At 73.2% G+C, this 56508-nt stretch carries 50 protein-coding genes (2 of these 50 cut by a window edge); 23 read left to right on the top strand and 27 right to left on the bottom strand.

The features are described 5' to 3' along the window. The 4 genes from C9F11_RS02715 to C9F11_RS02730 all read right to left on the bottom strand — a co-directional run. Positions 1–7, bottom strand: the 5' end (the start) of a protein-coding gene (locus C9F11_RS02715; RefSeq protein WP_212767789.1) for a PHP domain-containing protein. It extends 1019 nt beyond the left edge of the window; only the first 7 of its 1026 coding nucleotides appear in the window; its start codon is at positions 5–7; the stop codon falls past the left edge of the window. A 28-nt stretch (positions 8–35) separates the two neighbouring features. Beyond that, the gene (locus C9F11_RS02720; protein WP_138957731.1) at positions 36–1427 is read right to left on the bottom strand and encodes an NADP-dependent succinic semialdehyde dehydrogenase; all 1392 of its coding nucleotides are present in this window, start codon (positions 1425–1427) and stop codon (positions 36–38) included. Positions 1428–1504: 77 nt separating this feature from the next. Beyond that, on the bottom strand, positions 1505–2203 hold the full coding sequence (locus C9F11_RS02725; protein WP_242714523.1) for a response regulator transcription factor: 699 nt from the start codon (positions 2201–2203) through the stop codon (positions 1505–1507). Continuing rightward, entirely contained in the window at positions 2196–4163 is a 1968-nt protein-coding gene (locus C9F11_RS02730) for a sensor histidine kinase (protein ID WP_138957732.1), read from the bottom strand. Before C9F11_RS02730 ends, C9F11_RS02725 begins: the two co-directional genes overlap by 8 nt. A gap of 319 nt (positions 4164–4482) precedes the next feature. Between C9F11_RS02730 and C9F11_RS02735 the strand changes: the two genes are divergently transcribed. The 4 genes from C9F11_RS02735 to C9F11_RS02750 all read left to right on the top strand — a co-directional run bounded on the left by C9F11_RS02735 (position 4483) and on the right by C9F11_RS02750 (position 12705). Next, positions 4483–5553: a radical SAM protein gene (locus C9F11_RS02735; RefSeq protein WP_171075617.1), complete on the top strand. Its 1071-nt coding sequence runs from the start codon at positions 4483–4485 to the stop codon at positions 5551–5553. Between the two features lie 301 nt (positions 5554–5854). Continuing rightward, on the top strand, positions 5855–8443 hold the full coding sequence (gene lanKC / locus C9F11_RS02740; RefSeq protein WP_249402129.1) for a class III lanthionine synthetase LanKC: 2589 nt from the start codon (positions 5855–5857) through the stop codon (positions 8441–8443). A gap of 360 nt (positions 8444–8803) precedes the next feature. Then, positions 8804–11425, top strand: a complete 2622-nt coding sequence (gene lanKC, locus C9F11_RS02745; RefSeq protein ID WP_138957735.1) for a class III lanthionine synthetase LanKC — start codon at positions 8804–8806, stop codon at positions 11423–11425. Beyond that, a complete protein-coding gene (locus tag C9F11_RS02750; protein WP_138957736.1) occupies positions 11422–12705 on the top strand; it encodes an MFS transporter in 1284 nt (427 codons plus the stop codon). The genes lanKC (C9F11_RS02745) and C9F11_RS02750 overlap by 4 nt, the downstream gene beginning before the upstream one ends. Before the next feature lie 4 nt (positions 12706–12709). Here C9F11_RS02750 and C9F11_RS02755 read toward each other — a convergent pair whose 3' ends face one another. Next, entirely contained in the window at positions 12710–14263 is a 1554-nt protein-coding gene (locus tag C9F11_RS02755; protein ID WP_249401562.1) for a hypothetical protein, read from the bottom strand. 9 nt (positions 14264–14272) lie between these two features. After that, positions 14273–16408 (bottom strand): hypothetical protein, encoded by a 2136-nt coding sequence (locus C9F11_RS02760; protein ID WP_138957737.1) that lies wholly within the window; start codon positions 16406–16408, stop codon positions 14273–14275. A gap of 191 nt (positions 16409–16599) precedes the next feature. On the opposite strand from C9F11_RS02760, the gene C9F11_RS02765 reads away from it, so the two are divergent. Beyond that, positions 16600–17052 (top strand): nucleoside deaminase, encoded by a 453-nt coding sequence (locus C9F11_RS02765; protein ID WP_138957738.1) that lies wholly within the window; start codon positions 16600–16602, stop codon positions 17050–17052. A gap of 70 nt (positions 17053–17122) precedes the next feature. Here C9F11_RS02765 and C9F11_RS02770 read toward each other — a convergent pair whose 3' ends face one another. After that, positions 17123–17701 carry an XRE family transcriptional regulator gene (locus C9F11_RS02770; RefSeq protein WP_138957739.1) on the bottom strand — a complete coding sequence of 193 codons (579 nt, stop codon included), beginning with the start codon at positions 17699–17701 and terminating at the stop codon, positions 17123–17125. Between the two features lie 263 nt (positions 17702–17964). Between C9F11_RS02770 and C9F11_RS02775 the strand changes: the two genes are divergently transcribed. Both C9F11_RS02775 and C9F11_RS02780 read left to right on the top strand, forming a co-directional pair. Next, positions 17965–18627, top strand: coding sequence for a class I SAM-dependent methyltransferase (locus C9F11_RS02775; protein ID WP_138957740.1), 663 nt, complete (start codon positions 17965–17967; stop codon positions 18625–18627). Continuing rightward, positions 18624–19103 carry a DinB family protein gene (locus tag C9F11_RS02780; RefSeq protein WP_138957741.1) on the top strand — a complete coding sequence of 160 codons (480 nt, stop codon included), beginning with the start codon at positions 18624–18626 and terminating at the stop codon, positions 19101–19103. The genes C9F11_RS02775 and C9F11_RS02780 overlap by 4 nt, the downstream gene beginning before the upstream one ends. A 19-nt stretch (positions 19104–19122) precedes the next feature. Here the strand turns inward: C9F11_RS02780 and C9F11_RS02785 are convergent, their stop codons facing one another. Continuing rightward, complete coding sequence (locus C9F11_RS02785) at positions 19123–19731, bottom strand: ABATE domain-containing protein (RefSeq protein ID WP_171076046.1); 609 nt, start codon at positions 19729–19731, stop codon at positions 19123–19125. Between the two features lie 83 nt (positions 19732–19814). Between C9F11_RS02785 and C9F11_RS02790 the strand changes: the two genes are divergently transcribed. The 3 genes from C9F11_RS02790 to C9F11_RS02800 all read left to right on the top strand — a co-directional run bounded on the left by C9F11_RS02790 (position 19815) and on the right by C9F11_RS02800 (position 24274). Further along, positions 19815–20660 carry an MBL fold metallo-hydrolase gene (locus C9F11_RS02790; RefSeq protein ID WP_138957743.1) on the top strand — a complete coding sequence of 282 codons (846 nt, stop codon included), beginning with the start codon at positions 19815–19817 and terminating at the stop codon, positions 20658–20660. 244 nt (positions 20661–20904) lie between these two features. Beyond that, positions 20905–23730, top strand: a complete 2826-nt coding sequence (locus C9F11_RS02795) for an ABC transporter substrate-binding protein (RefSeq protein ID WP_138957744.1) — start codon at positions 20905–20907, stop codon at positions 23728–23730. An 82-nt stretch (positions 23731–23812) separates the two neighbouring features. Next, a complete protein-coding gene (locus C9F11_RS02800) occupies positions 23813–24274 on the top strand; it encodes a pyridoxamine 5'-phosphate oxidase family protein (protein WP_138957745.1) in 462 nt (153 codons plus the stop codon). A 27-nt stretch (positions 24275–24301) separates the two neighbouring features. Here the strand turns inward: C9F11_RS02800 and C9F11_RS02805 are convergent, their stop codons facing one another. Beyond that, positions 24302–24841, bottom strand: a complete 540-nt coding sequence (locus C9F11_RS02805) for a TetR/AcrR family transcriptional regulator (RefSeq protein WP_171075618.1) — start codon at positions 24839–24841, stop codon at positions 24302–24304. Between the two features lie 186 nt (positions 24842–25027). Between C9F11_RS02805 and C9F11_RS02810 the strand changes: the two genes are divergently transcribed. Together C9F11_RS02810 and C9F11_RS02815 are read left to right on the top strand one after the other, a co-directional pair. Beyond that, complete coding sequence (locus C9F11_RS02810) at positions 25028–25468, top strand: hypothetical protein (protein WP_138957747.1); 441 nt, start codon at positions 25028–25030, stop codon at positions 25466–25468. 71 nt (positions 25469–25539) lie between these two features. Continuing rightward, a complete protein-coding gene (locus C9F11_RS02815) occupies positions 25540–25983 on the top strand; it encodes a hypothetical protein (RefSeq protein ID WP_138957748.1) in 444 nt (147 codons plus the stop codon). 104 nt (positions 25984–26087) lie between these two features. On the opposite strand, the gene C9F11_RS02820 is transcribed toward C9F11_RS02815, so the two are convergent. Beyond that, positions 26088–27347 (bottom strand): serine hydrolase domain-containing protein, encoded by a 1260-nt coding sequence (locus C9F11_RS02820; RefSeq protein ID WP_249401563.1) that lies wholly within the window; start codon positions 27345–27347, stop codon positions 26088–26090. A gap of 142 nt (positions 27348–27489) precedes the next feature. Here C9F11_RS02820 and C9F11_RS02825 point away from each other — a divergent pair, with 142 nt between their 5' ends. The 4 genes from C9F11_RS02825 to nadE all read left to right on the top strand — a co-directional run bounded on the left by C9F11_RS02825 (position 27490) and on the right by nadE (position 31908). Further along, a complete protein-coding gene (locus tag C9F11_RS02825) occupies positions 27490–28386 on the top strand; it encodes a LysR family transcriptional regulator (protein WP_138957749.1) in 897 nt (298 codons plus the stop codon). 73 nt (positions 28387–28459) lie between these two features. After that, positions 28460–29518: a tartrate dehydrogenase gene (locus tag C9F11_RS02830; protein ID WP_138957750.1), complete on the top strand. Its 1059-nt coding sequence runs from the start codon at positions 28460–28462 to the stop codon at positions 29516–29518. A gap of 81 nt (positions 29519–29599) precedes the next feature. Continuing rightward, positions 29600–30970, top strand: coding sequence for a C4-dicarboxylate transporter DctA (dctA, locus tag C9F11_RS02835; protein ID WP_138957751.1), 1371 nt, complete (start codon positions 29600–29602; stop codon positions 30968–30970). Positions 30971–31077: 107 nt separating this feature from the next. Continuing rightward, the gene (nadE, locus tag C9F11_RS02840) at positions 31078–31908 is read left to right on the top strand and encodes an ammonia-dependent NAD(+) synthetase (RefSeq protein ID WP_138957752.1); all 831 of its coding nucleotides are present in this window, start codon (positions 31078–31080) and stop codon (positions 31906–31908) included. A 15-nt stretch (positions 31909–31923) separates the two neighbouring features. On the opposite strand, the gene C9F11_RS02845 is transcribed toward nadE, so the two are convergent. Then, positions 31924–32643 carry an SDR family oxidoreductase gene (locus tag C9F11_RS02845; protein ID WP_138957753.1) on the bottom strand — a complete coding sequence of 240 codons (720 nt, stop codon included), beginning with the start codon at positions 32641–32643 and terminating at the stop codon, positions 31924–31926. Between the two features lie 68 nt (positions 32644–32711). Between C9F11_RS02845 and C9F11_RS02850 the strand changes: the two genes are divergently transcribed. Beyond that, the gene (locus C9F11_RS02850) at positions 32712–33278 is read left to right on the top strand and encodes a MarR family winged helix-turn-helix transcriptional regulator (RefSeq protein WP_138957754.1); all 567 of its coding nucleotides are present in this window, start codon (positions 32712–32714) and stop codon (positions 33276–33278) included. Between the two features lie 82 nt (positions 33279–33360). Here the strand turns inward: C9F11_RS02850 and C9F11_RS02855 are convergent, their stop codons facing one another. From C9F11_RS02855 to C9F11_RS02895, 10 genes are all read right to left on the bottom strand, one after another. Continuing rightward, on the bottom strand, positions 33361–35529 hold the full coding sequence (locus C9F11_RS02855) for an alkyl sulfatase dimerization domain-containing protein (RefSeq protein WP_138957755.1): 2169 nt from the start codon (positions 35527–35529) through the stop codon (positions 33361–33363). Between the two features lie 236 nt (positions 35530–35765). Next, a complete protein-coding gene (locus C9F11_RS02860) occupies positions 35766–37346 on the bottom strand; it encodes a SulP family inorganic anion transporter (RefSeq protein WP_138957756.1) in 1581 nt (526 codons plus the stop codon). Between the two features lie 45 nt (positions 37347–37391). After that, the gene (locus C9F11_RS02865; RefSeq protein WP_138957757.1) at positions 37392–37994 is read right to left on the bottom strand and encodes a carbonic anhydrase; all 603 of its coding nucleotides are present in this window, start codon (positions 37992–37994) and stop codon (positions 37392–37394) included. A 68-nt stretch (positions 37995–38062) separates the two neighbouring features. Beyond that, entirely contained in the window at positions 38063–38530 is a 468-nt protein-coding gene (locus C9F11_RS02870) for a hypothetical protein (RefSeq protein WP_138957758.1), read from the bottom strand. A gap of 94 nt (positions 38531–38624) precedes the next feature. Continuing rightward, positions 38625–39188, bottom strand: coding sequence for a hypothetical protein (locus C9F11_RS02875; RefSeq protein WP_249401564.1), 564 nt, complete (start codon positions 39186–39188; stop codon positions 38625–38627). Between the two features lie 40 nt (positions 39189–39228). Next, positions 39229–40476 carry a hypothetical protein gene (locus tag C9F11_RS02880; protein WP_138957759.1) on the bottom strand — a complete coding sequence of 416 codons (1248 nt, stop codon included), beginning with the start codon at positions 40474–40476 and terminating at the stop codon, positions 39229–39231. Positions 40477–40586: 110 nt separating this feature from the next. Further along, positions 40587–40739, bottom strand: coding sequence for a hypothetical protein (locus C9F11_RS47225; RefSeq protein WP_171075619.1), 153 nt, complete (start codon positions 40737–40739; stop codon positions 40587–40589). A 340-nt stretch (positions 40740–41079) separates the two neighbouring features. Beyond that, positions 41080–41928: a class I SAM-dependent methyltransferase gene (locus C9F11_RS02885; RefSeq protein WP_138957760.1), complete on the bottom strand. Its 849-nt coding sequence runs from the start codon at positions 41926–41928 to the stop codon at positions 41080–41082. 239 nt (positions 41929–42167) lie between these two features. Next, a complete protein-coding gene (locus tag C9F11_RS02890) occupies positions 42168–43364 on the bottom strand; it encodes an acyl-CoA dehydrogenase family protein (protein WP_138957761.1) in 1197 nt (398 codons plus the stop codon). Between the two features lie 41 nt (positions 43365–43405). Beyond that, positions 43406–43888 carry a flavin reductase family protein gene (locus tag C9F11_RS02895; RefSeq protein ID WP_138957762.1) on the bottom strand — a complete coding sequence of 161 codons (483 nt, stop codon included), beginning with the start codon at positions 43886–43888 and terminating at the stop codon, positions 43406–43408. A gap of 154 nt (positions 43889–44042) precedes the next feature. Between C9F11_RS02895 and C9F11_RS02900 the strand changes: the two genes are divergently transcribed. From C9F11_RS02900 to C9F11_RS02915, 4 genes are all read left to right on the top strand, one after another. Beyond that, a complete protein-coding gene (locus C9F11_RS02900; protein WP_249401565.1) occupies positions 44043–44747 on the top strand; it encodes an FCD domain-containing protein in 705 nt (234 codons plus the stop codon). Positions 44748–45003: 256 nt separating this feature from the next. Then, positions 45004–45465, top strand: coding sequence for a hypothetical protein (locus C9F11_RS02905; RefSeq protein ID WP_138957763.1), 462 nt, complete (start codon positions 45004–45006; stop codon positions 45463–45465). 279 nt (positions 45466–45744) lie between these two features. After that, on the top strand, positions 45745–46587 hold the full coding sequence (locus C9F11_RS02910) for a carboxypeptidase-like regulatory domain-containing protein (RefSeq protein ID WP_249401566.1): 843 nt from the start codon (positions 45745–45747) through the stop codon (positions 46585–46587). 217 nt (positions 46588–46804) lie between these two features. Further along, the gene (locus tag C9F11_RS02915) at positions 46805–47686 is read left to right on the top strand and encodes a universal stress protein (protein ID WP_138957764.1); all 882 of its coding nucleotides are present in this window, start codon (positions 46805–46807) and stop codon (positions 47684–47686) included. Positions 47687–47699: 13 nt separating this feature from the next. Here C9F11_RS02915 and C9F11_RS02920 read toward each other — a convergent pair whose 3' ends face one another. From C9F11_RS02920 to C9F11_RS02935, 4 genes are all read right to left on the bottom strand, one after another. Next, on the bottom strand, positions 47700–49352 hold the full coding sequence (locus C9F11_RS02920) for an alpha/beta hydrolase (RefSeq protein WP_138957765.1): 1653 nt from the start codon (positions 49350–49352) through the stop codon (positions 47700–47702). 126 nt (positions 49353–49478) lie between these two features. Next, the gene (locus tag C9F11_RS02925) at positions 49479–49904 is read right to left on the bottom strand and encodes an alpha/beta hydrolase (RefSeq protein WP_138957766.1); all 426 of its coding nucleotides are present in this window, start codon (positions 49902–49904) and stop codon (positions 49479–49481) included. A 19-nt stretch (positions 49905–49923) separates the two neighbouring features. Further along, on the bottom strand, positions 49924–52119 hold the full coding sequence (locus C9F11_RS02930) for a trehalase family glycosidase (RefSeq protein ID WP_138957767.1): 2196 nt from the start codon (positions 52117–52119) through the stop codon (positions 49924–49926). Between the two features lie 117 nt (positions 52120–52236). Further along, positions 52237–53553: a cytochrome P450 gene (locus tag C9F11_RS02935; RefSeq protein WP_138957768.1), complete on the bottom strand. Its 1317-nt coding sequence runs from the start codon at positions 53551–53553 to the stop codon at positions 52237–52239. 141 nt (positions 53554–53694) lie between these two features. On the opposite strand from C9F11_RS02935, the gene C9F11_RS02940 reads away from it, so the two are divergent. Next, the gene (locus C9F11_RS02940; protein WP_138957769.1) at positions 53695–54102 is read left to right on the top strand and encodes a DUF3224 domain-containing protein; all 408 of its coding nucleotides are present in this window, start codon (positions 53695–53697) and stop codon (positions 54100–54102) included. 103 nt (positions 54103–54205) lie between these two features. Here the strand turns inward: C9F11_RS02940 and C9F11_RS02945 are convergent, their stop codons facing one another. Beyond that, complete coding sequence (locus C9F11_RS02945; RefSeq protein WP_138957770.1) at positions 54206–55048, bottom strand: DUF1206 domain-containing protein; 843 nt, start codon at positions 55046–55048, stop codon at positions 54206–54208. A 364-nt stretch (positions 55049–55412) separates the two neighbouring features. Between C9F11_RS02945 and C9F11_RS02950 the strand changes: the two genes are divergently transcribed. Next, positions 55413–56150, top strand: coding sequence for a trypsin-like serine protease (locus C9F11_RS02950; RefSeq protein ID WP_138957771.1), 738 nt, complete (start codon positions 55413–55415; stop codon positions 56148–56150). A 51-nt stretch (positions 56151–56201) separates the two neighbouring features. Here C9F11_RS02950 and C9F11_RS02955 read toward each other — a convergent pair whose 3' ends face one another. Next, positions 56202–56508, bottom strand: the end of a protein-coding gene (locus tag C9F11_RS02955) for a sensor histidine kinase (RefSeq protein WP_138957772.1). 650 nt of this gene lie beyond the right edge of the window; 307 of the gene's 957 nt are visible here — the last part of the coding sequence; its start codon lies beyond the right edge, outside the window — the gene reads right to left on this strand; its stop codon occupies positions 56202–56204.

The following is a 56508-nucleotide window of genomic DNA, read 5'->3' on the forward strand; positions in this document are numbered from 1 at the left end:
GCTCCACGGCCGCCCCCTGCCGGTCTTCCGGGCGCTCATGCCCCGTGCCACACGGTGGTGGCGTTGCAGAACTCCTTGATGCCGTGGCCCGACAGCTCACGGCCATATCCGGAGCGTTTGACTCCGCCGAAGGGGAAGGCCGGGTGCGAGGCGGTCATGCCGTTGAAGTAGACCCCGCCCGCCCGCAGATCGCGTACGAGGCGCTCCTGTTCGGCCGGGTCGGTGGTCCAGGCGTTGGAGCTCAGGCCGAAGGGGGTGTCGTTGGCCACGGCGATGGCCTCCTCCAGGTCCGCGACCCGGTAGACCGTGGCCACCGGGCCGAAGGTCTCCTCGCGGTGGACGCGCATCTCGGGGGTGATGCCGACCAGGACGGTCGGCTCGTAGTAGAAGCCCCGGTCGAGGCCCTTGGGCCGCCCGCCGCCGCAGACGGCGGTGGCGCCCCGGCGCACGGCGTCGTCGACGAGTTCCTCCAGGTCGTCGCGGCCCTGCGCGCTGGCGAGGGGGCCCACGTCGGTGCTCTCGTCCGTGGGGTCGCCGACGGTCAGCGCCCGCATGCCCGCGGTGAAGCGCTCCAGGAAGGCGTCGTACACGTCCGTGTGCACGATGAAGCGTTTGGCGGCGATGCAGGACTGGCCCGCGTTCTGCGTCCGCGCGGTGACGGCGGTGGTGGCGGCCGCGTCGACGTCGGCCGACGGCAGGACGACGTAGGGGTCGCTGCCGCCCAGTTCGAGGACCGTCTTCTTGATCTCGTCACCGGCGATCGCGGCGACGGAGCGGCCCGCTCCCTCGCTGCCGGTGAGGGTGGCGGCGGCCACCCGCGGGTCGCGCAGGATGCCCTCGATGGCGTCGGAGCCGACGAGCAGCGTCTGGAAGCAGCCTTCGTCGAAGCCCGCGCGGAGGAAGAGGTCCTCCAGGTACAGGGCGGTCTGCGGCACGTTCGACGCGTGTTTGAGCAGCCCCACGTTGCCCGCCATCAGGGCGGGCGCGGCGAACCGCACCACCTGCCACAGCGGGAAGTTCCACGGCATCACGGCCAGGACCACGCCCAGGGGGCGGTAGCGGACAAAGGCGCGGGACGCGCCGGAGTCGCGTACGTCGCCGTCGTCGGGCCGCTCGTCGGCGAGCAGGGCCTCGGCGCGGTCGGCGTACCAGCGCATGGTCTTGGCGCACTTGGCGGCCTCCGCGCGGGCCGCCTTCACCGGTTTGCCCATCTCGGAGGTCATGGTGAGCGCGATGTCGGGCGTGTCCTCGTCGAGGAGGTCGGCGGCGCGGCGCAGCAGGTCCGCGCGGTCGGCGAAGCCGGTGGTGCGGTAGCGGTCGAAGGCCGCGGCGGCGCGGCTCAGCCGTGCCTCGATCTCCTGGCCGCTCAGGGGCTCGAAGGTCAGCTCGGTCCAGCCGGTCGCCGGGTTGACCGTTGCGATGGGCATGTGTGTGGCCTCCTCGTCCGCCTTCCTCGACCTTCCCGCGTCGCCCGCCGGGGCGCAACGCGGGAGTGCCGGGCCGGTCAGCCGGGGCCCGCCGGGGTGTGGCGCAGATACGCGAGGACGGCGCTGACCCGGCGGTGCAGCTGCGGTATCTCCGCGAGGCCGAGCTTGGCGAAGGTGGAGTTCACGTGCTTCTCGATGGTCGACTCGGAGAGCGTCAGGGAGTCCGCGATCGCCCGGTTGGTCTTGCCCTCCGCCATCTGCCGCAGGACGTCGAGCTCCCTGCGGGTGAGGTGCGACAGGGGGGCGTCGGCGGCCCGCGCGTGGCTCCCTATGAGGACCTCCACGATGCGGGGGTCGACGACGGAGCGCCCGGCGGTCACCTCCCGCAGGGCGCGCAGGAGCTCGTCGACCTCGCCGATGCGCTCCTTGAGGAGGTAGGCGAGGCCGTCGGTGCCGCGCCGGAAGAGGTCGAAGGCGTAGTTCTCGTTGGCGTGCTGGGACAGGACGACGACGCCGATGCCGGGGTGGGCGGCGCGGATGGCGTGGGCGGCGGTGATGCCCTCGGTGTGGTGGCCGGGCGGCATGCGGATGTCGGCGATGACGACGTCCGGCAGCAGCCGCGCGACCGCGTCGAGGAGCTCGGTGGCGGTGCCGACGGCGGCGAGGACGTCCACCTCGCCGGTGTCCTCCAGGAGCCGCCGGGTGCCCTCGCGCACCAGGTAGTGGTCCTCGGCGATGACGACGCGCAGCGGGGCGGTGCCCGAGGGCTCAGGCACGGGCCTCCTCCCGTTCGCGTTCGGGGAGTCGGGCGCGGATGACGGTGCCGGCGCCGACGCGGCTGGTGACGGTGAGCTCGCCGCCCACGGCCTCGGTGCGGTCGCGCATGCCGGTGAGGCCGGAGCCGCGGGTGGTGTCGGTGGGGAACCCGGTGCCGTCGTCGGCGACCTCGACCTGGAGGCGGCCGTCGCCGCGGGTGAGACGGACGGTGACGTGTCCGGCGCCCGCGTGCTTGAGGACGTTGGTGAGTGCTTCGGATACGAGGTAGAAGGCGGACTCCTCGATGTCGAGGGCGAAGCGCACGCCGGTCAGCGGCTCCTCGCTGTGGACGGTGACGGGGATGGGCATGCGGCGGGCGCAGGAGGTCACGGCGGCGACCAGGCCCTGGTCGGTGAGGACGGGCGGGTGGATGCCGTGGGCGAGCTCCCGCAGGTCGTCGATCACGCGGTAGGCGTCGTCCTGCATCTCGGTGAGGGCGGCGTCGATGTCGCCGCCGCGGTGCAGGCGGTTGCGGGCGAGGGCGAGTTTGGCGACGAGTACGACGAGTTCCTGCTGGATGCCGTCGTGCAGGCGGCGCTCGATGCGGCGGCGCTCGGTGTCCTGGGCGTGCACGATGCGGGCGCGGGACGCGGCGAGTTCGGTGGCCTGGCGCTGGGTCTCCCGGGCGTGCGCGGAGAGCTCGGCGGCCAGGCGGACGTTGTGCACGGCGAGCGCGGCGGACCGAGCGAGGGTCTGGCCGATGTCGTGGTCCTCGGGGGCGCAGTGGCCCTCGGCCTTGGGGCCGTACTCGATGGCGCCGAGGACGTCGTCCCCGTACAGGAGGGGGAAGCCGACGAGGGGCCGCTCGCCGGGCGGCGGTTCGCCCGCTTCGGCGGTCGCCAGGGGCGGTCCGGGCCCGCCGAGCCGGACCCGGACCCAGCGCAGGTCGAGGCCCTCGCGCAGCCCGGTGGCGAGCTGCGGGGCGAGCCGGTCGAGGTCGTAGGCGTGCTCCAGGGTGGTGCCGAACTGGACGAGGAGCTCGAACCTGCTGAGGCGTTTGCCGAAGACGCGGCGCTCCAGCAGGGCGTTGAGCTGGGCGCGCAGCGGCTGGAAGAGGGCGGTGACGACGACGGCGACCAGCAGGGACAGGCCGAGCGGGAAGACCAGGCCCGCGGTGAGCCCGAGGGTCAGGGCCATGCCGACGTACCAGCTGTTGATGATGAGCCACAGGGAGCCGTAGACGGCGGAGCGGCGCAGCGCGATGTCGACCCCGAACAGCCGGTGGCGGAAGGCGGCGTAGAGGAGGGTCACGGCGATCGACACGTAGGGCAGGGCGCCGAGGATCGAGCCGACGAGGTACAGGACGCCCTGTTCGCCCTGCCAGGCGCGGAAGATCCGGGTGGAACCGCGGGCCAGGAAGGCGACGGCGGCCACGGCGGCGAAGGGCAGCAGCGCGGCCACGTCGGGCAGGCCCGCGGCCCGCGCGCGCAGACAGCGCAGCACGAGCAGGGTGGCGCCGACGCCGGGCAGGAAGGCCTCGGGGTAGTAGAAGACGATGTAGTAAACGGTGTGGTCGGACAGGCCGGTGAGGGGCAGCAGGACCGGCAGCGCGAGCAGGCCCCAGAGGCTGTTCAGGACGCGGCGTTCGGAGCCGAAGCGGTAGCCGCCGTCGGGCAGCAGGGCCAGCAGGCGGACGATGAGGATGCTCACCACCAGGTGGCAGAGCTGGCTGGCGGCCTGCAGGGCGAAGTCGAGCGGCAGCAGCACGCCGACCGCCTCGGGGCGCAGGTACCACCCGAGTTCGAGGCTCACCAGCGTGGTGGTGTGGCGGACGGCCACGGAGACGCACAGCCAGCTGCCGAGCAGCAGCAGGCGCCGGGCCACGGGGCTGGACGGGGCGTGCCACCAGGTGAAGAGTCCGGCGAGATAGCACGGGAGTACGGACCCCAGGATCCAGGGCAGAACGTAGCGGTTGTCCAACTGCGTTGTCCCGATAAGCGTTGCCCAGAGCAAGCACGCTCCGCCGCACGCGGCGACGAGGTGCATCCCCCCGCTTCTGCCTGCCACGGGCGACATTATCGGGGCCTGTCACGACGGGCGTCCAGAGAAGTAATCCACCGACTGTGCCTGGCGGAAAACCTCCAAGGAGTTTGGGGGGTGCCCGGGTGCCCGGCAATGGCCCGCACGAGAACACTCGAAGGGAATCGCAGGGGCGGATTCCGAGGGCCGCGAAGGCGGATTCCAAGGGTCCGGCACCATGCGAGGACACTCCGCAGGGACGAGAGAACGGGTGGCCGTCATGAGTCGTTGTTCCGGTCCGGAAGTCATCGTCTGGGACACCACGTACGCCTGCCCCTTGCGTTGCTCGCACTGCTATTCGGAATCGGGGAGACGGCCTTCGCGGCAGCTCGGCCCGGAGGCCATGCTGCGGGTCGCCGACGCGCTGGCGTCGCTCGGCCCCCGGGTCGTGGCCCTGTCCGGAGGCGAACCGCTCGTCGTCCGGGGGGTGTTCGAGGTCGCGCAGCGGCTGCGCGCCGCCGGGGTGAAGCTGTCGATCAACACCAGCGGATGGGTGATGAACCGGGCCCTCGCCGAGCGGCTCGCCGACCACTTCGACGAGGTGATCGTGAGCCTGGACGGAGCGACGTCCGAGGTGCACGACCGCATCCGGGGGCGCGAGGGCTCCTTCGAGCGGGTGCTCGCGGCCCTCACCCTGCTCGACGAGGTGGCCGCCGAGCGGAGCACGGCCGACCGGGGGCGGCTGTGCTTCGGCGTCGACTGCGTGGTGATCCGCAGCAACTTCGGCCAGCTGGAGGACATCGCGGGCGACATCGCCCACCGCTTCCCGCGCCTGACCACGCTGGGGTTCAACGCCGCCGTGCCGGAGGGCCTCGCAAGCCGCCCCGAGTTCGGCGTCCACGAACTCCTCGACGACGACCAGGTCGCCCGGCTCACGAGCACCGCGTTCCGCTCCCGCCTGCGCGAGCTGGCGCCGTCGTCGGTGGCCGTCTTCACCACCGACAACCTCAATCTGGTGATGAAGCCGGAGCGGGTCGCGGAGGGCACCGACACCAAGGTCATGCAGGTGGAGCCGGACGGCCTGGTGCGGGGGATCCCCGTGTACGAGGGGACGGTCGGCAGCCTCCTGGAGGAGCCCGCGGCGGTGCTGTGGGAGCGCACTCTGGCCCGGCTGCGGGACCCCTTCGTCGTGGAGACGCTGTCCGCCGTGGAGTCGATGGGGACGTGGGCACAGGCCGTGCGGCGGATGGACCGCCGCTTCGGTTCCGCCGACGACATCGCGCGCATCGACCAGCGCTCGGTGCGGACGCGCCCTCCGGAGTTCGTCACGGCGACCGTCGCGCGGCCGTAGTCGCCGGAACCGTCGGCGGCGGCGTCGGCGCCGGATTTCCACCACTCCGCCTGACGGCACCGGGCGCCGCGCACCCGCAGCGGCTCGCGCCCCGGACCTTTCCGTGGCGGCGCATTCCGTAGGCCTTCCTTCCGCCGACGCCCGCCCGCTTTCTGTCCACCGTTCCTCCGGCGCCCCGCACGCCGTCCCGACTTCCGCCCGAGGGACGTTCGTTCGAATCCCGCACGCTTTTCCCCCGTGACTCCCGCCGATTCCCCGGAATCTCTTTCTGCCCGGTTCTGACCGGAGAGGCCGCCCCGTGATGAAACTCCAGGACTACGACCGCTTCTACCGCGCGGACCCGGTCTTGTTCGAATTCCCGGAGCGCCTCGCCGACACTCCGGAAAGGCTCACGGCGGCCGTGCGGCCCCTGCCCCGGGGCTGGGAGCGCTCCGATTCCGGATGGTGGACGCGGCTGCGCCCGCCGGCCGCGCGACGGCCGGGCCAGGGCTGGCGGATCCACGTCTCCGTGACGCCGGCTCAGCTGGAGCGCGCGGCGGAGACCGTCGTGGAGTACTGCGTGCGGCAGAACATCGCCCTGGACCTCGTCCGCGGGACGGCCGCCGCCCGGGCGCTCGGCGACCTCCGCGCCGACCGCCTCACCAGCGCCGACCTGATGGTCCTCCACCCGGCGGACGAGACCGTGCTCACCACCGCGCTCGCCGACCTCACCGCGCTGCTCGCACCGCTTCCGGGGCCGTACGTGCCGGGCTGTCTGCGCCACCGCTCGGGTCCGCTGTACGTGCGCTACGGCGCCGCGCAGGACCAGCGATGTCCCGCCGCCGGGCACCTGGCCGCCCCGGGCGACGAGCACGCCGTGGTGCCCGCCCTGGAACGGCCCGACGGCACCCTCGTGCCCGAGGACCGCCGCCCGGTCTTCCGCTGCCCGGACTGGGTCGCGCTGCCCGAGGTGCTGCACGCCGACCTCAAGGCCCTGCACGCCCCGCCGGACGCCCCCTTCCCCTTCCGCGACGCGCGGGCCCTGCGCCTGACCACCGGCGGCGGCACCTACCGGGCCACCGACACCGCCACGGGCAGGCCCGTCCTGCTGCACGAGGCGCGGCCCCACACCGGCCTCGACGCGTACGGCACGGACGCCGTCGCCCGCCTCACGCACGAACGGGCCGTCCTGGAGCGGCTCGCGGGCCTCGACTGCGTGCCCCGCGTCGTGCGCCACCACGTGCGGTCGGGCCACCACTTCCTGGCCGTCGAACTGCCCGAGGGCCGGAGCCTGGCCGAAGCGGCGGCCGCCGCCTTCCCGCTGACCACCGAGGACCGCGCGGAGAAGGAGGCCGCGGGCTACGCGGAGTGGGCCCTCGGCGTCGTCGGGAGGGTCGCCGCCGCCCTGGACGCGCTGCGGCACCGCGGGTTCCGCCTGGGCGAACTCAACCCGGAGCACCTGTTCCTGTGCCCGGACGACCGGGTCGTGCTCAGCCGTCTGGACACGGCGACCGACCTCACGGACGACCGGTCCCCGGCCACCGGCGAGGAGGGCTTCACGGCACCGGCGGGGCTGCGCGGCCGGGCCGCCACCGCCCATCTGCTCGACGTGCTGCGGCTGTGGCTGCTGCTTCCGGTGCCGCACCGCGACCTGGCGACCCTGCGCGTCCTCACCCGGGCAGTCGACCAGCACTACCCCGTCCCGCCGGGCTTCGGCGCCACCCTCCTGTCCCGCCTGTCCAGGACGGCGGACCCGCAGGCCGACGACCACGCCGGGCGGCTCGCCGCGGACCGCCCCGACTGGCCCGCCCTGCGCGACTCCCTGGTGGCGGGCCTGCACGCGATGGCCACGCCCGAGCGCACGGACCGGCTCTTCCCCGGCACCCCCTTCGGGCCCGCGGCACTCGGCGGACCGTCGTTCGGCCACGGCGCCGCCGGAGTCCTGTACGCCCTGCACCGGGTGGGCGCGACCGTCCCCGCCACGTACGTCAGCTGGCTGGCGGACGCCGCCGAACGCGACCCCGACCCGCGCCCCGGCCTGTACGACGGGCTGCACGGGGTGGCCCTGACCCTCGATCTGCTCGGCCACCGCGAACGCGCCCTCGCCGTCCTCGACCGGGCCCGTCCCCTCGAGGCCCGCGTGCTGCGCCCCGACCTGGCGGGCGGCAGCGCCGGAATCGCCCTGAACCAGCTGCGGTTCGCCCGCGTCACCGGGGACACCGCGCTGCACGACGCGGCCCTGCGCACCGCCGTCGACCTCGCCGGACTCGTCACCGAGGGGCCGCCCGCGCCGCGCCTCGGCACTCCCCCGCCGTACGGCCTGCTGCACGGCGGCGCCGGGATCGCCCTGCTCTTCCTGCACCTGTACGAGGAGACCGGCGTCACCCGCTATCTGGGCCTTGCCGAGCGCGCGCTCGGCTTCGACACGGCCCGGTGCGCCACCGCCGCCGACGGCTCCCTCACCCTCTTCGACGGCACCCACCACCTGCCCTATCTGCACGGCGGCAGCTGTGGACTCGCCTTCCCGCTGCGGGCGCTGCTCCGGCACCGGCCCGACGAGGGCAGGGCCGGGCTGCTCGCCGCCGTCCGGCACACCTGCGGCGCGCTGTACGTGCGCAACGCCGGGCTGCTGCGCGGCCGGGCGGGCGCGATCGCGGTGCTCGCCGCGCTCGACGGCCCCGGGGACCGCGAGGCCCTGCACACCCAGGTGCGCCGGATGGCCTGGTACGCGCACTCCTACCGCGGCCACCTGGCGTTCCCGGGCTTCCGGATGCTGCGGCTCTCCGCCGACCTGGCCACCGGTGCCGCGGGCGTGCTGCTCGCCCTGGACTCCGCGTTCGGGGGTGGCGGGCCCGTCCTGCCGTACCTCGACCCGCGGTCGTCGTACCTACGAGCCCACGAGGGGAGGTGATTCGAATGTCGGAGATCCTCGACCTGCAGGAGCTGGAGGAGGAGGCGCCCGCTCTGTGGCCCTGCGCCAACAGCTACCACAGCACCGTCGGCATGGGCTGACCCGCCCCGTCGCGCCCGTCCCGGCCCGTCACCGCCACCGAGAACCGCACGAAGGGAGGTGACGCACATGGCGGAGATCCTCGAACTGCAGGAGCTGGAGGAGGAGACCCCCTCCCTGTGGCCCTGCGCCAACAGCTACGAAAGCACGCGTGGCGTCGTCTGACGCACCGTCCGCTTCCGTGACGCCTCCCGGCCGTGGCCACCCACGGCCGGGAGGCCGCGACCACCGACCGGGACCCGCACCAGGAGACCTCACACCATGCTCGCTCAGGGCCATCTCGTCGCGGACCCCTGCTTCGTGGACGCGCTCGACCGCGTCGACGACGCCGGAAGCCGCTTCGCCCGCACCACGAGCCCGCCGCCCCCGGGCTGGCTGCGCGCCGAGCGCGGCGGCTGGGTCAATCTGCGCCGCCAGGACGCCCCGCTGCCCCGCCAGGGCTGGAAGATCCACGTGTCGGCCACGGAGGACCGGGCCGAACACGTCGTCGACACCGCCTGGGACTACTGCGTGCGGCACGGCGTCACCTTCAAGTTCCTGCGCAGCGCGGTCCTGCACCACCAGGTCAACAGCAAGCAGGCGCCGCGCCCCGCGGGCGGCAAGCTCGTGACCGTCTACCCCGCCGACGAGCCGGACCTGGAGCGGATCCTGACCGGCCTGGCGGCACTCCTGCACGGCGTCGAGGGGCCGTACGTGCTCAGCGACCTGCGCTGGGGCGAAGGTCCGCTGTACGTGCGCTACGGCGGGTTCGACGCGGCGTACTGCTTCGCGCCGGACGGCGAGTACGTCCCGGCGGTCGAGGGCCCGGGCGGCGTCCTGGTGCCCGATGTGCGGGGCACGTCCTTCCGGGTGCCGCCGTGGGTGGAGCCGCCCGCGTTCCTCGCCCCGCACATCGCCGCGCTCCGCACGGCGGCGCCGGGCGGCTTCCCCTACCGGGTGGAGAAGGCGCTGCACTTCTCGAACGGCGGCGGGGTCTACCGGGCCGTCGAGAAGGACTCCGGCCGCCGCGTGGTCCTGCGCGAGGCGCGGCCCCACGCGGGCCTCGACGACCGGGGCACGGACGCCGTGGCCCGCCTGGACAACGAGGAGGCGATGCTGGAGCGGCTCGCCGGGCTCGACTGCGTGCCGCGCCTGTACGGCCGCACCCGCCACTGGGAACACCACTTCCTCGTCCAGGAGTTGATCCCGGGAGAGACCCTCCAGGAGGCGATCGGCCGCCGCCATCCGCTGTTCCGGGACGGCGCGGCGGACGATTCGGATCTCGCTCCGGACGGGTCGGCGCTCGCCGCGTACACCCGCTGGGCGTGCGACGTCGTCGACCGGATCGAACAGGCCGTGGCGCACCTGCACGGGCGCGGCGTCGTCTTCGGGGACCTCCAGCCCGGCAACGTCATGGTCCGCCCGGACGGCAGCGTGTGCCTCGTCGACTTCGAGACGGCACACGCGGACGGCGACGACGGCGCGCCCGCCCTCGGCACGCCCGGGTTCACCGCGCGGTGGGCCCGGTCCGGGCGGTCCGTGGACACGTACGGGCTCGCGGCCCTGACGCTCGCCCTGTTCTGCCCGCTGACGCCGCTGCTGCGCTTCGACCCGGACAAGCTCGCCCAGCTCACCGCCTGGTGCGAGCTGCGCTTCCCGGTGCCGCGGGGGTTCGGCGCGCGGCTGCGCCGACGGCTGTCCCCGCCGCCCGGCCACGCGCCGCGGGCCGAGGAGACCGACGCGGCGGACGGATCCCGCTGGCCCGAGGGGCCCGGCGCCGACGGCCTCGCCGCACTCGCCTCGATGACCGAGGCGATCCTGCTCAGCGCGACACCGGAGCGCGACGACCGGCTCTTTCCCGGCGATGTGCGGCAGTTCGACAACCAGGGCGCGTCCCTCGCCCACGGCGCGGCGGGCGTCCTGTACGCGCTGCACGTCACCGGCCGCCGTGGGCACCCCGCTTTCGCCGAGCACGTCGACTGGCTGGTGCGGGCGGCCGGGCGGACCCGCTGGCCGCGTCCCGGCCTGTACGACGGCCTCGCCGGGGTCGCGTACGCCCTGGACCTCCTCGGGCGCGGCGACGCGGCGCGCGAGACGCTCGCCCGGCTCGACGACGTCGACCTCGGCGGCTGCGGCGCGGGCCTGTTCGGCGGACTCTCGGGCATCGGCCTGGCCCGGCTGCACTTCGGGGACGCGCGCGCGGCCGAGGCCCTGGGCGAGCGGCTCGCGCGCGTCATCGAGGGCGGCGGCCGGCTGCCGGGCCCCGCGGACGCCGTGGGCCTCATGCACGGCTGGTCGGGCCCGGCCCTGCTGTTCACCCGGCTGCGCGGGGCGACCGGCGACGACCGGTGGCTGCGGCTCGCCCAGCTCGCGCTGGCCCGCGACCTCGGCCGGTGCGGGGCGCCGCGCGCGGGCCTGCTCCAGGTCAGGGACGGCCAGCGGTGGCTGCCGACGCTCGACCGGGGCGGCGCCGGGATCGCCCTGGTCCTCGACGCGTACCTCACGCACCACGACGACCCGCACTACGCGCGCGTACGGGAGCGCGTGCGGTCCGGCCTGGGGACGGAACTCCTCCTCTCCCCCGGCCTCTTCGACGGTCAGGCGGGTCTGCTCCACGCCGCGTCCCGCCTGGCCGGCCCGGGCTCCGCAGCGTCGGTACACCTGCGGAGCCTGGGCCTCCACTGCGTGCGCTTCAGGGGGCGGCGGGCCTTCGCGCTCGACGGCCTCCTGAAGCTCTCGATGGACCTGGCCACCGGCACGGCCGGGGTGCTGCTCGCCGTGCACGGCGCGCTGACGGGCGAGGCGTGCGCGCCGCTGCCCCTGCTTGAGGCGGCGCCCGTGGGACCGTCGGCGCAGCAGACCGCGGGACCACCGGCGCAGCGGCCCGTGGGGTCACCGGCGTGAAGGCCCGTGGGACCACCGGTGTACGGCGGAGGGCTCCTGCCGCGGACTCGCTCCGCCGCAACAGGGACTTCCAACTCCTCTGCGCCGGGCAGGGCCTGTCCATGCTCGGCTCCGGCGCCTGCGCGGTGGCCCTTCCGCTGCTCGTCCTCCAGGTCACCGGGTCGCCGCTGCGCGTCGGCCTGGTGGAGGCGGTGTGGACGGGCTCGCTGGCCCTCGCCTGTCTGCCGTCGGGCCCGGTGGCCGACCGGTTCGACCGCCGTACGGTGCTCCTCGTGTGCGACGCGGGCCGCGCGGTGGCGAGCGCGGCCCTCGCGGCGGCGGTCCTCGCCGGTCTCGCGTCGCTCCCGCTGCTCCTGGTGGCGGGCGCGGTGCTCGGCTTCCTCACGGCGCCGTTCAACGCCGCCGTCCTGCCGCTCGTCCGCGAGGTCGTGCCGGAGGGCAGGCTGGCCACGGCGCTCGCCGTCAACCAGGTGCGCGGGCAGGCCGCGTACCTCCTGGGGCCGGTGATCGGGGGCGCCCTCTTCGGCGCGGGGGCGAGCCTTCCGTTCTGGCTCGACAGCGCGTCCTACACGGTCTCGTCCTGCTGTCTGCTCGCCCTCGGCGTGCGCACCGGCGCTCCCGCCGGGCCGCGCGAGGACTGGTGGCCGTCCTTCACCACCGGGCTGCGCTTCCTGTGGCGGGACCGGCTGCTGCGCCGTCTGACCCTGGTGGCGTCGGCGCAGAACTTCGCCTTCGACGGGGTGTACCTGGCGGTCGTGGTGACCACCGCGCGCGCGGGGGCGTCCGGCCTGTCGGTCGGGATGGTCACGGCGGCGTCGGCGGCGGGTGCGATGGCGGGCGTCGTCCTCGCGCCGTCGGCGGGACGGCACCTGGGGCCCTCGACGATCGTGCTGTCCACCGGCGTGCTGTGCGCGGCCCTGGTCGGCGCGATGGCCCTGGCGCCGGAGGCCACGGCGCTCGCGGCCCTGCTCGCCGGGTGCGCCCTCGCGGTGGCCGTGTCGGGCTCGGTGCTGACGCTGGCGCGCCTGCTCCACACCCCTGAGCGGTTGCAGGGCCGCGTGAACAGCGCGATGGGCCTGCTCTTCATGGCCACGCCACCCCTGGGGGCCTCGCTCTCCGGAGCCCTTCTCGACGAACTCCCCGCGCCCGCGGTCTTCCTGGTCTTCGCCGTCCTCCTCGCGGCCCTCGCGGCGGCGTCGCCGGGGCGGCGGGTGTTCCCCCAGCCCGGCCCGGGAGATGCCGTGGCGGATCGCTCGCGGGCCGGGGCGGCCGCGGACTGACCACTCACTCGGGCTCGGCCTTGCACTGGGCGCTGGGCGGCTTCCCCTCGGGCCAGGCGAGCTTCTCGAACTGGATGTGCCGCCGGGGGTCGGGCGAAAGCCGCACGATGGCGACGGCCTTGTCGTAGGGGGTGCCGTAGCTGTTGAGGCAGATCCAGCCGCTGGCGCCGTTGACCCGCTGGCGGCCGTGGAGCCGTGGCCATGCCGCCGCGATGCTGTCCTGCGCGGGCACCTGGTCCTTGGCGACCACCCGGTTGCGGATGCCCGCGATCGCGGTCAGGGCCGAGTCGTGGGCCGTGATGGTGCGCCCGTCCGCGAGGCCGGTGGGGCCGATGTCGCCGACGGCGGAGTCACGCCGAGCGCTCTTGACGAGCCGGCCGAGCGCGGTGAAGTCGTCGGCCGAACCCCCGGTCGCGGGCGGGCGTCCGGTGGTCCAGGCGTCCTCGTGGGTGATCGTGGTGTACTCGACGGTCAGCCCGGCGCCGTAGGTGAAGGCGCCCCAGTCCATGGTCGGGTCGAGGGCGAGGGTGGAGGCTCCCGACACGGTGACCACCCTGAAGGGCCGCGACGCGCAGCCGCGTTTGCCCAGGGCGGCGACCAGATGGCTGAGCGCGCGCGGACGGCCCGAGAAGTAGACCGTGGTCGCCTTGGAGTCGCAGAGGTTGTTGACCATCTGAACGAAGTCGTTGGCCGTGACCCTGTCCGCGTCGTACTGCTCGGGAGCGTACGGCGTTCCCTTGGTCTCGGCGCGGAAGGCGGCGCGCAGCGAGCGGGCGTAGAGGTCGCTCTCGGAGGTGTCCTCCACGAGGAAGGTCTGCGCCGGTTCGACGTGCAGGGAGTGGGTGAGTGCCCGCGCCTGCTCCCGGTTGGAGGGGACGACCTTGGCCAGGCCCGAGTAGCGCCGGGGGTGCCGTGCGTCGTTCGCGAGGCCGTCGGCGGTGATCGGTCCGCCGACGACCGCGATGCCCTTGCCGTTGGTCAGACGGTCGATGGTCCGCTCGGTCCGCCCGACGCTGACGTTGAAGCCGAAGACCGCCCGCAGCCGGTGCTCGCGGGACGCCGACATCGCGGCGAGCTGGTCGGTGACCTCTCGCCAACGGGCCATCTCGCGCCCGGGGTTGGCCAGGACGAGGCGGATCGGCGGCTCTTCCTTGCTCTCGTGGTTGGCCCGGTACTGGGCGAGGTAGGCGCCCTGGACCTCCCGCAGGACCTCGATGCGTTCGGCCCGCTGGTCCGCTCCCGGAGTCATCGGGATCATGAGGGCGACGGTCGCGTAGGGCTTGTCGCCGCGGGTGACGCGGTCGTTCTCCGCCTTGATGCGGGCCGAGACGGGACGGAGCTCGTCGTTGAAGGCGTACGCGCCGTCGGTGACACCTGTGCACTCGTCGTCGTCACCCCGCTTGTCGACCCCGGCCGCGCAGGAGGTGTCGCTCAGCTCCAGGCCGGCCCACACGCCCAGCGGGACGACGAGCGCGGCCACCAGCAGCCAGTGGACGAACCGCACGACGGGCGGTTTCGCGGTGTGCCACTGCCACCACCGGCGGAAGGGCATGTCCATCACACCACCTCACACGACGGGGAGATCGGGGGCCTGTACGCCGTTCACCAGGGCGTCGATCCAGCCGTCGGCCGCGACGGCGTCGATGTACGCGTTGTACGCCCGGTCGGGTCGCGGGCGGCGGCCGTAGTCCGTGCACAGCGCCTCAAGCGCGGCCCGTACGAGCACCGCGCGTCGGTCCGCGTGGCCCGACGGAGGAGCGGACGACGGCGCGGACAGCCGCCACACGGACGCGAGCAGCAGCCGGATCGCGGCGTGCGCCTCGGCCCCGCCCTCCTGCTCGGCACACGCCGGGCACGGCGGCAGTTCGTCGTCGGCCGGTGCGTGCTCGGGCGCGAAGCCGTCGAACGCCTGGGGTGCGGCCGCGACGAGGTTGAGGTCGCGCAGCCAGTCGGAGGGCGCGCTGCGCAGATAGCGGTGGTGCAGCGCCCGGACGACCACGGAGTCGAACAGGCCGAGGGCCAGGGCGTGGTGCAGATACCGCGGGTCGTGGCGGACCGAGTCGGCGGCCAGCACGTCACCGGGGTTGTAGTGGCCCGCGAGGCGGGAGTGGATGTGCGACCAGCGCTCCGGGCCGCCCTCGGTGCGCAGTCGGTGGAGCAGGATCGCGCGCAGCGCCCGGTCGGTGATCAAGGGGGCTCTGCCGTACGTCGGCGGCCAAGGGCGGTGGTTCCAGTGGGGCCGCTCCAGGGCACCGTCGAGAAGCCGTCTGACCTGGAGGGCGGGCGTGGGCGCGGGGAAGTCCGGCCGGGGCAGCCGCAGCAGGTCGGCCGCGGCGCCCACCTCCAGCGCGGGCGCGACCGCCAGGGCCTGGTCCCGCTGGAGGGGGTCCGGAAGCAGCTGGTCCAGCAGTCGCACGGCGAGCGGGTGCCCGGCGTCCGGGGAGGGCAGCGAAAGGAGTTCGTCCAGGTCGAGCGGGTCGGGGCCCTCGATCCGCTCCACCGCTGTCCCGGTCAGGAGCAGGGCACTGCCCGTGCGGCCCCCGCTGAGTCTTTCGACGACCGCTGGAAGGGGGGCGGGATAGTCGGTGCCGCTGAACATCGCGCGGATGTGCGGGTCGCCCACGTGCGGGATCCCGAGGCGCAGCAGCCAGGTGCGGGGTGGGCAGAGCTCGGGGCGGTGCCACGGCGCTTCGACGGTGGTGGGTGTCAGGTCCGGATCGGAGCCGCGGCCCAGGGAGGACACGAAGACGACGGGGAGCATGGCCCGGCTGTGCCCCGGGCGCTGCCGGGCGAGGCGCGCGTACCGTTCGACGAACGGGTCGAGAAGGCGTGTGCGCAGCACGTCGTCCACGTTGTCGAGGAGGATGAGCGCGGGGTGGCGGGTCTTGCGCCCCCAGGGGCCGTAGGCGCCGTCGATGTCCGCGAGGAGCGCGTCCATCAGATGGGCCTCCGCCACCGCCCGGTCCGGTCCCCGGCGGCGGAACTTCTGGACGAGCAGGAACAGCCGCTGCACCGCGTCGCCGTTGGCGTCGTCCAGTTGGGAACGCCACCACGCGAGGCGGGGTGCCTGCCCCTTGCGGTCGAAGAGCGTCTCCGAGGCGGCCTGGAGTACGCCCTCCAGCCCCGGCACGCCCGGGAGCAGCCCCGCCACCACACTGCCCAGCGCGGTGAACCAGTGTCTCAGCAGGGCGTCCCGGACCCTGGGGTCCGGGTGCCGCGCGGTCAGCAGCTCCCTGAGTTCCCCTTCCGCGGCCGTCAGCTCGGCCGGTGGCACGGGGCCCGCGGTGGCGGCCTCCCGCCGCCACGCGGTCACCAGCAGCAGCGCGGGAGAGAGCCGGGGGAAGGACAGGGGGCGGCTGTTCCCCTTGGGGGCGGTGGACAGCTCGTAGCACGCCTGGAAGAGGAGGTTGGTGACCGGCGAGGCGTTGGCCGAGTCCAGGCGCTCGCGATCCGTCTGACCGGCTGCCGAGTAGGGCGGCCCGGCGAGGTCCACGTGGGCCGTCGGCACATGGGCGTGGTATCCGGCGTACAGCGCGTCGAGTACGGCTGTCTTGCCTGTCGCCCGGTCGCCGACGATCTCCACGACGGGCGGTCCGTGCGGGAATCTTCGCTTGGTCCACGGGCCCCCGCCGGGCGGCATCCCCACCATGGCCGGGGCGAGTTCGTCGACCACGGCACTGAGGTGGTACAGATGGCGCCCCATCCCGCCCCCCGGCGCTCTCTTCCCCGTCGGCCCCGGTGTGCCCGCACCCGCTGCCGGACCGGCCGTGGCTGTGTGGAGAGAGACGATAGGGCAGCTTGCACGGCGCGACAACAACTGTCCGGCACGGTCTTGGGTCCGGTCCGTGCCACGCTGGGCGGACCGAATCACCCGCAGCTCAGGAGGACAGGCCCATGGCGAGGGAATCGGACCGGCGGATGCTGCGTACCGCGCTGGAGGAGGCTCGCTCGGGTCTGGCCGAGGGCGGCATCCCGATCGGCGCGGCCTTGTACGCACCGGACGGGTCCACCCTGCTCGGCCGCGGTCACAACCGGCGCGTGCAGGACGGCGATCCGTCGACGCACGCGGAGACCGCCGCCTTCCGGTCGGCCGGGCGGCAGCGGACGTACCGCGGTACGACGATGGCGACGACGCTCTCGCCCTGCTGGTACTGCAGCGGCCTGGTCCGGCAGTTCGGGATCTCGCGGGTCGTCGTCGGCGAGGCGCGGACGTTCCGGGGCGGGCACGGCTGGCTGGCCGAGCACGGCGTGGAGGTCGTGGTCCTGGACGACCCCGAGTGCGTCGCCCTGATGACCGACTTCACGGAGGCCCACCCGGAGCTGTGGCGGGAGGACATCGGGGCGTAGGGAAGGACGCGGGGCGCGTACCCGCGCGCAGTCCCGCCTCCGCCTCTCCCGGGTCCGTCGGTTCGCTCCCTCAGTGCCCGGCCGGTGTCACGTGGGCCCGTTCCCCCTGCGGGCCGAACAGGGCGAGCAGTTCGGCGGGGCTGCTGTCGGCGCTGCCGATCCAGTGCGGTACGCGGGTGTCGAACTCGGCGGCCTCGCCGGGGCCGAAGCGGTGTTCGTGGTCGCCGAGCACGAACCTGACGTGCCCGTTGAGGACGTAGAACCACTCGTACCCCTCATGGGACTGCAACGTCACGGCCGGTGCGCGGTCCGCGGGCGGATAGACCACCTTGTAGGCCTGGATGCCGCCCGCGCGTCTGGTCAGGGGCACGAGCACGAGGCCGGATCGCCGCACCGGCCGCAGGTGCACGCGCGGGTCGCCGGTGGGCGGCGCGGCGACCAGGTCGTCGAGCGGGACGCCGTGCGCCCGGGCCAGTGGCAGGAGCTGTTCCAGGGTGGGGCGGAGCCTGCCGTTCTCCAGGCGGGACAGGGTGCTCGCCGTCAGGCCGGTCTCGGTCGCCAGCGCCGCGAGCGTGGTGTCGCGCGCCCGGCGCAGGGCGCGCAGCCGCGGCCCGACTCCGGCCAGCACGTCTTCCGTGGGGGTGTCCATGCCGCCTGATGATGCGGATCCGCAACTTTTCTTGCAAGGGCGGAAAGGCCCTGGCGATGCTGGCGGCACAGCGCAGGAACCGAGGGCGCCGAGGCGCGGACGCGGCGGACGACTCGTACGACTGCGGCAGCTCAGCCGCTCGGCCGGCTCCGGCGGCCCCGCCCCGGGCAGCTAGGACGGCTCGAATGACACGAAGCTCAGACGCCTCGGACGGCTCGGACAGCTCGGATAGCTCGGACAGCTCGGACGAAAGGGCACCCCTGATGGACTCCACCCACCACCCCCAACCCACCGACAGCGCGGCGGAAGAGGACGCCGCCCAGTTCTGGGAGCGGATCTACCGCGCCCGGAGCGCCTGGGCCGCGCGCGTCAACCCGCTGCTCGCCGAGGTCGCCGCGCCGCTGCGCCCCGGCGCCGCCCTGGACCTGGCCTGCGGCCCCGGCGGCGACACACTGTGGCTGGCCCGGCAGGGGTGGCACGTGACCGCCGTGGACATCTCCGCCACCGCTGTCGAGCAGGTGCGGACCCGCGCCCGCGAACTCGGTGTCGCCGAGCTGGTCACCGCCGAACGGCACGACCTGGCCGACAGCTTTCCCGGCGGCCGGTTCGACCTCGTCTCCGCCCAGTACTTCCAGACCCCGTACGAACTGCCCCGCGCTCGCATCCTGCGTACCGCCGCGCGGGCGCTGCGGCCCGGCGGCCTCCTCCTGGTCGTCGACCACGGCTCCGCCGCGCCCTGGTCGTGGAACCAGGACCCCGACGTGCACTACCCCATGCCCGACGAGACGGCCGCCGCGCTCGCCCTGGACCCGGCGCGGTGGTCCGTCCTGCGCGCCGACATGCCGCGCCGCCGGGCCGTCGGACCCGCCGGGGAGACCGCCACCGTCGTCGACAGCGTCCTGCTCCTCCGGCGGACCGCCGCGTGAGCGCCGAGGACACCCGTCCGCCGTCGGCCGGTCCCGACGAGAAGGCCGTCCTCCTCCGTTTCCTCGACCAGCTGCGCGACGCGGTCGCCGACAAGGTCACGGGCGTGCCGGAACCGCAGGTCCGCGCGGGCGGGGTGCCGTCGGGCACCAACCTCCTCGGCCTGGTCAGGCATCTGGCGATCGTCGAGCGGTTCTACTTCCTCGGCGAGGAGGTCGGCCCCTGGCACGCGACCATGCGGCCGTCCCCCGAGGACACCGTCGAGAGCGTGCTGGCCGACTACCGGAGGACCGTCGAGCGGGCGAACCAAGTCATCGGCGCCTGCCCCGATCTGACGCTGCCCGCCCCGCGTCCGCCGCGCCGGGGGCCGGGACCCTCGATGCGCTGGGTCCTGGTGCACATGATCGAGGAGACCGGTCGGCACGCGGGCCACGCCGACATCCTCCGCGAGCAGATCGACGGTTCCACGGGCCGATGACGGCTGTGGGCCCCGCGCGTCAGTACACCTCGGCCCGGGTGCGCCGCGCATAGGCGCGGGCCGCCCGGGCGCGGTCGCCGCAGCGGGTGGAGCACCAGTGGCGGCGGCCGTGGCGCAGCAGGTAGCGGTTGCAGGGGGTGGAGCCGCAGGCGGTGAGGCGGTCGGCGTCGGGCCCGGTCAGGAGGTCGGCGGCGTCGGCGGCCAGGGCGGCCAGGGCGTGTTCGACGATCTGGGCGGTGGGATGCGAGGCGGCCCGGTACAGACCGCGGGTGGGGTCCCAGTGCAGCAGGGAGGCCGCGGGCGCCCGGGTCAGGGCCTCGTTGACCGCCGCGAGCGCGCTCGCGGGCGCGGGGTGGCCGTCGACGCGGGAGGCGAGCAGGGACCGGATCTGTTCGCGGAGCGTCCGCAGTTGCGCGGCGCACATCTCCTGGAGGCCGGCGTCGTCGGGCGCGAGGCCGTGCTCGACGAGCCATCGGTTCGCCGCGGCGGGGCTGCCGAGCAGATCGAGGAACTGGCCGCCGGGCAGCGCGATCGCGCTGTCGGCGAAGTCGAGGGCCGGGTACTGCTCGGCGCCCGGCGCGGGCGGCAGATCCGGCTCGGCGGTCACGCTGTCCTTCATGACTCTCATGGTATGGCTTGCGCTCATCCATGAGAAACAACTAGCTTCACCTCACGGATACACCACTACTCATCCGTGAGGTGTGCTCTCCCATGGCTTCTTCCGACTCCTCCCCGGCCGCTTCCGACCCGTCGGCGGCGCCCGCCGACCCGCCCACGGCCGCCGCCGAAGCGCGCGGCGAGCAGATTCCCGTACGCGTCTTCGGCGGCCCCACCGCGCTCTTCGAGTACGGCGGCCTGACGTTCCTCACCGACCCCACCTTCGACGCGCCCCGCAGCTACCCGGTGCCGGGCGGCGAGCTGGTCAAGACCGCGCCCGCCGCGGCCGCGCCCGCCGAGCTCGGCCGCGTCGACGTCGTCCTGCTCTCGCACGACGAACACCCCGACAACCTCGACGAGTCCGGCCGGGCCCTCCTCGCGGAGATACCCCTCACCCTCACCACACCCAGCGGCGCCCGTCGCCTCGGCGGCGCCGCGCAGGGCCTGGCCCCGTGGGCGTCGGCCGACCTCGACCGCCCCGACGGCAGGACGGTGACCGTGACGGGCGTGCCCGCGCTGCACGGCCCGGAGGAACTCGGCGCCGAGGAGGTCGAGGCCACCGTCGGTGAGGTCGTCGGCTTCGTCCTGACCTCGGCCGACCTGCCCACGGTGTACGTGAGCGGGGACAACGCCTCGCTCGGCCTGGTCCGCGAGATCGCCGCGCGCTTCGGCCCCGTCGACACCGCGATCCTCTTCGCCGGGGCGCCGCGCGTCCCCGTCTTCGACGGCGCCCTGCTGGTCCTCGACAGCGCCCAGGCCGCCGAGGCCGCCGCGATCCTCGGGGCGCGCAGGGTCGTGCCGGTGCACTGCGACAGCTGGGCCCACTTCACCGAGGGCCGCGACGACGTCGTGGCCGCCTTCAAGGCCGCGGGGCTAGACGACCGGCTCCACCTCGCCTGAGGACCCGCCGCGCCCGGGGCCGTTCCGACCGATGAGACAGCGTTGAGACACCGGCGGGACCCCGATCGCACGCCGTCGAGATGCCGGTGAGACGCCGATCGCACGCCGATGAGATGCCGGTGAGACGCAGATGGGGCGCAGTCGTCCGCGCCCGCCTCACCAAATCTCTCCAACTCCGCCACGGCGCGGGTAAATTGACCTTGCCGCCCACGGCGGGCGTGCCTTTCGGGGGTTGGGGTAGGGAATGCGCGGCACGGTCCTGGACGGGCGGTACACGCTCACGGAGCGGATAGGCGCGGGAGGCATGGGCGCCGTCTGGCGGGCCCGCGACGCACGCCTCGACCGGGACGTGGCCGTCAAACTGCTCGGACTGCCCCGGCACACGTCGGGCCCCGAGCGGGAGCGGATGCTGGCGCTCTTCGTCCGCGAGGCACGGGCCGCGGCGGCGCTCGACAGCTCGTACATCGTGCCGGTCTTCGACCACGGCGCGGACGGCGACGTCCCGTACCTCGTGATGCCGCTGCTCACGGGCCGTACGGTCAACGCGCTGCTCCGCGAGGGCGACGGCCTCGCGCCGGAGCGGGTGGCGGACATCGCGGGGCAGGTGTGCCGGGCGCTCGCCGTGGCCCACCGGGCGGGCATCGTGCACCGGGACATCAAGCCGGCCAACGTGATCGTCACCGACGAGGGCACGGTGAAGGTCCTCGACTTCGGCATCGCCAAGTTCCTCGACGCGACCGGGGCGACCGGCGGCTACCTCACCCGCACCTCCGACTCCCCCATCGGCACGCTGCACTACATGGCCCCCGAGCGGTTCACGCGCGGGCCCGCCGACGGGCGCACCGACGTGTACTCGCTGGGCTGCATGGTCCACGAGATGCTCACCGGATCGCCGCCCTTCGACGCGCCGTCGGAGGCCGCCCTGATGCACTGTCATGTGTACGAGGCCCCGGACCCGCCCTCCGCGCGGCGGCCGGAACTCACCCCGGAGTGGGACGCGTTCGTCGGCCGGACGCTGACGAAGGACCCCACCGGCAGGCCCACCGCCGACGAGGCCCGTCAGGCTCTTGAGGTCCTCGCGCGCACGGCGGGGCTCCGGCCCGTGCCGGTGCCTCCGCCCGCACCCGTGGCCACGCCCCCAGCCGCGCCCCTGGAGCCCGTGGGAGCGGCCGAGTACCCGCTCGCCCCGCCCATGCCCCAGGGGCCGCCGACACCGTGGCCCGTGCCGCAGCCGCTGGTCGTGGCCGGGAGCGGCCCCCGTCCGTGGTGGCGCAGATGGTGGCTTCCGGCCGGGGCGGCCGTCGCCGTCGCCGCGCTCGTCGCCGTGCTCACCGTCGTCAACCCCTTCGACAAGGACGGCGGGGGCGGCACCGACAAGGAGGCGAAGGGCGGCGGTTCAGGCAGTTCGGACGGCCGCGGGACCGGCGACGGGAAGGGCGGCGGGACCGGCGCCAAGGGACCCGCGGTGGCCGAGCAGGCCAGGACCGAGACGCTGTCCATCGGCACGGCGGCGGACTCCAAGGGCCCGTCGCCCGCCGTCGGCGGTGCCCACAGGGGCGGCTCCGTCACCGTCCTCGACCCCTACGAGCTGACCACCATCGACCCCGGCACGATGTGGTCGGGCACCGAACGCCTCGTCTCGCGCCTCGTCTACCGCAGCCTGACGGGCCTCAAGACGCTGCCCGACGGCTCGGTCAAGCTCGTCGGCGATCTGGCCACCGACGCGGGGCGGCCCTCGGCCGGCGGCCGGACCTGGACCTTCACCCTCAAGGAGGGGCTGACGTACAACGACGGACTTCCCGTGCGGGCCAAGGACTTCGCCCACGCCGTCGAGCGCACGCTCGGCCCGCAGTTCTCCCTCGGGGACAAGACCCTACGCAGCTGGATCCTCGGCAAGGACGCCACCGCGGGAACAGCCGCCCGCTCGCTGCCGCCGGGCGCCATCGAGACCCCCAACGACCGGACGATCGTCTTCCATCTCGAGGCCGCCCGCCCGGACTTCAACGTCGCGCTCGCGGGCCCCACCGGCGCGCCCCTGCCCGAGAAGGTCAAGGACGGCCCGGTGAACTCCGGGACGCTCCCGTCGACCGGCCCGTACCAGATCAACGCCTACCAGAGCGGCAAGGACCTCGTCCTCACCCGCAACCCCGCGTGGCGGGCGGCCACCGACCCGCTGCGCACCGCCTACCCGGACACGTACCGGGTGGAGGGAAACGTCGCCGTCGACCAGATCAAGTCCCGCACGCTGGCGGCGCGGCCGGGCGAGGCGGTCATGTCCTTCACCGGCACCCTCGCCAAGGGCGACCTCGACCAGGCCTCCGGCGCGGGCCGGCTGACGGCGCCCTCCTCGTATGTGCAGACGTACATGATCAACACGCAGCGGGTGAAGAACCGCGCGGTCCGCAAGGCCATCGCCACGGCGCTGCCCGCGGCCGACGTCCTCGCGGCGAGCGACGAGAACGGCACGGTCCAGCACAACCTGCTGCCCCCGGGCGTGCGCGGGGCCCGCCCCTTCGACCTGTACGACGCCGGGGAGCGCGGGTCCCCCGCCAAGGCGCGCGAGCTCCTCAAGGACGCGGGCAAGAGCGGCTACCGGATCACCCTCGGCTACGGATCGGAGGCGGACGCCAAGCGTGCCGACGTGATCGAGGCGGCGCTGGAGCAGGCCGGTTTCCGGGTCGACCTCAAACAGGACAAGGCGGCCGACTACTTCAAGAACGCGGGCGACGGCAAGTACGACCTGTTCCGCCTCGCCGTCGGCGGCGGGCTGCCCGTCGCCTCCTCGTTCCTGCCGGACTACTTCGGCAGCGAAACCTCCGCCCCCGCCTCGTCGAACTACTCCCGCCTCAAGAACTCAGAGGTCGACGACGCGATCGAGGCGGCCGACGGCGCGGGCTCCGTGCCCGCCGCGGGCAAGCTGTGGGCGAAGGTCGACCGCCGCGTGATGGAGGAGGCGGCGGCCGTGCCGCTGTACGTGCCGACGCGCACGTTCCTCCACTCCGAGGCGGTGCGCGGGCTCCAGGTCGATCTGGACGGGGTGTCACCGCTCAACGCGTACGTGCGCCCCTGACCGTCCCTGGCGGTCTCGGACCTCGGACGTAGGTCCGGTGCCCCATGCGCGCTCCCCTCGCCACCGGCTACGGTCGCTCATCATGCAGAGCACCGACGACACGCGCCGCGACCTGCGGGAACGCACCCGCGACACACGGGCACGGCTGGACCGCGAACGGGACGTCTGGGTGTCCACCGCCCACCCGGAGCGGGGCCCGCACCAAGTGCCGCTGTGGTTCTGGTGGGACGGGCGCGCGCTGTGGCTGTGCACCGGCGGGACCACCGCGACCGCGCGCAACCTCCGCGCGGACCCCCGCGTGCGCCTGGCCCTGCCGGACACCTTCGACGTGGTGCAGCTGCGCGGGACGGCGGACTGCTTCCCGGCAGCGGAGGTGCCGGAGGAGGGCGCGGCCGGATTCGCGGCGAAGTTCGGCTGGGACCCGCGCACGGCCGAGGGGCCGTACGTCTATCTGCGGGTCGCCCCGGACAGCGTGCTGGCCTGGCGCGGCGAGGGCGAACTCCCGGGGCGGGTGCTCATGCGCGCGGGGGTGTGGCTCGGGTAACCGTCCCCGCGCGACCGCACCCACGCGTCACTCGTGCCCGAGTGCCGCGCACGCGAGCCGGACGAGCTTGTCGGGCAGGTCGCGCGGGTCGTTGCGCAGGATGTGCAGCCAGGACAGGGCCGTGCCGCCGAGCAGGGCGTGGAGCAGGTCGAGGTCGGGCAGCTCCGCCAGTTCGCCGCGGTCCACGGCGCGTTCGACGAGCAGGGTGATCACGGCGCGCTGCGAATCGATGAAGGCAGGAGTGAACCGCTCGACGAGGTCGGGGTTGCCGGACGCCTCCGCCATCAGGTTGAGCACGACGCTGGCTCCCGCCGGGTCCGCGAGCTGGCCGACGACGACGTGGGCCAGGGCGGTCAGATCACCCCGCAGGGAGCCGGTGTCGGGCGGGGCCGCCACGGGGGCGTCGTGGACGACTGCCGCGAAGAGCATCTCCTGCTTGGTCGCGTACCGCCGGTAGATCGCGGCCTTGCCCACCCCGGCGCGGGCGGCCACCGCGTCCACCGTCACTCGCCCGTACCCCACCTCGGCGAGCAACTCGCGGGCGGCGGCGCCGACCGCCAGATCCACACGGCTCTCACGGGGGCGTCCCGTTGGTTGCGCTGCTTTCTCCACTGTGCCAGCATACGGCACTAGCAGTTCCGAAAATCTTCGTTCCGTAAGTCTCGCTCGACCCCGCCGGGGCACCCCCATGCCTCCGGAACCACCCCCAGGACCACCTTCGAGCGACACACCCTTCACAGAACAAAGGGCGCCATGCGAAAGCTCAAGAGGTACGTTGCCGCGCTGAGCGTGACCGCGGCAGCCGTCATCGGATCCGCCCCCGCCGCCGGGGCGGCGGATTACCCCTGGTATCCCTTCGACGGGATAAAGAGCAACTGGACCTGCTCCGACACCGTGAAACAGGACCGTGCCTACATCCAGCAGTGCGTGATAGTCAGCGGGATCGCCTATCAAGGCGCCACCATCATCACCACCAACACCTCGGTGAACGCCCAGTCCTACACCTCCGCGATCAAGAATCGCGTATCGGACGGCCGCGTCTCCTGCGCCGGCACCATCTCCGACGAAACAGTCCTGTGCCTCAGCGAAACGCTCCGGGCCGCCCACGGTTCCTACGTCCAGGGGGCGGCCGAAGTCATCGTCGGGGCGACGGGCCCCGTCTGGCACAAGTCACCCACGGTGCCCATCAAGTAGGCGCCGCCACCCATCGCATCGTGCACGTCCACACGAAACCTCAAGCCTGTCCTGCCCACGAGGGGATCACTGTGCGCACCTTCAGGAAGTCCATCGCCGTGCTCGGCGCCACCGCGGCGGCCGTCATCGGATTCAGCTCGAACGCCAGCGCCGCCGACACTCCCTGGTTCAAGTTCACGGGAATCAAGGACAACTGGCACTGCTCCGACACCGTGAAGCAAGATCGCGCCTACGTCCAGCAGTGCGTCATCATCAACGGCACGGCGTTCCAAGGCGCGACCATCGTGACAGTCAACGCCCCGGAGAGCCCTTCGGCGGCAACCTACGTGATCGAGGACCGCTACACACGTGGTGGTCAGAACTGCTACGAAGGGCTCCAGGAGAACAAGACTCTGCTGTGCCTGAGCGCGACCCAGAGAGCCACCCCGGGGGCATATGTACAGGGCTTTGGCGCGGTCTGGACCTCGGGAGTCGGGACCGAGTCGTACTACTCCCCCACGAAGCGCATCAGCTAGCAGGGGAAGCCGTCTCCCCCGGCCCGAGTGAACCGCGCTCAGCATGCGGACCCCTCTCGCACAACTCGCCGGTTGCGCGAGAGGGGCCCGCGCCGGGCGGTCGGTCAGCGGCCGCCCGTGACGGCCTTGATCTCCCGGTCGATGATCTCCCACAGCGGCACGCCGTCGCAGTTGCTGAGGATGACGCCGACCCAGCCGGTGTCCGGGTAGATGTTCCAGCTGGCGCCGACACCGGGGTCGCCGCCGGCGCGCCCCCACAACCACTGGCCGTTGGTGATGTGGACCGGCATCGAGTAGGCCCCGAACCCCGCGTCGGCGCCGGGCGCCCGGCCGTTCCGCAGGCCGCCCTGCTGCGGGGGAAGGGGCGTCTTGGCCGCGGTCAGCACCTCGGCGTAGGGCCGGTCGAGGACCGTGCCGTCGGTCAGCGCGTGCGCGAACCGGACCAGGTCGGGCGCGGTGGCGAAGCCGCCGTCCCCGGGGGCGTCGATGAAGTTGCGGCCGGGGTTCTTGCCCGGCTGGTGCGGGCTCGGGCTGTCCTTGTCCAGGTTGCGGACGGCGTCCACCCGGCTGCCGTCGGCCAGTTCCATGTACGGGTGCGCGACGCGCTCGTCGGTGAGCCACCGCGGTCTGGTGCAGAACGCCGTGCCGGTCATGCCGCAGCGCCGGAAGATGTGTTCCTCGACGTAGTCCCAGTACGTCGTGCCGGTCACGGCCTCCACGATCAGCGCGGGGATGGCGACCTCGGCGCCGACGTGGTCGGTGGGGGTGCCGGGGGCGGCCACCAGCTCGGCCTGCCGGGCCCACCGCTCGTTGTACTCGCGCACCTCCTCCCGGCTCTGGAAGACGCGCCGCACGTCCACGTCCGGGTTGCTCAGCCCGGAGGTGCCGGAGAGCAGGTGATGGATCGTCACCTTCTCGGCGATCTCCTTGGCGAAGCCCGTCAGATGGGTGCCCACCGTGTCCCACAGCTTCACCTCGCCCCGCTGCACCAGTTGCAGGACGGCCACCGCGCCGAACGGCTTGCCCGCCGAGCTGAGGGAGAAGGCGACGCCCTCGTGGTTGCGGACCCCCTTCTCCTCGTCGGCCATGCCGTAGCTGCGCGACAGGACCGTCCGGCCCCGGTGCGACAGCAGGACCACGCCGGAGAACTTGTCCTCCGCGGCCAGCTTCGCCACGTACCGGTCGTAGGCTCCGCCGGGCCGGGCGTCCGGCGGGATCGCGTCGGGATCGGTGCGGGCGGGGGCCGCGTGGCCGGGGCGGGCGGTCACCAGCTGCGCGCCGGACGCCGCGGCGGCCGCGAGGCCGCTCCACCCGAGCAGCCGCCGCCGGTCGATGCCGCGTACGGAATCCGCGTCCATGGTCATGTCCCCTGTCCCATCGGCTTCTGAACGGTCCTACTCAAGACCGCGGACCGTTGCGGCGGCGTATGCGCTTTTCGATACGCCCGCGATACGCCCCGGCCCGGGGGAGGCGGGCCACGGGCAGCGGTTCTGAGAGGGTGCGCCTATGGATGTCCGGCAGCTGGAGTACTTCCTCGCGATCGTCGACCGCGGTGGGTTCAACCGCGCCGCCGCGGCGCTGTACGTGTCGCAGCCCTCGCTCTCGCAGGCCGTCCGGGCCCTGGAGCGCGACATCGGCACGGAGCTCTTCCATCGCATCGGACGCCGGGCGGTCCTCACCGAGGCGGGCCGGGCCCTCATCGAACCGGCGCGCGCGGCCGTGCGGAGCCTGCACACCGCGCGGGCGAGCGTCGACGCCGTGCGCGAGCTGCGCGAGGGCCGCCTCGACATCGCCTCCATGCCGTCGCAGGCGGTGGAGCCGCTCACCACGCTGATCCGCGCGTTCAGCGACGACCACCCGGGCGTCACGGTGGCCGTGAAGGCGGCCTTCACCGCCCGGGACGTCGTCGACATGGTGCGTACGGGCGCGGTCGAGCTGGGGCTGCTCGCGACGGCAGGAGCGGTGCCGGAGAAGGAGGTCGCCGCGCACGTGCTCGGGCGGCAGCGGTTCGTGCTCGTGGTGCCGCCCGGCGGGCCCTTCGCCGGGCGGGACGCGCTCGGCTGCGCGGAGCTGGCCGGGCAGCGGCTGATCGTCGGGCAGCCGGGCACCGGCATGCGCGCCTACGTCGACGCGCTGCGCGAGCGGGGCGTCGACTTCACCGTGGCCGCGGAGACCGAGCACCGGGTGGCCCTGCTGCCGCTGGTCCTGGCCGGCGTGGGGCTCGCCGTCGTCACGGACTCCTGGCGGGAGTTCGCCCGCCGGGCGGGCGCCCGCGTCCTGGCCATCGAGCCCGCGACCACGCTGGACATCGCCCTGGTCAGCAGGCGCGGCGTGCTGTCCCCGGCCGCCGCCGCGTTCGCCGAGGCCGCCGTCGCGTCCCGCGCGCCGGACGAGGCCTGCTGATAAGGCCCGCCTATAAGGCAGATCCGGTATGCGTCTTGGACGCCGGTACGGGCCCGTTGCTGGAATCGACGGCATGACGAACCACCGCATCGCGCTGATCCCCGGCGACGGCATCGGCACCGAGGTGCTGCCCGCCGCGCAGCAGGTCCTCGACGTCCTCGGCCGCCGCCACGGCTTCGGCCTCACCTACACCTCGTACGACGACTGGTCCTGCGAGCGGTATCTGCGCGAGGGCGCGATGATGCCGGACGACGGCCTCGACCAGCTGCGCGACAAGGACGCCGTCCTGCTGGGCGCGGTGGGCCACCCCGAGGTGCCCGACCACGTCTCGCTGTGGGGGCTCCTCATCCCGATCCGGCGGGGCTTTCGCCAGTACGTCAACCTCCGGCCCATCCGCGTCTTCGAGGGCATCGAGAGCCCCGTGCGGAACGCGCGCGTCGGTGAGGTCGACTTCGTGGTCGTCCGCGAGAACGTGGAGGGCGAGTACAGCCAGGTCGGCGGCCGCTTCAACAGCGGCTTCCCCGACGAACTCGCCGTGCAGGAGGCCGTGTTCACACGGGCCGGGGTCAGCCGGGTCCTCGACTACGCCTTCAGCCTCGCGGCGCGCCGGGGCGGGCGGCTGACCTCGGCCACGAAGTCGAACGGCATCGTGCACACCATGCCCTTCTGGGACGAGCTCGTCGCCGAGCGCGCGCCCCGCTTCCCCCGGGTCGCCTGGGAGCAGGAGCACATCGACGCCCTCGCGGCGAAGTTCGTCCTCGACCCGGGCCGGTTCGACGTGGTCGTCGCCTCCAACCTCTTCGGTGACATCCTCAGCGACCTCGCGGCCGCGATCGCCGGGTCCATCGGGATCGCCCCGGCCGCCAACCTCAATCCCGAGCGGGAGTTCCCCTCGATGTTCGAGCCGGTGCACGGTTCGGCGCCCGACATCGCGGGCCGGGGCGTCGCCAACCCGCTGGGCGCGATCTGGTCGGCGGCCCTGATGCTCGACCACCTCGGCCATCCCGCGGCGGCCAGGGACGTCACCGACGCCATCGCGGGCGTCCTCGCGAAGACCGACGTGCGCACCGCCGACCTGGGCGGCACCGCCACGACCGCCGCCTTCACCGACAAGGTCCTCGAACTCCTCTGACCGCTGTTCCCCGAGCCGCCGGCGGCCGCCGCGAGCAGCCCGAAGGCCGGTTGCGCCCGTTCCCCGACGAGGAGAAACGCCATGGCAGCACCCGCGTCCCCCGCAGCGGCACCCGCACCCGCGCCCAAGCGGCCCTGGTACCGGCAGCTCTACTTCTGGGTTCTGACCGCCATCGTCACCGGGGTGCTCACCGGCTGGCTGTGGCCCTCGGCCGGCACCGCCCTGGAGCCGGTGGGCACCACGTTCGTCGCCGCCATCAAGATGCTCATCGCCCCGATCGTCTTCCTGACCGTCGTGGCGGGCATCGGCGGCGTCGACAGCCTCGGCCGCGTGGGCCGCGTGGGGCTGAAGTCCCTGCTCTACTTCCAGGCCGGGACGCTCGCCGCCCTGCTCGTGGGCCTGGTGGCCGTCAACGTCTTCCAGCCCGGCGCGGGCGTCCACGCCGACCCGGGCGAGCTCCGCCTCGAAGGGGACGCGCGGCAGTACGTCAAGGACGGGCAGGACCAGGACTGGTGGCACTTCCTCACCGACATCGTCCCCCACAGCGCCGTGGGAGCCTTCGCCGAGGGCAACGTCCTCCAGGTCATCTTCCTCTCGGTGCTCTTCGGCGTCGCCCTCAAGGCCGTCGGCCCCGTCGGTGAACCGATCGTCGAGGGCGTCCACCGCCTGAGCGCCGTCGCCTTCAAGATCCTCCACTATGTGATGCTGGCCGCTCCCGTGGGCGCCTTCGGCGCGATGGCCTACACGATCGGCGCGTACGGGATCTCCACACTCACCAGCCTCGGGCAGCTCATCGGGCTCTTCTACGGGACGTCCGCGTTCTTCGTGGTCGTGGTGCTCGGCGCGGTCACCGCCGCGCTCAGGATCAACATCTTCCGGCTGCTCCGCTATCTGCGCGAGGAGTTCGTCCTGGTCCTGGGCACCTCGTCGTCCGAGAGCGCCCTGCCGCGCCTGATGCAGAAGCTGGAGGGCCTCGGCGTCAGACGCGACATCGTCGGCCTGACGGTGCCCACGGGCTACTCCTTCAACCTGGACGGCAGCTCCCTGTATCTGTCCCTGGCCGCCGTCTACATCGCCCAGGCGACCGACACCCCCTTGAGCATCGGCCAGCAGCTCGGTCTGCTCGCCGTCATGATCCTGACCTCGAAGGGGTCCGGCGGCATCACCGGCGCCGGTTTCATCGCCCTGGCCGCGACGCTGTCCACGGTGGGCACCGTCCCCGCGGCGGGCATCATGCTCATCTTCGGCATCGACAAGTTCATGTCGGAGTGCCGTGCCCTGACCAACCTCGCGGGCAACAGCGTGGCCACGCTCGTCGTCGCCCGCTGGGAGAACGACCTCGACACGGAGCGCGTCAACAAGGTGCTCAAGGCCCGCGCCCCGGATCCCGCCCCCGCCGAGGAGGCCGACGGCCGGGCCGAGGCCCCCGTGGAGCTGCCGACGAAGGCCTGAGCCGCCTGGCGGCGGGCGCCGCGCGGCCTTCCTCTAGAGTTCTTCCGTCCCCTGGACGCGCACGGCCCCGGCCGACGGCGCGTGCCGACCCCGACCGAGGAACGACCGTGACCGACATGGCGCCCATATCCCTCCAGCAGGAGATCGCCCGGGATCTCCAGGTGAGCCCGACCTTCGAGGCGGAGCAGGAGATCGAGCGCCGGGTGGCGTTCCTCGCCGACCAGCTGACCTCCACGGGCCTGCGCTCGCTGGTCCTCGGCATCAGCGGCGGCGTGGACTCCACGACCGCGGGCCGGCTGTGCCAGCTGGCCGTCGAGCGGGTCCGCGCCACCGGGCGCGACGCCACGTTCTTCGCGATGCGGCTGCCGTACGGCACGCAGGCCGACGAGCACGACGCGCAGCTGGCGCTCGACTTCATCCGGCCCGACGAGACCCTGACCGTCGACGTGCGGCCCGCGAGCGACGCGGCCCTCGAAGCGGTCCTCGCCGGGGGCACGGCCTTCCGCGACGCGCACCACCAGGACTTCGTCCACGGCAACATCAAGGCCCGGCAGCGCATGATGGCCCAGTACGCCGTCGCGGGCGCGCACGACGGCCTGGTCGTGGGCACCGACCACGCCGCGGAGGCGGTCTCCGGCTTCTTCACCAAGTTCGGCGACGGCGCGGCCGACGTGGTGCCGCTCACCGGCCTCACCAAGCGGCGCGTCCGCGCCCTGGCCGAGGCCCTGGGCGCGCCCGCCGCCCTGGTGTGGAAGACCCCGACCGCGGACCTGGAGACGCTGAGCCCGGGCAAGCCCGACGAGGACGCGCTCGGCGTCACCTACGACGACATCGACGACCTCCTGGAGGGCAAACCGGTCGACGGGCCCGCCTTCGAGGCCATCGTCCGCCGCTACCGCCTCACCGAGCACAAGCGGCAGCTGCCGATCGCCCCCTGAGCCCCGCCCCGCCGGTCAGCGGGTGGTGTGCGCGCCGCCGTTGACGTGCAGGACCTGCCCGGTGATGTGCCGGGCCGCCGGTGAGGCGAGGAAGGCCACGGCGCCCACGACGTCGTCAGGGGTGCCCGGACGGCCCGTGGCGGTGGCCGCCACCAGCTGCCCGCGGCGCTCCCCGGTGAGCTTGTCGCGGAAGAACTCGGTGTCGGCGATGTAGCCGGGCGCGACCACGTTCGCCGTGACGGACCGGGCGCCGAGTTCGCCCGCCAGGCTGATGTTCCAGGTGGCGAGGCCCGCCTTGGCTGCGCCGTAGGACCCCGCTCCCTGGTCGGCCGCGATGGAGCCGATGTGGACGACGGCGCCGCCCTCGGCCAGGCGGTCCGCCACCGCCCGGGTGGTGAGGGCCGCGCTGATGAGGTTGGCCTCCAGGTTGGCGCGGAAGTCCCGGGCGTAGGAGGCCAGGTCCGCCTTGCCGTCGGCGTCGAAGAGCACGTTCCCGCCCGCGTTGTTGACCAGGACGTCGATGCGCTCGGGCAGCGCGTCGAGGAGGCGCAGCAGGTGGTCGGGGCGCGTGTGGTCGCAGACCAGGGCGTTGGCTCCGGTCCCGGCGGCCAGCTCCTCGATCGGCCCGGGCCTGCGGCCCGTGACGAACACCTCGTCGCCCTGGGCGGCGAAGTGCCGCGCGACGGCCCCGCCGATGCCCGTGCCGCCCCCGGTGACCAGGATGGTGCGTGCCATATGCTGAGCTCCGATCACATTCGTATAGGCCTAAATTTAGAGCTAAACGTAGTACGAGGGGGCTCCCCGTGACAAGAGATCCACACGGCGCGCAGGAGGCGGCCGACGCCCTCCCCACGGCCCGGACCATCGCCGAGGCCTGGCAGCGCGAGCGCCCCGGCACCCCGGTCGACTCGATCGGGATCGTCACCCCGATCTGGCAGCTGGCCAAGCTCTTCGGCGACGACCGGCGCGCCGTGCTCGCCCGCGCCGGGGTCGACACCGCCACGCTCGACCTGCTCAGCGTGTTGCGCCGCAGCGGCCCTCCGTACACGCTCACCACCCGGGAGATCGGCCACCGCTGTCTGGTGACGGCGGGCGCGGTCTCCCAGCGCGTCGCCCGCGCCGAGCGCGAGGGGCTCGTCACCCGCGCCCCGGCGCCGGACCGCTCCCGCGCCGTCCTGGTCGCCCTCACCCCGGCCGGGCACGAGCTCGTCGAGGCGACGGTGGACCACGTCCTGCTGCGCGACGCCGAGTTGATCGGCTCGCTCACGTCCGAGCAGCAGACGCAACTCGCGGACCTGCTCCGCGTGCTGCTCGACGACGTCCAGGACCGCGTCGGCGACCACGGGATCACTCAGGTGGGGCACCTCTGAGCCACCCGGAACGGTGCGGCCCGGACGCGGAGATCCACGTCCGGGCCGCATCTGCCCCACCGCCGTGCGGCGGTGGCCTCCGTCAGCCCCGCGTGCGCGGGGTGACGATCGGGAACCTCGGGTCGGGCAGCGTCAGCGTGCCGAAGACGGCGTCCGTCGCCGTCTGGGCGTCCGCGCCCTCCAGCGTGATCTTCTTGTCCTCGACCGCCTGGTTGAAGTTCTTGCGGTAACCGGGCTGCTCGGCCAGCTCGTTGAGCGCTTCGCGGCTCAGCCTGATGGTGGCGTCCGGCGTCACGACGAAGCGGTCACCGCCCTCCACGAAGACCAGCACGCCGTTGCGGAGCGTCGTGGTGCACTTCTCCCCCGTCTCGGCTCCGGTCCCGGCGTCGACGAAGACCCAGTCGAGCACGATCGGGGCGCGGTGCCGCTCGGCCGCCGTCGGCCCGTCCACGCTGCGCGCGAGCGCGGAGAAGTACTGCTCCAGGGTCGTGCTGCGGATCAGGTCCACGGAGGACTGGCTGGTGATGAGCGGCTGCGGGCCGTTCACGACCTCCTGGGCGCCGGTCAGGTAGGCGTTGCGCCAGGTCCCGTTCTCACTGCCGTAGCCGAGCTGTGTGAAGACCTGGGCCTGGAGCTCCTTGGCCCGCGTGACCTGCGGCTCGGCGAGCGGGCTGCCGTTCTCCGCGGCCGCCGCGAAGATGACGTGGTTGAGCAGCTCGGCGGCCCAGCGGTAGCCCTGCGCGGTGGCGCTGTCGTAGGCCTGCCGGGCCTTGTCGACGACGGCCTCGGCGCCGCCCATGGCCTCCACGTAGGCCGCGCCCGACTGGGTCGGCGGCAGCTTCCACAGGGTGGCCGGGTTGCCGTCGTACCAGCCCATGTAGCGCTGGTAGACCGCCTTGAGGTTGTGGCTCACCGAGCCGTAGTAGCCCCGGTTGTACCAGTGGTCGCCGAGGCCCGCGGGGAGCTCCTTGAGCTGTTCGGCGATCTCGATGCCCGTGTAGCCGGAGTTGATCAGCCGCAGCGACTGGTCGTTGAGGTAGCCGTACATGTCGCGCTGCTTGTTGAGGAATTCGAGGATGCGCTTGTTGGAGGGCTTCCCGCCCGGCTCCTCGTTCTCGACCTCGGCCCACACCGGCCAGTGGTGCGAGGCGAAGAGGACGTCGGTGTGCTCACCGAAGGTCTGGATCGCCTCGGTGAGGTACTTCGACCAGGCGTGCGCGTCCCGGACCTGCGCGCCGCGCAGGCTCAGGATGTTGTGCATGGTGTGCGTGGCGTTCTCCGCGATGCACAGGGTCCTGGCGTCCGGGAGGTAGATGTTCATCTCCGCCGGGGCCTCGGTGCCCGGTGTGAGCTGGAAGACCAGCGGGAAGCCGGAGTCCTTGAACGTGTACGCGTACAGCCCCGGCCGCCACGGGATGACGTACGAGCTCTTCCAGGCCTTCTTCGCCACCGGCTGGTGCTCGGGCCCGCCGAGGTAGACGGTCGGCGGGATCAGCGTCACCTCGCCGGTGGAGACGGTCAGGCCCAGGCCCGAACCGACCTGGCCCCTGGGGCCCTTGTCCAGCTGCGCCGCGTACATGTACTGCGCGCGGCGGGCCATCGCCGGGCCCGCGTAGACGTTCTCGCTGACCGCGTGCTCCAGGAAGCCCTCGGGCGCCACGACGGGCACGTCCGGCTCCAGGGGGTCGCCCGCCTCGTGGAAGACGCCGCGCGCGCCGCCGAAGTGGTCGACGTGGCAGTGGGTGTAGATGAGGCCCCTGACCGGGCGCTGCTCCTTGGTCAGCTCCGTGTGGTCGCGGAACAGCTTCAGGGCGGCCTGCGCGGTCTCGTAACAGGCCAGCGGATCGATGATGATCAGACCCTGGTCGTACTCGATGATCGTCATGTTGGACAGGTCGTAGCCGCGCACCTGGTAGACGCGGTACGCGCTACAGGTCGCGACCTGGAACAGCCCGGCGACGGCCGTCAACGAGCCCTGCCGCCGCAGGCTGCCGTTGACGGTCGGCATGTCGCCGTCCGAACCCGACTCGAGGAACTCGTACGAGGTGAAGTCCCAGACCACCTTCTCGCGGTCCTTGCGGGAGGTGATGACGGGGACGTCGGGCGGGGCGATCCGGAACCTGCTGGCGTCGGCGAAGTCCTTGCCGTCCCTCGCGTCCGCGTCCCTGATGACCGCGGCGGCCCTGAGGTTCGCCTCGGCGACCGCGGCCGAGGGCTCGACCGGCTGGCTGTACTGGAAGTTTTCGGGCATGACGACATCCCCTCACGTCGGTGTGCGGAAACCATTCTGCAAACGATCGTGACGCTAGGTGCGCACGCCGTCACTCACAAGAGTGGTGATCGAGCCAGGGGATCCGAGGGGTGGTTGACACGGCGCACGGCCCTGTCGCGACACACAGGCGGGCGCGGCCCGGGCGTGGTCGTCCCACGCCCGGGCCGCGCCCCTGCGGCGGAGCACCCGCCTCCGCGGGAGGCGGGCGCGTCCGGTCAGCGCCGCGCGCCCGCGGCCTCCTTGTGGTCTTGGTGCTCCTTGTGTTCTCGGTGCTCCTCGCAGTCGTCGTCCTCCTGGCGGTCCTTCGCGCTCCCCGCGGGTGGCGTGTCGCCGCCGGACGCCGTCACCGTGCCGTGCCGTTCGGCCCAGATGGTGAGGGCCGTCGAGCAGGCGTGGTCCAGGTGACGCAGGCCCGACAGGTCCAGTTCGGTCCTGCGGTCGCCCGGCAGCGCCTCCAGCTGGTCGAGGATCTTGGGAAGCCGCAGGAACGTGGCGTTGCCGACCACGCGGACGCGGATCGTGCCGGTGCCTTCGAGCCCTTCCACCTCCAGGTGTACGTGGGAGGTGTCCCAGGCCGTCTTGACGATGGCGAGGGCCAGGCCGATGAGGACGCCCTCGAACATGTTGGTCGCCACGATCGCGAGGGCGGTGACCGCGAGCACCAGGGCCTCGCCGCGGTGCTCGCGCCACAGCGGGCCGAACGCCTTGACGGGGATCAGCTTCCAACCCGCGTGGATCAGGACTCCGGCCAGCGTCGCCACCGGTATGACGCCGAGGGCCGCGGGGAACGCCGCGGCGAAGGCGAGCAGCCACACGCCGTGCAGCACCCGGGACGCCTTGGTCCTGGCACCGGCCTGCACGTTGGCGGCGCTGCGCACGATCACCGCGGTCATCGGCAGCGCGCCGAGCGCCCCGCACACCGCGTTGCCCGCGCCCTGGGCCATCAGCTCCTTGTCGTAGTCGGTGCGCGGGCCGTTGTGCATGCGGTCCACGGCGGCCGCGCTGAACAGCGACTCGGCGGACGCGATCAGGGTGAAGGCGAGGATGGTGCCGAGGGCGCCCGCGAGGGCGCCGCCCTCCACCAGGGCGGAGAACGCGTCGCCGCCGGGCGGCTGCACCGCGTCCACCAGGCCCTGCACCTCGACCTTCGCCACCGACAGGTCGAGGGCGAACACGGCGAGCGTGGCCAGGGCGACCCCGGCGAGCGGCGCGGGCAGCACCCGGGCGGCCCTGCGCCACCGCGGCCACAGCACCAGGACGGCGATGGTGCCGGTGCCGACGGCGAACGCGGCCAGGGCGTCGCCCGAACCCGCCGTGTCGGCGGCGAGCCGGGGCAGTTCGGCCAGCTTGTCCAGGCCGGACGCGGGAGCCTCGGCGTCGACGAGCGCGTACAGCTGCCCGGCGATGAGGACGAGGCCGATGCCCGCGAGCATCCCCTGCACCACCGCCACGGATATCGCCCGGAACCAGCGGCCGAGCCGGAGGGCTCCCATGGCCAGCTGGAGGAGCCCGGCGATGAGCACCAGGGCGCCGAGCGCCGCGATGCCGTACTCCTGTACGGCCTCGTAGACGAGGACGGTCAGACCGGCGGCCGGGCCGCTGACCTGGAGGCTGCTGCCGGGCAGCAGACCGGTGAGGAGGCCGCCGACGATGCCGGTGACCAGGCCGAGCTCGGCCGGTACGCCGGAGGCGACGGCCACGCCGACGCACAGGGGGACGGCGACGAGGAAGACCACGATCGACGCGGTGAAGTCCGCGCGCAGTGTGGCGAAGTCACGCACTGAGGGCCTTTTCATGGTCGGTACGTCAGCTTTCGTGGGTTTCACCGGATCTCCCCGTTCTCACAGCGGGAGGAAGAGGTCGGTCTCGGCGTGATGAGCCGCCACCAGGCCAGTGTGGACCTCGTAGTACCAGCCGTGCAGGCGCACGTCGCCACTCTCCAGGCGCTCGCTGACGCACGGGTAGGCGCGCAGGCGTACCAGCTGTTCGCGCACGTGGCGCTGGACGGCGGCGGCGACCGCGGGCCCGTCGTCGGCGGGCAGTTCGCTGGACAGCTGACGGTCCAGCCAGTCCCGGACCGCGGGCAGTTCGGCGAGGTCCTCGCCGCGGGCCTTGGCGCCGACGGCGCCGCAGTGCGAGTGGCCGCAGACCACGATGTCGGCGACGCGCAGGACGCGCATCGCGTACTCGATGGTGGCGCCTTCCGAGCTGGCGGGCCGGCCGGCCTCGTAAGGGGGCACCGCGTTGCCCGCGGTGCGCAGCTCGAAGAGGTCGCCGGGGCGGGCCCCGGTGATCAGGGAGGGCACGACCCGGGAGTCGGAGCAGGTGATGAAGAGGGCGAGCGGGGACTGCCCGGCGGCGAGCCGCCCGAACGTCTCCTGTTCCTCGCGCCGTTCGGCGATCCGGGCGGTCATGCCGCGGGCGTGCGTGATGAAGGTCTCCATGGCGAAGACGTCTCCTGGGGGGTGTCGGTGTGGGGTGTGCGGTCGACGGGCGGGGCCCGGCGTTCCGCTCAGGAGCGCGATACGCAGTGCAGGACGAGCAGTTGGGCACCCGGTCTGGCGGGCACGGGTGCGCCCGGCCTTGGACCGGTGGGGTTGCGGGCCGTGCGGGCGGCGGGGTCGGCCGCGTCCGGCCGGGCCTGCGGGGTGGCGGCTCGGGCGTGCGCGGGGGTGGTGTGCGCGCGGCCGCGGACGACGTGCGGGGGCGGGTGGGGGACTTCGCTGTCCCTGAGGGTGCGTTCCCGCGTGTCCATGGTGGCCGGGGGCGGCTGCGGCGCGGCGAGCCTGGACGGGGCCGTCGCGTCGGGGGCCGCTCCGGCGACGGCCGGGGCGGCTCCGCCGCAGAGGAGGGACAGGAGGACGATCACGGTGGTGACGGCCCAGTGGCGCGCTCGCGCCGCCGGGCCCGGCCGGATGCGCCGACGGGTCCGCGTGGGGCAGGCCCGGTCGTCCGGGCGGTCGGTGCTGAGGTGCTTCATCGTCGTCAGGAGGCTTCGGGCGCGCGGGTGCGCGCGGGCCGGCCGGTCACGGGGAGCCCGGGCGGGGCGGCCGTGGCGGCACGCGGGTGCGCGTTCAACTGCCGCCCGTTCCCTGGGGCTCCGTCGGGGTCAGCTCGCTGATCTCGGACAGCTCCATGCCGAGCTGCTCGTGCAGGAAGCGCACGATCGTCCAGTGCGGCAGCGCCCCCTCGTCGAAGGGGCCGAACTCCCGCGCGTACAGCGGGATCCAGCGCAGGGCCTCCTCGATGGCCTGCTCTCTGCCCGGCTCGCGCTGGTAGTCCTCGTACGCGATGCTGCGGTGCTCGATGAAGAAGCCGCCGGGCAGCCGCCGCTCGCACAGGTCGCGGTACTCGCGGGTCTGGAGGATCAGGTAGTGCCAGATCTCGTCGATCTCCTGCTCGACGGGCAGGAAGAGCCCGCTGAGCCGGTCCGGGTGGCGGGAGACGAGGTAGAGGTAGCGCAGACACTCGGTGACCTGGCGCTCGACGTACTCCCGCGGTGCGTCGGCCGTCGCGGCGAAGTGGGCCACCACCTCGGCGTACAGGGCGTCGCCGAGCAGGGACGCGAGGTCGGCGGGGGTCACGTGGTCGACGGCGGGCGCGAGGGTGTCGGCGGACGCGATCGGCTGCGTGGTCATGGTGCTCCCGGGAGGTGTGGCGTGGTGTGCGGGGGGGGGCTCAGGTGTCCTTGGCGAGCCAGGCGTACTTGCCCGAGCCGCCGATGGGGATGTGCTCCTGGTGGCGCAGGTCGCTGTTCCGTCCGGTGAGGGCGGCGACCCCCTGGCGCAGCGCGTCGGCCTCGACGGGCGCGAGGGGGGCGCCGTCGAAGGTCGTGTAGCGCAGCAGCGCGCGGGAGGGGTCACGGGCGTCGAGCTGGTGGACGAAGACGCGGGGCGAGGCGCCCGCGACCACGTCGTCGAGGTCGCCCTGCGCCACGGGTCCGTGCGGGGTCTTCAGGAGTTCCTTCTCGCGGCCGCAGAACCGCGTGATGCGGTCCGGGTCCGGCGAGCCGTCGGCGGTGCGCACGCAGTCGCCCGAGCGGTAGCGCACCAGGGGCATGTGCGGGTTGCGCACACTGGTGACGATGAGGCTGTGGATGCGGCTGCCCGGCTCCACGGGGATCAGCTCGACGCTCATCCGGTCCAGGTAGGGGCGGTAGCGGCCGGTGCGGTCGCTGTAGAAGAGGTAGCCGAGTTCGGTGCTGCCGAACAGGTCGACGACCGGGCAGGCGAAGTGGTGGTGGAGGTAGCGCCGCACGTTGAGCGGCGCGTACTCGTAGGCGTGCACGATGCTCGCGGGCCGGGGGAAGGAGGCCCACAGGCCCCAGTCGACGGCCTTGCGCACCAGGTGCGCGAGGTGCGGGCCCGAGCAGTCCAGGTGGTACCGGCCGCGGGGGTGGGCGGTCTGCGCGGTACGGATCTCCTCGATCATGCGCTCGACGTCCGCGCGGTCCCACAGGGCCGGGTCGCGGCGCAGGTTGACGTAGAACGTCCGCTCGTCCAGGCGCCGTTGGTCGAGGTCCGGCAGCGGGTCGGGCTCGGCCCGCGGGCCGCCCCGCTTGCGGGCGTTGACGCGCGCGACGTGCTCGGTGGCGAGGACGGTGGTGAGGGAGACCCGCCGGCACCCCTCGTGCCAGGTGTCGGCGATGTCGGGGTGCTCGCTCCACAGCCGGTAGTAGGAGTTGAGCAGGAAGTACGGGGGCCGGATGATCTGCATCCGCGCGTGGTTGGTGCCCGTGGAGAGCACGAACTCGGCCTCTCCGGCCGCGAGGGCGCCGGCCAGGGTGGGGGTCATCCAGTTGTCGGGAAAGCCACGGGCTATCTCCGGCTTCTCCAGAATGGGGAAGTGGCCACGTTCGACGTACGGCCGGTAGATCGGTATGTCCTGGATCTGGGCGATGACGTCGGCACTGGGCTGACCGTTCATGACCACCCTTCGGGGCTGCTCGGGTATGCGGGGGGGGGCGGCCCGGCACGCCGTGGGGCGTGCCGGGCCTGTCGGAGCACCCTGGAGTAGCAGGGGCAACTAACGGATGTTCAGGAAATACAGCCGGACTTCGCCGAGACGCTGATGCAGCCGGACTTGTCCGCGCTGATGCAGCCTTCCTTTCCGGACGCCTTCGGCGAGTTCAGGGCCGTCCACTGGTTCCAGACATCGTCCTTGGCCATCTTCGCGATGAGCTTTTCCACGTCGTACCTCCAGGGGAAGGGGGGATGTGCGGCGGGGCTGCTGCCCGTTCACCGCTGCAATCGAAAGTAAAAGCAACACCAAGTCGAAGTCAAAGGTGAGCAATGCGCCACTGGCTCAAAAGCCGTCCGGGGCGGACACTTTGGCTTGATCCTTTGGGGCGCGCGGGGCGCTATTCACCTTTCCTTCACCCATCCGACAGGGAATGCGCACGAGTGGGGACGGTGGGCCAAAAGGGGCCAATCAACTGGAGAGAGCCGAACGGCTTGATAAAGGGCTGATCGGCCGGAAGGGCCGCGCCAGGAGAGAGTGGTGTGCCGCCGAAGAGGGGCGAGACGGGTGTTATCGCCCGGTGGGTGCGGTGCGCCAGAGGAAGATTTCGGTGCTCGGCTGACGCTCGGCGAAGCGGCCCGCCGGGGCGGCCTTCCGCAGCAGCGCGCGCAGGTCCGACGCGAAGTCGCCCCGGCGCGGCCCGAACAGGTGCGGGGCCGAGAACGACATCGAGAACACTCCGGCGACGACGTCGTCGGCCGTGCGCTCAAGGGCCTGCCCGCCGGGGACGACGAGGCGCTCGGGTCCGGAGAAGCCCGCCCGGGCGAACACCGCGGCCTCGCCTCCCGGCGTTCCCTGCGGCAGCACGCCGCGGCCCGCCCGCCTGACCGGTCCCAGATAGCGCCTGACCAGCTCGTCCATCGCGGCGTACGGCACCGGCGGGTGCGGCAGGCCCGCCACGGACCGGTCCTCCGCCTTCAGGTCCGAGAGGTGTACGAGGGCTCCGCCCGGGCGGAGCATGCCCCGTACCGTCCGCGCCACCAGGTCGCGGTCCATCCAGTGGAAGGACTGGGCGAAGGTCACCACGGTGAAGGTGCCGAGACCGGCGGGCAGCTCTTCGGCCCGGGCCCGCACCCAGGAGGCCTTTTCAGCCACCCCTTGCCCGGCCGCCTCGCGCCGGGCCTCGGCGATCATCCCGGCGTCGGGGTCGAGCCCGACGACCTCGGCGAACGCGTCCGCGAGCCGCAGCGCGACGGTGCCCGGGCCGCAGCCCACATCGAGCAGACGCCCCCGGCCGTCGAGGTCCAGCGCCCCGGTGAGCGCGTCCGCGAGCCCGGGGGCGTACGGGAGCCGTCCGCGCCCGTAGTACGCGGCCGTCCCGGAGAACAGGGTGTCGTCCCACTGCCAGTCGGCAGACATCCAGCACACCACCGTTCGCAGGAATCCGAGCACGAAGCCACCGATGATTCCACGGCCGGGGCCGGGCAGCGATGCCATTTCCGCGGGGCGGGTCCGGGCGGGTGACGCGCCCGCGCTCCGGCGGGACGGCACCGGGCCCGGGGCGGCCGTCGCCGCCCCGGGCCCGCGCCGGATCACACGAAGGGCATGACCACACGAGGACGTGACCACGCCAAGGGCATGACCACACGAGGGCGTGATCAGACGAAGGGCGTGATCCGCTCCTCCACGCCGAGGAGCAGCTTGCCGTAGATCTCCATGCCCACCGCGGGCGTGGAGACCGCGTGCCGTCCGGCGGTGCTCGCGTCCCGCCAGATCCGCTGGAGCGGGTTGGAGTCGGCGAAGGCGCCGCCGCCGTGCACGTCGAGCAGGGTGTTGATGGACTCCAGGACGTTCTTGATGGCGTGTCCGCTGTCCGCGCGGACGCGGGCCCGCGTCAGGACGTCGAGCTCGCCGCCGCGGGCCGCGGCCCCGTCGATGTCCGCGGCGGCGCGGTGCACGTGCAGCTGGGCGGTGTCGATCTTCATCGCGGCCTCGGCGATCTGGAGCTGCACGCCCACCGAATCCACCTGCGACTCGTAGTACGTGTACGAGATGGGCTTGCTCGCGGCCTTCTCGGAGACCAGCTTCAACGCCGCGCGCCCCAGGCCCACTTGGGGCCCGGCCAGGCCGAGGGCGAGCAGCGGCGACAGCGGGGAGCGGAACAGGCCCGTCTCCCCGTGCGTGGCCGGCACCTCGCCGGCGAGGGCGCGCGGCACGGAGACGACGCGGTGCTCGGGCACGAAGACGTCCTCGGCCATCAGGCAGTTGCTGCCGGTGCCGCGCATCCCGGCGACGTGCCAGACGTCCTGCATCTCCAGGTCGGTGCGCGGCACCAGGGCCATCGCCTGGTCGACCACCTCGCCGGCCTCGTCCGTCAGCGGGATGCCGAGGACGGCCCAGCTGGAGTGCCAGGCGCCGGAGTTGTAGTACCAGCGGCCGGTCGTCCGCCAGCCGCCCTCGACCTTCCGGCTGGTGGCGGTGGGGCTGAAGACGCCGGTGACCCGCGCGTCGGGGTCGGCGCCGAAGACCTCCTCCTGGGCCTGGAGGGGGAAGAGCGCGGCGGCCAGCCAGTTGCAGGTGTTGACCACGGCCACCACCCAGGACGTGGAGCCGTCCGCCTCCGCGAGTTCGGCCGACACGTCGACCAGGGTGCGCATGTCGGCCTCGTGTCCGCCGAAGCGCCGGGGCACGGTGAGTTTGAACAGCCCGGCGTCCGCCAGCGCGTCGATCACCTCGTCGGTCAGCTTGCGGTCCGCGTCGATCCTGGGGGCGTGCTCGCGCAGCAGGGGCTGCAGCGCGGTGGCCCGGCTGACGAACTCGGCGTCGGTCGAAGCGGCGGTGCCGGTGGTGGTCATGTCTGTCTCCATGGCTTGAACGCGTAAGGGAAGGGCGGGAATCACGCGACCGGGGTGAAGGCGGAGTGCGTGCCGAAGGTCCGGTGGCCGTAGACCAGCGGGGGCGCGGCCGTGGCCGTGCGGGCGTGGACGACCGTGCCGAGCAGCAGGCGGTGGTCACCGCCCTCGACGGCCGACGTCAGCTCGCACACGAGCCAGCCCGGCGCGTCCGGAAGCCGGGGCAGTCCGTGGTCGTACTCCCAGCGGATCCGGTCGAAGCGGCCGGCGGACCGGCCGGCGAAACGCAGGGCGAGCTCCTCCTGCTCCGCGCCCAGCACGTTCACCCCGAACCGACCGGTCGTCAGGATGCGGGCGAGCAGCCCCGACCCGTGGTCGAGCGCCACCGACACCATCGGCGGGCGCAGCGACAGCGAAGCGAAGGCGCTGACGGTCGACCCGTGCGGCGCGCCGCCCTCGGCGGCGGTCACGACGGTCACCGGGGCGCAGACCCCGGCCATCAGGTCCCGGAAGTCCTGTTCGGTCATCACGACATCCCCTCCAATCCATCATGATGATTACGATGATCATGGAGGAGGCTTTGAAAGTACGTCAAGGGGTGCGATGCTATTGGTCATAATCAATTCACTCAGATCATTCTGAGGATCGCCGCGCGGATCGCCGCGAGGATGGGGAGGACCTGTGGGAGCCACGGACGACACCCGAGGGGGCATGGAGCCGCCCGCCCTGCGGCGCGGCGAGTGGGAGCGCCCCGCGGCCTCCCGCGCCGAGGTCGCCGCCCGGCGCATCGCGGCCATGGTCGCGGACGCGGAGCCGGGCGAGCGCCTGGGCACCAAGGAGGAGCTGCGTGCCACCTGCGGGGTGTCGGTCGGTACGTTCAACGAGACCCTGCGGCTGCTCCAGTCGCGCGGGCTCGTCACCGTCCGCCCCGGCCCGGGCGGCGGCCTCTTCGCCGCCGAACAGTCCGCCATGCGGCGGCTGGGCAACTCCGTGCTGGCCCTGGACGCCAAGGAGCCGGACGGGACACGCGCCGATGAGGCCCGGCGGATCCGGGACGCCCTGGTCCCGCTCCTGGTCGAGGACGCCCTCTGGCACGGCTCACCGGCCGATGTGGCCGCGCTTCGACAGGAGTTGACGGAGCTGGCCGAGGCCGCGCGTCAGGCCGACCCGGTCGCGTTCGCCGACGTCGACCACCGGCTGCGCACGCGGCTCGCCGCCGTCAGCCCCAACTCGCTGCTGCGCTCGCTGTACGCGACGCTGCTGCCGGTCGCCGAACCCGACGCGGTCGAGCACCTCCAGGAGCGGTACGAGCACCACGCGGCCCTGGTCGACGCCCTTGAGGCCCGGGACCGCGACCGGGCGCTCGACCTGGCGCGGTCCGGCTGACTCGCTCGGCACGGTCCGGCCGAATCGGCTCGACGCGCTCCAGCTGACTCGGCTCCGCGCGCTCCACCCGAGGTGGACTCACGAGGCCCACCCATCTTGGGCACAGGTCGTTCACATTTTCCGGTCATTGAAGGGCGTCAAACCGCCATCCCCACGCGGAGCCGATCCTTCCGCCACGAGGTCGGTGCCAGAGTCCCGGTGCGGCGCCCAACAGGGCGCCGGTGGCTGAACTACCTGACTCCAAGGAGTTCTTCTCGTGGGGAAGAAAACCGCGACGCTGCTCGCAACCGCCGCTCTCGCCTCCCTCACCCTCGTCGGCCAGGCGAACGCCGCCCCCGCACACCACGCCCCCGCCCCCTCCTCCACATCGACGCAGCCCGGCCCCCTCGCGGACCAGGTGCGGTACGCGCCGTTCACCCTCAACCACAACGAGTCCGTGAGCTCCAACACGGCCCGCCTCATCCAGCAGTCCGACGGCAACCTCGTCATCTACGACGAGTTCAACCGGCCCAGATGGGCGAGCCGGACCGTCGGCCAGGGCTGGACCACGCGCTTCCAGGAGGACGGCAACCTCGTCGTCTACACCCGCAGCGGCCGCGCCGTCTGGGCGTCCCACACCGCGGGGCACCCCGGCTCCCGCCTCGTCATCCAGGACGACGGCAACGTCGTCATCTACGACGGCAGCCAGGCCATCTGGGCCTCCGGCACCAACCACTAGCGGCCCCGTAGCGGGCCGCTGATTCCTCTTAGCGCGTCACCGGCCGGGCCCCCGCGGGCCCGGCCGGTCCCATGAGAGAGAGCCCTCTTCGCAGGGCCCCCAGCTTCCGGCCCTCCCAAGAGACGGGCAGGCGACCTCCCGTCGAACACACCGCATACGGCTCATGCACTCTCCGGACGGCCTACAACCACAGCCGCCGTCCCCCGTGTCGAACTCCGTGCCGGTGCGCCGGTCCCCCGGCGCCGCCGATCCCGCACCCACCGAACCCACGGAGTTCACGTGCATTCGCGTTCACGTTTCCCGGTGGCCCGCCTCGCCGCCACCGCCGCGCTCGCGCTGGCCACCCTCGCCCTCGGCGTGCCGTCCGCCCAGGCGGCGGACGCCGACCGGGCGCCGCGCCGCGCGCCGGACGACGCCTTCGTCGTCACCCTTTCCTCCGACGTCTCCAGAACCGACTTCACCCACCGGAAGGTCAAGCTCAGTGGCACCGTGACCCGCGCCGACGGCACGCCGGTCGCGGGCGCGCCGGTCAAGCTCCACAAGACCGTCCTGTACAACACGTGGAACCCGTGGGGCGACCCCATCGACCCGATCGAGCGGGAGACCCTGCCGCTGGGCACCCTCCACACCGACGCCGAGGGGAAGTTCACGGTCTCCGGCGTCCCGGCGGACCGCTGGCTGGACCGGGACAGCATCCACCTGTTCCCCCGCCACGAGGTCGAGTTCCAGGCCTCGTACGACCCGGGTGACCCCTCGGACGGCCACTTCTACTTCGCCGAGACCACGGTCGGCGTCCGGTCGGTCGACAGTTCCCTCACCTACAAGGTGAACAAGAAGAAGGTGCGCGCCGGTGACACCCTCGTCGTCACCGGCAAGGTCACCTGGCCCGCCGGGCACGGCCCGGTCGCGGGCACCCGCGTCCTGCTCCGGACCTACTACGAGTCCTCGTACGACGCGAAGACCACCACCGACGCGCGGGGCAACTTCACCGTCCGCGCCAAGATCCGGGGCTACGACCGCGACTTCGTGATCTTCTCCACGCCCAAGGACTACTACATCACGGGTGCGAGCGAGAGCCTGCCGGTCACCAACGTCACGCCGCGCCCGAGGCCGGCGGCCTGAGACCCGAGCGGGGCCCGCTGCCGGAAACCGGTGGCGGGCCCCGCTCCTGTCACGGTTTGACCCATCCCACACAGATCCGTACGGGCGGATTCCGATTGCCGACGGCGGCAGGGAGAAGGAGAAAGGACAAGGACAGACCACCACGAGAACACGACCCACGAGGGACAGGAGCGGCCCAGGTGCCGCACCCCCCGTCCCGAGAACGTACGGAGGCCCCATGACCCGCGCCATCGCCGTCGGAGTGGACGGATCCGCCGAGAGCCTCGCCGCAGCCGACTGGGCGGCCGTCGAAGCCGCGCTGCGCGGCGCGCCGCTGCGGATCGTGCACGCCTGGCTCCCGCAGTCGACCGACGTGACCCTCGCCCGGAACGGGGACGAGCAGGTCGCGGCCGCCGACGCCTTCGTGCGGGAGGCCGTGGCGCGCGTGTCCGGCCGCCACCCGGACCTCACGATCGCCTCCGAAGTCGTCCAGGCCACCCCCGTCGACACCCTGCTCAAGGAGGCCGAGCGCTCCGAGATGCTGGTCCTCGGCTCGCGCGGACACGGGGCCCTCGTCGGCTTCCTGCTCGGGTCCTACGGGCAACAGGTCATCGCCGACGCACCCGGCCCGGTGGTGTCCGTACGAGCCGGTACGGGGACGGACGCGTCGGCGCGGGCCGACGCGGCGGGCGACGTCGTGGTGGGACAGCACGGGGAACCGGAGGACAGTGAGGCCGTGCTCCGGTTCGCCTTCGAGGCCGCGGCCGCCCGCGGCGCGGCCGTCCGTGCGGTGCGGGCGTGGACCCTGCCGCCGCTGTACTCCTACAACACCGGCGTGCTGCAGGTCGCGGACGAGGCCGGCGGCCTCGAACCGCTCGAACAGCAGGCCCTGACGCGTGCGCTCGCCCCGTGGCGCGAGCGGTTCCCCGACGTGCCCGTGGTCGAACACGTCGAGATCGGCAGCGCGGGCCAGGTCCTCCTCGCGGCCACCCCCGACGCGAGCCTCCTCGTGGTCGGCCGCAAGACGCGCCGCTCCCCCATCGGCACGCGCATCGGCTCCGTGGCCCATGCCGCGCTTCACCACGCGGGCTGCCCGGTCGCGGTCATTCCCCCGGCCTGAGCGGGGCGTGCCCTCAGCAGGTGGTGCCGTCAGGAACCGCGCGCAGGCCGACCAGGTAGCCGTCCACGCGCTTCGTGACGCACGCGTCGCCCCGGCCGTAGGCGGTGTGCCCCGGTGCCTCGTACGTCAGGAGCATCCCGCCGGGGAACTGTTCCGCCAGGCTCTCGGCCTCCTCGTACGGGGTGGCCGGGTCGCCGGTGGTGCCGACCACGAGGACCGGCGCCACCCCCTCGGCCGCCACCCGGCGCGGCTTCGGTGTGCCCGTGGGCAGGTCCTTGCACGCCAGTACGCTCAGCACGCTCGACACGCCGTACAGGCCCGCCTTCTTCTCGGCGCGGTCCAGGGCGTCCCAGTACGGCTCGGCGGTGCGGGGGTAGGCGGTGTCGGCGCAGGAGACGGCGAGGATGGCGGCGTCGCTGTTGTCGAGGGAGGCGTCGCCGGGGCCGTCGGAGTCGTCCACGGCTGTGCCCGCCGACCGGGAGCGGGGCGCGGGCTCCGGCGCGCCGGACCCATCGGCCTCCTCGTCCGTCTCGGCCTCCTCGTCCATCTCGGCCTCCGAGAGCTCCGCCAGTTTCGTGCCGTCGCCGCGGGCCGCGGCGCGCAGGGCCGCGGAGAGCGGCTTCCACTGCTCCTCGGGCGTGTACATCGCCATCGAGACGGCGTCGACGACCTCTGTCGCGCCGAGGCCCTCCTCCTCGCCCTCGACGGGCAGCGGATCGTGCTCGGCACGCGCGTACAGACCGTGGATCAGGCGGCGGATCTCCTTCGGGCTCGCACCGGGACAGCCCGTGCCGACGACGTCCGCGCACCGCGTCGCGTAGTCGTCGACGGCCCTGCGGAAGCCGGTCCCCTCGCTCAGGGCGCGCTGCGCCCAGCCGAGGGAGGGGTCCACCGCGCCGTCCAGGACCATGGCGCGCACCCGGCGGGGGAACTGCTCGGCGTACCGGCTGCCCAGGTGCGTGCCGTACGACCAGCCGACGTAGGTCAGCTTCCGCTCGCCGAGAGCCGCGCGCAGCACGTCCAGGTCGCGGGCCACGTCCCGGGTGCCGACGTGCTGGAGGAGGCCGCGGCTGCCCCTGCGGCACGCGGTGGCCTCGGCGCGGGCGTCGGCCAGCGCCTGGGCGCGCGCGGCGGCGGTGCGGGGAACCGGAGGCTGCGCCCCGGCCCCGTCGTCCTCGGCGGTGTCCTCCTCGTCCTCCGGGCAGTCGAGCGCGGGGCGGCTGCCCGCGACGCCGCGCGGGTCGAAGGAGACGATGTCGAAGCGGGCCCGCGCCTCGGCTCCGAAGGACTCGGCCCCGCCCTCCTTGAGATCGGCCACCCCCGACTCACCAGGGCCGCCCGGGTTGTAGACGAGGGTGCCGATGCGCCGCCCCTCGTCGGCGGTCGCGGCCCGGGCCACGGGCAGGACGAAGGTCTTCCCGTCGCCCGGGTGCGCGTAGTCCCTGGGCACGGTGAGCCGGGCGCACTCGACGTCACCGCAGTCCCGCCACTTCAGCCGCTGCCCGTAGAAGCGCTGGAGCTCGGGCCGGGTGGCGGCGTCCGCCCTCTCCCCCTCAGACCCGTGACCGCCCTCCGTGGAGCAGCCCGCGAGCGGGAGAGCGGCGAGGACCGCTGCGAGGGACGGGGCGAGGACGCGGACGCGCAAGGTGGGCTTCGGGGACTTCACGTAGGTGCTCCTGTGTTTCTGGTTCACCACAGGGTCCCTGATGGCGGCCGCGGAGAGACGCAAGGGGGCGCCGACACCGGGCAAGGCCCGTGTGCTCGACGGCGGCCGAGCCGTCGGCCTCGTCCGTCAACCGGCCTGAGGTTCCTGTGCCCGCCGGATGGCCGCCACCGTCCGGACCGGTTCCTTCCCGAGGAAGTCCAGGACGAGCGCGTTGACCAGGGCGGGCTTCTCCTGGGTGAGGAAGTGCGAGGTGCCGGGTACGACGGCGAGTTCGGCACGGGGCAGCGCCTCGTACATCTCCACCACGTGCCGCATCGCCACCAGCATGGCCACGAACGCCCCGTCGCTGTGCCCGACCAGGTCCGCGGGTTCGCCCACGACGGCCTCCAGGAAGGGGATCGTGTCGTCGGCCATCAGCTCGTAGGTGATCGGTCCGGGCACGTCCGGGATGTGCCCGTGGCCCCGGCGCTCGGGGGTGTAGACGTGGAAGTGCCCGGCCAGGGGGCCGAGGTTCGGCTCGTAGAACCGGCTGTCGACCAGGCCCCCGTGCATCAGGACCAGCGGCGCGCCCTCACCTCCCGCTCAGCATCGGCAGCAGTGCCGCCGCCGACCAGCTGAAGTTGGGTGAGTTGAGCGGTGCGCCGGTCAGGGGGTCGTAGTTCTCCATCACCGGGCCCCGGCCGGTGAGGCCCGTGGCGTGGGTGAGCAGGCGGTCGGTCAGCGCCCGGGCCTCGGCGGTGTGGCCGTACCGGCGCAGTCCGGCCTCGGCGAAGTACGCCTGGTCCAGCCAGACAGGGCCGCGCCAGTAGCGCTGCGGGGCGAAGTAGGGAGAGCTGCGGGCCACCGTCGGAAAGGGCACGGGCGTGGCGAACTCGCCCGGGTCGGTGAGCTTGTCGCGGACGGCCGCTGCCTGCGCGGGTGTCGCCGTGCCGGTCCACAGCGGGATCGCCCCCTCGATGCCCCGCCCGCGCCCGGTGAGCCGGGAGCCGTCGGCCAGGTCCGTGTCGTAGAACCAGCCGCTCGTCGGGTCGTACATCCGCTCGCGCACCGCCTGGTGCGTGGCCCGCGCGCGGGCGCGCCAGTGCCGCTCCCCCGCCTTGTCCCCCACCTCCCGCGCGATGGCCGCCAGATGGGTCTGGTCGGCGGCGAGGTAGGCGTTGAGGTCGACGGACTCCTGGGTGAGGGAGTAGCCGGTCACGCGGCCCGAGGCGTTCTGGTTGGCGACGACGGAGGTGCCGAGGGCGGCGTCGAAGCGCGGCGCGTTGTCCATGCCGCTCTCCCAGGCGGCGGCGAGCCTGCGCTCCTCCGCGCTGTCGTTGGCGGGGTCGACGGTCGCCCCGTACTCGGCGAGCCCGTCGCCGTCGTGGTCGCGGTTGCGGTACCACCACGCCTGGTACGCGGCCAGCTTCGGGTACATCTCGCGCAGGAAACCCCGGTCGCCGCCGCGCTCGTAGACCTCCCGCACCGCCCACGCGGCCAGCGGGGGCTTGCTGTTGCGCTCGTTCCAGTTGCCGCCGCCGTCGGAGGGGTCGTTGTAGAAGACCGCGTCCGGGATCATCCCGGCGTCCTGCGGCCTGCTCGCCGAGCCGGGGCGTATCTGGTGGTCGAACATGGCGCGGAGCTGCGACTCGGCGAGCCGGGGGTCGAACCGGGCGGTGCCGACGGCCTGCTTCCAGGTGTCCCAGGCCCAGATTCCGCCCGCGAACCACTTGTACGACAGCGAGGGGCTGATGGCGTCGTGCCGGATCCGCCCCGCCGCCGAACGCCAGTTGGTGGCCAGGGTCTGGAGCGCCTTCACGGCGAGGCGGCGGCGCGCGGCCGGGACGGAGTCGGTGACGGCGGCGACGTAGCGGCGCCAGCGCGCGTCCCCGGCCGCCGCGACGGCGGCCGGGCGGGACAGGGCCCGGCGCACGGCGGCGCCCTCGCGGGCCTGTTCGGGCGCGGTGAAGGTGTAGCTCTCCGCCCAGTCCAGGGTGCGGGCCGCGCCGGGCGCGAGGCGCAGCGGAGCGGCCAGCTCGGTGCGGTAGGTGTCGTGGTCGAGCGTGGTGCGGACGGGCTCGCGGTGGGTGATCTGGAAGCGCTCGGTGCCGTCGGTGAGGTAGTCCCACTTCTCGCGTACGCGCGCGAAGTCGACGGCGACGCCACGCGCCGTGGCGGTCAGCGCGGGCGCGTCCCGCTGCGGCCCCTTCTCGGGGCGCAGCAGGCCGCCGGACCAGTCGGCGGCGAGCGTGCGCGTGGTACGGCCGCTGTTGTGGACACGGGCGCGGACGAGTGCGGTGCGGTCGGTGGCGAACCGCAGCTCCAGGGTGAGGTCGAGGCCGTCGAGGCGGTAGCCCTGGCGCAGCAGCCCCGGCAGCGACGTGAAGCGCGGTGCGCCTCCACCGGCCAGATCGAGCGTTCTCTCCGCTTCCTTCAATCGGAGCCTGCTGAAGGATCTGCTCAGCCACCAGGGGTACTCCTGGGCGATGTAGAGCGGCCCGGTGAAGCCCCCGTACGTCGTCGGGTCGTCCGCCTCGGGCAGGGCGTACGCGTGCCAGGCGCCCCGGTCGGCGAACACGTTGACGGGGTTGAACTCCCCCGGCGAAGCGGCCTTGGGGACGCCTTCGAGGTCGAGGACGTTCTCGTACGCGACCGGCGACCGGGCGGTGGACGCGGTGGCGGTGGGGTGCCGCGGCGCCGCGTCGCTCGCCCCCGACGGGGACGTCGTGCCCGCGGCGAGGCCGAGAGCGAGGGCGAGCGCGGGCAGGACACGAGAGGGAGAGCGCATCGTGGACTCCGGGCGTGTGAGAGGACTGCGGCCGTGTGAGGACTGCGGGGCCCGCGGGCGGGGGCGACAGCCGTTTGGGGACTGAACTCCTCGCGCCCTAACCGCTGTTCACCCGCGTCACCGCACACCCACCCGCATCGGGATGCCGTCGGCCGCCCACAGCACGAACCGTTCGATCGGCGTGACCTGGTGGCCCGGCACCGGCCGGAAGGTGAGGCGCTTGAGGAGGACGGCCAGGACGAGCTGCGCCTCGACGGTGGCCAGGGCCGCGCCCTCGCAGCCGCGGGGGCCGAGGCCGAAGGGGATGTAGGCGAACCTCGGCCGCTTGGCCGTCTCTTCCGGGGTGAACCGCTCCGGGAGGAACCGCTCGGGCTCGGGCCAGTGGTCGGGGTTCAGATGGACGGCCCAGAAGGGGTAGAAGATGGTCGTCCCCGCGGGAATCTCGTACTCCCCCAGCGTGAGGGGCTCGGTCGTCTCCCGCGCGCCGTACGGGCCGGGCGGGTAGAGCCGCATCGCTTCCTTCAGGGTCATGTCCAGATACGTCAGCCGCCGCAGATCCGCGTACGTGGGCGCACTGCGGTCCCCGAGCACGCGGTCCACCTCTTCGGTGACGCGGGCCGCGACCTCGGGGTGCCGGCCCAGCAGGTGCAGGGTCCAGGAGACGGCCACGCCGGTGGTGTGGTGGGCGGCGAGGAGCGTCACCATGACGGTGTCGCGGATCCGCGCGGGGCTCTGGCCCGCCTCGACGAGCGCGCCGATCAGATCGCTCCGGTCCGCGCGGCCGCCGGAGCGGTGGTGTGCCGCGATGACCTGGTCGACCGTGGCCCGCAGATACGCGAGGGCCGCCTCGGCGCGCCGGGCCCGCTCGTCCTGCGTACCCGGGACCGGTGCCTGGTAGAGCCGTCCCAGGTACTCGGTGAGTACCGTCTCGAACGCCTCGGTGACCTTCTCGGGGTCTTCGGTGTCGCCGCCCAGGGAGTACGCGCAGATCATCCGGAGCGTCAGCGCGGTGAGGTCCTTCTGCAGTTCGACGGGCTCGCCCCCGGCGCGCGCGGCCCAGCGGTCCGCGAGGTCCGTCGCGAGTGCGGTGAACCGCGCGAAGTGCCGCTCGTGGGAGGGGCGTCCGGCGAAGACGGAGAGGAGCAGCCGCCGCCACGGGGTGTGCTGGTCGGCCGCGAGGACCTGGAGGTTGTCCGCCTCACAGAGCGGGGCCAGGAACTCGAAGAGCCGCTCGGGGCGTTTGTCGATGTGGGCCGTGGCTTCCAGGAGCACGGGGTCGGCGACCGACACGGCGTCCTCCGCGCCCGGGAGCTGGAACCGCACGACGGGTCCGTATGCGGCGTGCAGCCGCAGTTGGTAGGTGTGCAGTCCGCCCGCCGCCGTGACAGCACCCACGCCGCCGTCCGGGCGGGCCTCGGGGCCCGGGATCTCCATGGCCGCGTTCCTTCCCTGCCCGCGGGTCGAGCACACGTACGCATCCGGAGATTCTCCGGGGCGGCGGTGCGGGGCCGTCCGTCCGGTAGATCAGGCTTTGTCATCTGGTGGCCGTACGGGTGGCGGGGACTACGATCCGGTATGCGAGCTTCTGGAACGTTCAAAGTTGCCGACTTCACCCCGGTCGCCGCGCCGAGCCCGGGGATCGAGACCGCGGTGCCCGTGGCGGTGGCCACGATGGCCAAGCAGTACGAGGGCGAGGTCGTCGGGCACTCCACGACCCTGTTCACCGCCGCCGCCGACCAGTCCACCGGCACCGGCACCTATGTCGCGATGGAGTCCTTCGAAGGGGCGCTCCACACGCGGAGCGGCACCTTCAACTTCGCGCACTCGGGGACCACCGTGGACAGCCGCAAGCAGGGCGAGTTCTTCGTGATCGTCCCGGGCAGCGGAACGGGCGACCTCGCGGGGATCACCGGGACCGGGGGCATCGCGGTGGACGAGGACGGCACGCACCGGCTCTGGTTCGACTTCGACCTCGGGCAGTAGTGCGGCGGCCCGTCCGTGCACGCGGCGGCCGGGGGACGCGCCCCCGCCGCCACGCCGTGCCCCTGCCGCAGGGCCACCGGCCGGGCCCCGGGAAGCGACCCGCTCACACCTTCCGCCAGCGCGCGCTGGCCCACGAGAAGACACCGAACGCCATCAGCGCCACGGCCAGGGCGACGAGCAGCCACGGCCCGCCCGCGGTGTGGCTGAAGGAGCGCAGGGTGTCGTCCATCCCCTTGGCCTCGCCCGGCTCGTGCCGCACGGCGGCCACGACGAGGAACACACCGGCCGCCGCGAAGGCGCACCCGCGGCCGCAGCCGCCGACCACCCCGAGCACGTCCACGCCCCGGCGCACGGGGGCGGACATCTCCCCCATCCGCAGCCGTCGGCGGTACTTGCGCAGCACGGCCCTGCCGATCATCCACAGCCCGGCCGCCACGACGCCGAGCCCCGCCGCGCCCACGATCCACTGCCCGCCCCGCCAGTCCAGGACGGTCGCCGTGAAGTCGTCGGCCTGGCGGTCGGAGGAGCCGCTGCCGCTGCCCTTGTCCCCCGTGACGTAGGCCAGGACCAGATAGCTGACCACGCCGTAGAAGACGAACCGGGCCGCTGACAGGAGGCGTTTGCCCGGCTTGCGCCCCTCGGGACCGGCCTGCCCGAACAGCGCCTCGGACAGCCGCCACAGCGCCATCCCCACGAGCCCGAGACCGAGGAGCCACAACAGGGCCTCCCCGAAGGGCTTCTGGGCGAGCTCGGTCAGCGCGCCGCCGCGGTCGGCCTGCTTCCCGTCGTCGTCGGAGAGCGCGATGCGCAACGCCACCACGCCGACGAGTACGTAGATCGCGCCGCGCGCCACGAAGCCGGCCCGCGCCGCGACCTCCACCACCCGGCCGCGGGCGAGCCGCCGCGCCCGGCCTGTCCCGTTTCGCACTACCCCATCAAAGCCCATGGTGGCCGAATCCCCCGGGACCTCCGGCCCATGCCCCCTCGGGCGCGAGGGAGAGGTCACACCGGAGGGCAGGAGCGTTCCACCCGCCCTACCAGGAGCGACCTTTCGCCACGCAGGAGCGACCTTTCGCCACGCAATAGTCCAGACCATATGTTTTCGCTTGACTATGCATGTGTACGCAAGTCTACGCGAGTAGCCATGACCCGCCTCTTGCGATGACGCTGGCCCATCTGCCAGATTTTCAAAGGCCTTTACTGGCATGCACGCGACAGGATTACCCGCCTCGCGCGTGTACCCCTGGCCGCATACCTATGCGGCTCCGTCCTCGTGAAGGACGCTCCACCCCCACACAATGGAGTTGAACGTGCGAATATCCAGACTTCTCCCCGCGGTCGCGGCCGTCGCCCTGACCGTCCTGGGGCTCGCCCCCACCGCCGCCGCCCAGGCCTCGGCGGCCGAGCGCGCGCCCGCCGCCCCCTCCACCACCGCGGCCCAGCCGATCATCGGCGGCGGCTACGCCAGCAACGCCCCCTGGGCGGCCCGGCTCTTCTCCAACGGGCGGCAGACCTGCACCGCCACGATCATCGCCCCGACCTGGATCCTCACCGCCAAGCACTGCGTCAGCGGCGGCGGCCTCTCCTTCCGCATCGGCAGCCTCGACCAGACCACGGGCGGCACCCAGGCCAACGGCGTCAGCGTCACCAGCAACCCGTCGGCCGACCTGTCCCTGGTCAAGCTCGACCGCTCCGTCGCGGGAACGTACTCGCCGCTCGGCCAGCCCGGTTCGGTGACCGTGGGCCAGTCCGTGCAGGTCTACGGGTGGGGCGCGACCTCCCAGTGCGGCCAGGAGATCAACTGTCAGTCCCGGCTCCTGAAGGTCGCCAACGTCACCGTCACCGGTGGCTGCCGCGACGCCTACCAGGGCCAGGCCATCTGCGCCCGCCGGGGCAACGGCATCACCGCGGGCGGCGACTCGGGCGGCCCCATGATGGCCAACGGCCTCCAGGTCGGCGTGGCCTCCACCAGTGACCGGCAGACCACCACCGCGTACACGAACGTGACGGCGTACCGCTCCTGGATCCAGAGCGTGGCCGGAGTCTGAGCCACCCCTCCCCTCCGCGCGGCGCCGCGCGGAGGGGGCACGGACCCCGGTTCACCGACGGAAGTAGAGGCGCACGAGCGAGCCGTCCGGGCCGAGCCGCTCGGTCATCAGGTCGCTCAACTGCCGCACGACCCACAGGCCGTGTCCGCTCGCCGCGCGCGGGGCCGGTGGCAGATGGCCGGGGAAGGCGGGCACGCTCGGCAGGTGGCCGCGGCCGCCGTCGGCGATCTCGCAGACCAGGTACTCGGGCTCGCTCCACAGCCGCAGCACCCCGTGCCCGCCGCCGAAGCGGATGGCGTTGACCACGGTCTCGTGCACGGCGACGACCAGGTCCTGGACGCGGCCCTCGGCGAGCGCC

This window comes from Streptomyces sp. YIM 121038 (assembly GCF_006088715.1).
Lineage (GTDB): Bacteria > Actinomycetota > Actinomycetes > Streptomycetales > Streptomycetaceae > Streptomyces.

Coding starts and splice junctions, on each gene's coding strand:
- C9F11_RS02770 (WP_138957739.1), bottom strand. CDS start 17,701: ATGGACACCCCCACGGAAGACGTGCTGGCCGGAGTCGGGCCGCGGCTG.
- C9F11_RS02890 (WP_138957761.1), bottom strand. CDS start 43,364: ATGACCACCACCGGCACCGCCGCTTCGACCGACGCCGAGTTCGTCAGC.
- lanKC (WP_138957735.1), top strand. CDS start 8,804: ATGCTCGCTCAGGGCCATCTCGTCGCGGACCCCTGCTTCGTGGACGCG.
- C9F11_RS02860 (WP_138957756.1), bottom strand. CDS start 37,346: ATGAAAAGGCCCTCAGTGCGTGACTTCGCCACACTGCGCGCGGACTTC.
- C9F11_RS02870 (WP_138957758.1), bottom strand. CDS start 38,530: ATGAAGCACCTCAGCACCGACCGCCCGGACGACCGGGCCTGCCCCACG.
- C9F11_RS02845 (WP_138957753.1), bottom strand. CDS start 32,643: ATGGCACGCACCATCCTGGTCACCGGGGGCGGCACGGGCATCGGCGGG.
- C9F11_RS02800 (WP_138957745.1), top strand. CDS start 23,813: ATGCAGAGCACCGACGACACGCGCCGCGACCTGCGGGAACGCACCCGC.
- C9F11_RS02775 (WP_138957740.1), top strand. CDS start 17,965: ATGGACTCCACCCACCACCCCCAACCCACCGACAGCGCGGCGGAAGAG.
- C9F11_RS02765 (WP_138957738.1), top strand. CDS start 16,600: ATGGCGAGGGAATCGGACCGGCGGATGCTGCGTACCGCGCTGGAGGAG.
- C9F11_RS02915 (WP_138957764.1), top strand. CDS start 46,805: ATGACCCGCGCCATCGCCGTCGGAGTGGACGGATCCGCCGAGAGCCTC.
- C9F11_RS02760 (WP_138957737.1), bottom strand. CDS start 16,408: ATGGGGCGCCATCTGTACCACCTCAGTGCCGTGGTCGACGAACTCGCC.
- C9F11_RS02865 (WP_138957757.1), bottom strand. CDS start 37,994: ATGGAGACCTTCATCACGCACGCCCGCGGCATGACCGCCCGGATCGCC.
- C9F11_RS02790 (WP_138957743.1), top strand. CDS start 19,815: ATGGCTTCTTCCGACTCCTCCCCGGCCGCTTCCGACCCGTCGGCGGCG.
- C9F11_RS02855 (WP_138957755.1), bottom strand. CDS start 35,529: ATGCCCGAAAACTTCCAGTACAGCCAGCCGGTCGAGCCCTCGGCCGCG.
- C9F11_RS02735 (WP_171075617.1), top strand. CDS start 4,483: ATGAGTCGTTGTTCCGGTCCGGAAGTCATCGTCTGGGACACCACGTAC.
- C9F11_RS02875 (WP_249401564.1), bottom strand. CDS start 39,188: ATGACCACGCAGCCGATCGCGTCCGCCGACACCCTCGCGCCCGCCGTC.
- C9F11_RS02885 (WP_138957760.1), bottom strand. CDS start 41,928: ATGTCTGCCGACTGGCAGTGGGACGACACCCTGTTCTCCGGGACGGCC.
- C9F11_RS02925 (WP_138957766.1), bottom strand. CDS start 49,904: ATGCACGGGGGCCTGGTCGACAGCCGGTTCTACGAGCCGAACCTCGGC.
- C9F11_RS02880 (WP_138957759.1), bottom strand. CDS start 40,476: ATGAACGGTCAGCCCAGTGCCGACGTCATCGCCCAGATCCAGGACATA.
- dctA (WP_138957751.1), top strand. CDS start 29,600: ATGGCAGCACCCGCGTCCCCCGCAGCGGCACCCGCACCCGCGCCCAAG.
- C9F11_RS02940 (WP_138957769.1), top strand. CDS start 53,695: ATGCGAGCTTCTGGAACGTTCAAAGTTGCCGACTTCACCCCGGTCGCC.
- C9F11_RS02830 (WP_138957750.1), top strand. CDS start 28,460: ATGACGAACCACCGCATCGCGCTGATCCCCGGCGACGGCATCGGCACC.
- C9F11_RS02935 (WP_138957768.1), bottom strand. CDS start 53,553: ATGGAGATCCCGGGCCCCGAGGCCCGCCCGGACGGCGGCGTGGGTGCT.
- C9F11_RS02785 (WP_171076046.1), bottom strand. CDS start 19,731: ATGAGAGTCATGAAGGACAGCGTGACCGCCGAGCCGGATCTGCCGCCC.
- C9F11_RS02825 (WP_138957749.1), top strand. CDS start 27,490: ATGGATGTCCGGCAGCTGGAGTACTTCCTCGCGATCGTCGACCGCGGT.
- C9F11_RS02895 (WP_138957762.1), bottom strand. CDS start 43,888: ATGACCGAACAGGACTTCCGGGACCTGATGGCCGGGGTCTGCGCCCCG.
- C9F11_RS02795 (WP_138957744.1), top strand. CDS start 20,905: ATGCGCGGCACGGTCCTGGACGGGCGGTACACGCTCACGGAGCGGATA.
- C9F11_RS02930 (WP_138957767.1), bottom strand. CDS start 52,119: ATGCGCTCTCCCTCTCGTGTCCTGCCCGCGCTCGCCCTCGCTCTCGGC.
- C9F11_RS02755 (WP_249401562.1), bottom strand. CDS start 14,263: ATGGACATGCCCTTCCGCCGGTGGTGGCAGTGGCACACCGCGAAACCG.
- lanKC (WP_249402129.1), top strand. CDS start 5,855: ATGAAACTCCAGGACTACGACCGCTTCTACCGCGCGGACCCGGTCTTG.
- C9F11_RS02820 (WP_249401563.1), bottom strand. CDS start 27,347: ATGACCATGGACGCGGATTCCGTACGCGGCATCGACCGGCGGCGGCTG.
- C9F11_RS02810 (WP_138957747.1), top strand. CDS start 25,028: ATGCGAAAGCTCAAGAGGTACGTTGCCGCGCTGAGCGTGACCGCGGCA.
- C9F11_RS02945 (WP_138957770.1), bottom strand. CDS start 55,048: ATGGGCTTTGATGGGGTAGTGCGAAACGGGACAGGCCGGGCGCGGCGG.
- C9F11_RS02720 (WP_138957731.1), bottom strand. CDS start 1,427: ATGCCCATCGCAACGGTCAACCCGGCGACCGGCTGGACCGAGCTGACC.